Origin of the sequence: Streptomyces sp. NPDC048192, from assembly GCF_043202415.1 — a bacterium.
Taxonomy (GTDB): Bacteria; Actinomycetota; Actinomycetes; order Streptomycetales; family Streptomycetaceae; genus Streptomyces.
The window spans coordinates 68,363-125,428 of record NZ_JBIDAL010000022.1; the positions used below are offsets into that span (position 1 = coordinate 68,363).

48 protein-coding genes and 1 tRNA gene (2 of these 49 only partly in view) are annotated in these 57,066 nt (G+C 72.6%); 16 read left to right on the forward strand and 33 right to left on the reverse strand.

Annotation, left to right across the window (positions count from 1 at the left end):
* A protein-coding gene (locus tag ACGFZN_RS35350; protein WP_393862554.1) for a threonine/serine exporter ThrE family protein crosses the window boundary here: on the forward strand, positions 1-1,520 show its 3' portion. Its footprint begins 136 nt before the window's first position; 1,520 of the gene's 1,656 nt are visible here — the last part of the coding sequence; the start codon falls outside the window, past its left edge; it ends in the stop codon at positions 1,518-1,520.
* Positions 1,521-1,543: 23 nt separating this feature from the next.
* On the opposite strand, the gene ACGFZN_RS35355 is transcribed toward ACGFZN_RS35350, so the two are convergent.
* A complete protein-coding gene (locus tag ACGFZN_RS35355; RefSeq protein WP_393862555.1) occupies positions 1,544-2,515 on the reverse strand; it encodes a VTT domain-containing protein in 972 nt (323 codons plus the stop codon).
* Positions 2,516-2,662: 147 nt separating this feature from the next.
* Between ACGFZN_RS35355 and ACGFZN_RS35360 the strand changes: the two genes are divergently transcribed.
* A complete protein-coding gene (locus ACGFZN_RS35360) occupies positions 2,663-3,028 on the forward strand; it encodes a YbjQ family protein (protein WP_393862556.1) in 366 nt (121 codons plus the stop codon).
* A 43-nt stretch (positions 3,029-3,071) separates the two neighbouring features.
* Here the strand turns inward: ACGFZN_RS35360 and ACGFZN_RS35365 are convergent, their stop codons facing one another.
* A complete protein-coding gene (locus ACGFZN_RS35365; RefSeq protein ID WP_393862557.1) occupies positions 3,072-3,851 on the reverse strand; it encodes a MerR family transcriptional regulator in 780 nt (259 codons plus the stop codon).
* Between the two features lie 120 nt (positions 3,852-3,971).
* Here ACGFZN_RS35365 and ACGFZN_RS35370 point away from each other — a divergent pair, with 120 nt between their 5' ends.
* Together ACGFZN_RS35370 and ACGFZN_RS35375 are read left to right on the forward strand one after the other, a co-directional pair.
* Entirely contained in the window at positions 3,972-5,261 is a 1,290-nt protein-coding gene (locus ACGFZN_RS35370) for an ion channel protein (RefSeq protein WP_393862558.1), read from the forward strand.
* 33 nt (positions 5,262-5,294) lie between these two features.
* The gene (locus ACGFZN_RS35375) at positions 5,295-6,701 is read left to right on the forward strand and encodes a glutamate decarboxylase (RefSeq protein WP_393862559.1); all 1,407 of its coding nucleotides are present in this window, start codon (positions 5,295-5,297) and stop codon (positions 6,699-6,701) included.
* A gap of 108 nt (positions 6,702-6,809) precedes the next feature.
* On the opposite strand, the gene ACGFZN_RS35380 is transcribed toward ACGFZN_RS35375, so the two are convergent.
* From ACGFZN_RS35380 to ACGFZN_RS35390, 3 genes are all read right to left on the reverse strand, one after another.
* On the reverse strand, positions 6,810-7,358 hold the full coding sequence (locus ACGFZN_RS35380; protein ID WP_393862560.1) for a DinB family protein: 549 nt from the start codon (positions 7,356-7,358) through the stop codon (positions 6,810-6,812).
* A 178-nt stretch (positions 7,359-7,536) separates the two neighbouring features.
* Complete coding sequence (locus ACGFZN_RS35385; protein ID WP_393862561.1) at positions 7,537-8,997, reverse strand: aldehyde dehydrogenase family protein; 1,461 nt, start codon at positions 8,995-8,997, stop codon at positions 7,537-7,539.
* A gap of 69 nt (positions 8,998-9,066) precedes the next feature.
* On the reverse strand, positions 9,067-9,891 hold the full coding sequence (locus tag ACGFZN_RS35390; RefSeq protein WP_393862611.1) for a helix-turn-helix domain-containing protein: 825 nt from the start codon (positions 9,889-9,891) through the stop codon (positions 9,067-9,069).
* 365 nt (positions 9,892-10,256) lie between these two features.
* Between ACGFZN_RS35390 and ACGFZN_RS35395 the strand changes: the two genes are divergently transcribed.
* Positions 10,257-10,730, forward strand: coding sequence for an ATP-binding protein (locus tag ACGFZN_RS35395; protein WP_393862562.1), 474 nt, complete (start codon positions 10,257-10,259; stop codon positions 10,728-10,730).
* Positions 10,731-10,817: 87 nt separating this feature from the next.
* Here the strand turns inward: ACGFZN_RS35395 and ACGFZN_RS35400 are convergent, their stop codons facing one another.
* The 4 genes from ACGFZN_RS35400 to ACGFZN_RS35415 form a co-directional block, all read right to left on the reverse strand.
* Positions 10,818-11,087 carry a DUF397 domain-containing protein gene (locus tag ACGFZN_RS35400; protein WP_393862563.1) on the reverse strand — a complete coding sequence of 90 codons (270 nt, stop codon included), beginning with the start codon at positions 11,085-11,087 and terminating at the stop codon, positions 10,818-10,820.
* A gap of 204 nt (positions 11,088-11,291) precedes the next feature.
* A complete protein-coding gene (locus ACGFZN_RS35405) occupies positions 11,292-11,771 on the reverse strand; it encodes an SRPBCC domain-containing protein (RefSeq protein ID WP_393862564.1) in 480 nt (159 codons plus the stop codon).
* Between the two features lie 25 nt (positions 11,772-11,796).
* The gene (locus ACGFZN_RS35410; protein ID WP_360153976.1) at positions 11,797-12,144 is read right to left on the reverse strand and encodes a metalloregulator ArsR/SmtB family transcription factor; all 348 of its coding nucleotides are present in this window, start codon (positions 12,142-12,144) and stop codon (positions 11,797-11,799) included.
* Positions 12,145-12,151: 7 nt separating this feature from the next.
* A complete protein-coding gene (locus ACGFZN_RS35415; protein ID WP_393862565.1) occupies positions 12,152-12,526 on the reverse strand; it encodes a VOC family protein in 375 nt (124 codons plus the stop codon).
* Positions 12,527-12,777: 251 nt separating this feature from the next.
* On the opposite strand from ACGFZN_RS35415, the gene ACGFZN_RS35420 reads away from it, so the two are divergent.
* Positions 12,778-13,332, forward strand: a complete 555-nt coding sequence (locus tag ACGFZN_RS35420; RefSeq protein ID WP_393862566.1) for a hypothetical protein — start codon at positions 12,778-12,780, stop codon at positions 13,330-13,332.
* Positions 13,333-13,506: 174 nt separating this feature from the next.
* On the forward strand, positions 13,507-14,022 hold the full coding sequence (locus ACGFZN_RS35425; protein ID WP_393862567.1) for a DUF4232 domain-containing protein: 516 nt from the start codon (positions 13,507-13,509) through the stop codon (positions 14,020-14,022).
* Between the two features lie 125 nt (positions 14,023-14,147).
* Here the strand turns inward: ACGFZN_RS35425 and ACGFZN_RS35430 are convergent, their stop codons facing one another.
* Both ACGFZN_RS35430 and ACGFZN_RS35435 read right to left on the reverse strand, forming a co-directional pair.
* Entirely contained in the window at positions 14,148-15,257 is a 1,110-nt protein-coding gene (locus tag ACGFZN_RS35430) for a DUF2786 domain-containing protein (protein WP_393862568.1), read from the reverse strand.
* 447 nt (positions 15,258-15,704) lie between these two features.
* Positions 15,705-16,631 (reverse strand): S41 family peptidase, encoded by a 927-nt coding sequence (locus ACGFZN_RS35435; protein ID WP_393862569.1) that lies wholly within the window; start codon positions 16,629-16,631, stop codon positions 15,705-15,707.
* A gap of 58 nt (positions 16,632-16,689) precedes the next feature.
* Between ACGFZN_RS35435 and ACGFZN_RS35440 the strand changes: the two genes are divergently transcribed.
* The 5 genes from ACGFZN_RS35440 (at position 16,690) to ACGFZN_RS35460 (ending at position 20,591) form a co-directional block, all read left to right on the forward strand.
* Positions 16,690-17,217, forward strand: coding sequence for an ArsR/SmtB family transcription factor (locus ACGFZN_RS35440; RefSeq protein WP_393862570.1), 528 nt, complete (start codon positions 16,690-16,692; stop codon positions 17,215-17,217).
* A 105-nt stretch (positions 17,218-17,322) separates the two neighbouring features.
* Positions 17,323-17,541, forward strand: coding sequence for a LysE family transporter (locus ACGFZN_RS35445; protein WP_393862571.1), 219 nt, complete (start codon positions 17,323-17,325; stop codon positions 17,539-17,541).
* Positions 17,542-17,547: 6 nt separating this feature from the next.
* Entirely contained in the window at positions 17,548-17,949 is a 402-nt protein-coding gene (locus ACGFZN_RS35450) for a LysE family translocator (RefSeq protein ID WP_393862612.1), read from the forward strand.
* 94 nt (positions 17,950-18,043) lie between these two features.
* A complete protein-coding gene (locus ACGFZN_RS35455; RefSeq protein WP_393862572.1) occupies positions 18,044-18,808 on the forward strand; it encodes a Clp protease N-terminal domain-containing protein in 765 nt (254 codons plus the stop codon).
* 82 nt (positions 18,809-18,890) lie between these two features.
* A complete protein-coding gene (locus tag ACGFZN_RS35460) occupies positions 18,891-20,591 on the forward strand; it encodes a bifunctional 3'-5' exonuclease/DNA polymerase (protein ID WP_393862573.1) in 1,701 nt (566 codons plus the stop codon).
* A 20-nt stretch (positions 20,592-20,611) separates the two neighbouring features.
* Here ACGFZN_RS35460 and ACGFZN_RS35465 read toward each other — a convergent pair whose 3' ends face one another.
* The 13 genes from ACGFZN_RS35465 to bldG form a co-directional block, all read right to left on the reverse strand.
* The gene (locus tag ACGFZN_RS35465; RefSeq protein ID WP_393862574.1) at positions 20,612-24,109 is read right to left on the reverse strand and encodes a BTAD domain-containing putative transcriptional regulator; all 3,498 of its coding nucleotides are present in this window, start codon (positions 24,107-24,109) and stop codon (positions 20,612-20,614) included.
* A 498-nt stretch (positions 24,110-24,607) separates the two neighbouring features.
* A complete protein-coding gene (locus ACGFZN_RS35470) occupies positions 24,608-25,501 on the reverse strand; it encodes a glycosyltransferase family 2 protein (protein WP_393862575.1) in 894 nt (297 codons plus the stop codon).
* A gap of 509 nt (positions 25,502-26,010) precedes the next feature.
* Positions 26,011-26,087, reverse strand: a tRNA-Thr gene (locus ACGFZN_RS35475).
* Positions 26,088-26,194: 107 nt separating this feature from the next.
* On the reverse strand, positions 26,195-27,793 hold the full coding sequence (locus tag ACGFZN_RS35480) for an alpha/beta hydrolase (RefSeq protein WP_393862576.1): 1,599 nt from the start codon (positions 27,791-27,793) through the stop codon (positions 26,195-26,197).
* A gap of 260 nt (positions 27,794-28,053) precedes the next feature.
* A complete protein-coding gene (locus ACGFZN_RS35485) occupies positions 28,054-29,259 on the reverse strand; it encodes a DNA polymerase III subunit delta' (protein WP_393862577.1) in 1,206 nt (401 codons plus the stop codon).
* Positions 29,260-29,357: 98 nt separating this feature from the next.
* Complete coding sequence (gene tmk / locus ACGFZN_RS35490; RefSeq protein WP_393862578.1) at positions 29,358-32,675, reverse strand: dTMP kinase; 3,318 nt, start codon at positions 32,673-32,675, stop codon at positions 29,358-29,360.
* A 278-nt stretch (positions 32,676-32,953) separates the two neighbouring features.
* Positions 32,954-35,788 carry a type I DNA topoisomerase gene (topA, locus tag ACGFZN_RS35495; protein WP_393862579.1) on the reverse strand — a complete coding sequence of 945 codons (2,835 nt, stop codon included), beginning with the start codon at positions 35,786-35,788 and terminating at the stop codon, positions 32,954-32,956.
* A 268-nt stretch (positions 35,789-36,056) separates the two neighbouring features.
* A complete protein-coding gene (locus tag ACGFZN_RS35500) occupies positions 36,057-36,254 on the reverse strand; it encodes a hypothetical protein (RefSeq protein ID WP_393862613.1) in 198 nt (65 codons plus the stop codon).
* 423 nt (positions 36,255-36,677) lie between these two features.
* Positions 36,678-38,198, reverse strand: a complete 1,521-nt coding sequence (locus ACGFZN_RS35505; RefSeq protein ID WP_393862580.1) for a methyltransferase — start codon at positions 38,196-38,198, stop codon at positions 36,678-36,680.
* A 109-nt stretch (positions 38,199-38,307) separates the two neighbouring features.
* On the reverse strand, positions 38,308-38,940 hold the full coding sequence (locus tag ACGFZN_RS35510; protein WP_393862581.1) for a small secreted protein: 633 nt from the start codon (positions 38,938-38,940) through the stop codon (positions 38,308-38,310).
* Positions 38,941-39,156: 216 nt separating this feature from the next.
* Positions 39,157-41,559, reverse strand: coding sequence for a sodium-translocating pyrophosphatase (locus ACGFZN_RS35515; RefSeq protein ID WP_393862582.1), 2,403 nt, complete (start codon positions 41,557-41,559; stop codon positions 39,157-39,159).
* Between the two features lie 271 nt (positions 41,560-41,830).
* Positions 41,831-42,259, reverse strand: coding sequence for an ATP-binding protein (locus tag ACGFZN_RS35520; RefSeq protein ID WP_330338630.1), 429 nt, complete (start codon positions 42,257-42,259; stop codon positions 41,831-41,833).
* Positions 42,260-42,461: 202 nt separating this feature from the next.
* On the reverse strand, positions 42,462-42,803 hold the full coding sequence (gene bldG / locus ACGFZN_RS35525) for an anti-sigma factor antagonist BldG (RefSeq protein ID WP_010986038.1): 342 nt from the start codon (positions 42,801-42,803) through the stop codon (positions 42,462-42,464).
* A gap of 78 nt (positions 42,804-42,881) precedes the next feature.
* Here bldG and ACGFZN_RS35530 point away from each other — a divergent pair, with 78 nt between their 5' ends.
* On the forward strand, positions 42,882-45,413 hold the full coding sequence (locus ACGFZN_RS35530; protein WP_393862583.1) for a DEAD/DEAH box helicase: 2,532 nt from the start codon (positions 42,882-42,884) through the stop codon (positions 45,411-45,413).
* A 9-nt stretch (positions 45,414-45,422) separates the two neighbouring features.
* Here the strand turns inward: ACGFZN_RS35530 and ACGFZN_RS35535 are convergent, their stop codons facing one another.
* From ACGFZN_RS35535 to ssd, 7 genes are all read right to left on the reverse strand, one after another.
* Positions 45,423-45,812: an Rv3654c family TadE-like protein gene (locus ACGFZN_RS35535; protein ID WP_393862584.1), complete on the reverse strand. Its 390-nt coding sequence runs from the start codon at positions 45,810-45,812 to the stop codon at positions 45,423-45,425.
* Positions 45,813-45,916: 104 nt separating this feature from the next.
* Complete coding sequence (locus tag ACGFZN_RS35540) at positions 45,917-46,255, reverse strand: TadE family type IV pilus minor pilin (RefSeq protein ID WP_393862585.1); 339 nt, start codon at positions 46,253-46,255, stop codon at positions 45,917-45,919.
* 22 nt (positions 46,256-46,277) lie between these two features.
* A complete protein-coding gene (locus ACGFZN_RS35545; RefSeq protein ID WP_393862586.1) occupies positions 46,278-46,484 on the reverse strand; it encodes a DUF4244 domain-containing protein in 207 nt (68 codons plus the stop codon).
* An 88-nt stretch (positions 46,485-46,572) separates the two neighbouring features.
* Positions 46,573-47,352 (reverse strand): type II secretion system F family protein, encoded by a 780-nt coding sequence (locus tag ACGFZN_RS35550; RefSeq protein WP_393862587.1) that lies wholly within the window; start codon positions 47,350-47,352, stop codon positions 46,573-46,575.
* A 53-nt stretch (positions 47,353-47,405) separates the two neighbouring features.
* Positions 47,406-48,269, reverse strand: coding sequence for a type II secretion system F family protein (locus ACGFZN_RS35555; RefSeq protein WP_393862588.1), 864 nt, complete (start codon positions 48,267-48,269; stop codon positions 47,406-47,408).
* Entirely contained in the window at positions 48,259-49,527 is a 1,269-nt protein-coding gene (locus tag ACGFZN_RS35560) for a TadA family conjugal transfer-associated ATPase (protein WP_393862589.1), read from the reverse strand. Before ACGFZN_RS35560 ends, ACGFZN_RS35555 begins: the two co-directional genes overlap by 11 nt.
* Complete coding sequence (gene ssd, locus ACGFZN_RS35565) at positions 49,524-50,630, reverse strand: septum site-determining protein Ssd (RefSeq protein ID WP_393862590.1); 1,107 nt, start codon at positions 50,628-50,630, stop codon at positions 49,524-49,526. Before ssd ends, ACGFZN_RS35560 begins: the two co-directional genes overlap by 4 nt.
* A gap of 591 nt (positions 50,631-51,221) precedes the next feature.
* Between ssd and ACGFZN_RS35570 the strand changes: the two genes are divergently transcribed.
* Positions 51,222-52,049 (forward strand): HAD family hydrolase, encoded by an 828-nt coding sequence (locus tag ACGFZN_RS35570; RefSeq protein WP_393862591.1) that lies wholly within the window; start codon positions 51,222-51,224, stop codon positions 52,047-52,049.
* A 360-nt stretch (positions 52,050-52,409) separates the two neighbouring features.
* Here the strand turns inward: ACGFZN_RS35570 and ACGFZN_RS35575 are convergent, their stop codons facing one another.
* On the reverse strand, positions 52,410-53,234 hold the full coding sequence (locus ACGFZN_RS35575) for an oxidoreductase (protein WP_393862592.1): 825 nt from the start codon (positions 53,232-53,234) through the stop codon (positions 52,410-52,412).
* Between the two features lie 101 nt (positions 53,235-53,335).
* Between ACGFZN_RS35575 and ACGFZN_RS35580 the strand changes: the two genes are divergently transcribed.
* Positions 53,336-54,328, forward strand: a complete 993-nt coding sequence (locus tag ACGFZN_RS35580) for an ATP-binding protein (RefSeq protein WP_393862593.1) — start codon at positions 53,336-53,338, stop codon at positions 54,326-54,328.
* Positions 54,329-54,399: 71 nt separating this feature from the next.
* Here ACGFZN_RS35580 and ACGFZN_RS35585 read toward each other — a convergent pair whose 3' ends face one another.
* Positions 54,400-55,689, reverse strand: a complete 1,290-nt coding sequence (locus ACGFZN_RS35585) for a hypothetical protein (RefSeq protein WP_393862594.1) — start codon at positions 55,687-55,689, stop codon at positions 54,400-54,402.
* 333 nt (positions 55,690-56,022) lie between these two features.
* Here ACGFZN_RS35585 and acs point away from each other — a divergent pair, with 333 nt between their 5' ends.
* Positions 56,023-57,066 carry the 5' portion of an acetate--CoA ligase gene (gene acs / locus ACGFZN_RS35590; protein ID WP_393862595.1) on the forward strand. Its footprint extends 912 nt past the window's final position, so only the first 1,044 of its 1,956 coding nucleotides appear in the window; its start codon is at positions 56,023-56,025; the stop codon falls past the right edge of the window.

The window sequence follows — 57,066 nt, forward strand, 5'->3', positions numbered from 1 at the left end:
CCCTGCCCCAGGGCCTGCAGACGCCGCAGCCGCCCAGCGCCGAGCCGGAGGGGTCGGCGTTCAGCCCGCCGCGCACCTACGGCGCCAGGGAGGTCCCGCCCGCGTTCACCCCGGCCACCGGGGTGCCGCTGGTCAGCCTGGTCAAGGACGCGCCCTGGCAGGACCGGATGCGCACGATGCTGCGGCTGCCGGTGGCCGAGCGGCCCGCGCCGGAGCTGGTGCAGCGCGCCGAGGAGGAGGGCCCCGCGGTTCCGCGCGTGCTCGACCTGACCCTGCGTATCGGGGAGCTGCTGCTGGCCGGCGGCGAGGGCGCGGAGGACGTGGAGGCCGCGATGTTCGCGGTGTGCCGCTCCTACGGCCTGGACCGCTGCGAGCCGAACGTCACCTTCACGCTGCTGTCGATCTCGCACCAGCCGTCGCTGGTGGACGACCCGGTGACGGCCTCGCGGACGGTACGGCGGCGGGGCACCGACTACACGCGGCTCGCGGCCGTGTTCCGCCTGGTGGACGACCTGACCGATCCGGAGACCCATGTCTCCCTGGAGGAGGCCTACCGGCGGCTGGCGGAGATCCGCCGCAACCGGCACCCCTACCCGGGGTGGGCGCTGACCCTGGCCAGCGGGCTGCTGGCCGGTGCGGCCTCCCTGCTGGTCGGCGGTGATCCGATCGTGTTCGTCGCGGCGGCGCTCGGCGCGATGCTCGGCGACCGGCTGGCCTGGCTGTGCGCGGGGCGGGGGCTGCCGGAGTTCTACCAGTTCATGGTGGCCGCGATGCCGCCCGCGATGATCGGGGTGGCGTTCTCGCTGGCGCACGTCGACGTGAAGGCGTCCGCCGTCGTCACCGGTGGGCTGTTCGCGCTGCTGCCCGGGCGGGCGCTGGTGGCGGGCGTCCAGGACGGCCTGACCGGCTTCTACATCACCGCCTCCGCCCGTCTGCTGGAGGTCCTGTACTTCTTCGTGGGCATCGTCGCCGGCGTGCTGGTCGTCCTGTACTTCGGTGTGAAGGTCGGCGGCAGGCTCAACCCGGACGCGGCGCTCGTCACCGACGAACGGCCGCTGATCCAGATCGCGGCGTCCATGCTGTTGTCGCTGACCTTCGCGGTGCTGCTCCAGCAGGAGCGTTCGACCGTGCTGTGGGTGACGCTCAACGGGGGCGTGGCCTGGACGGTGTACGGCGCGATGCACTACGTCGCCCACATCTCGCCGGTGGCGTCGACCGCTGTGGCGGCGGGGCTGGTGGGGCTGTTCGGGCAGCTGCTGTCCCGGTACCGGTTCGCGTCCGCGCTGCCCTACACGACGGCGGCGATCGGGCCGCTGCTGCCGGGCTCGGCGACCTATTTCGGGCTGCTGAACATGGCCCAGAACCAGGTGGACAAGGGGCTGGTGTCGCTGGCCAACGCGGCGTCCCTGGCCATGGCGATCGCCATCGGCGTCAACCTCGGCTCCGAGGTCTTCCGGCTGTTCCTGCGGGTCGGGTATCCAGGCAAGCGCCGGGCGGCCAAGCGGACGCGCGGCTTCTAACGCCGTCGCGCCGCTCCCCGCCTCTATGGGGCGCGGTACTCGCCCTGGCTGTGGTCGTAGGGGTACGGGTACTGCTGCTGCGCGTACTGCTGGTCGTCGTAGTACTGCTGGTCCCAGCCCTGCTGCTGCGGCGGCTGCTGGTGCCAGCCCTGCTGCTGATGCCAGTTCTGCTGCTGCGGCTGAGACTGCGGCTGCTGGTACGGCTGCTGCCCGTACGGATCGCCGTAGTGCTGCTCGTACGGCTGGTCGGGCTCGACGCGGCGCAGCTGGGTGGTCTCGGTGTCCATGACCGGTGCGTAGGGCTGCTCGTACGGCTGCCGGGACGCCGCCGCCCGGGGCTGCGGCGTGGGCTGGGGCGCGGCCTGCGCGGCCTTCTTCTCCTTGCCGCGGGCCCGCAGGAACTCGATCGCGATCGGGACGACGGAGACGAGGACGATCAGGATGAGGATCGCCTCGATGTTGTCCTTGACGAAGCCGATGTTGCCCAGCCAGGAGCCGAGCAGGGTGACGCCCGCGCCCCACAGGGTGCCGCCGATGACGTTGAAGACCAGGAAGGAGCGGTACCGCATGCCGCTGACGCCGGCGATGATCGGCGTGAACGTGCGGACCACGGGCACGAAGCGGGCCAGGACCAGGGACTTCGGGCCGTACTTCTCGAAGAACTCGTGCGCCTTGGTGACGTTCTCCTGCTTGAACAGGCGGGAGTCCGGGCGGTTGAACAGGGACGGGCCGACCTTCTTGCCGAACATGTAGCCCGCCTGGTCGCCGAGGACGGCGGCGAGGCAGATCAGGCCGATCGCGCCCCACAGCGGGAAGTGCATCTGGTGCGAGGTGATCAGCAGACCGCAGGTGAACAGCAGCGAGTCGCCCGGCAGGAAGAAGCCGATGAGCAGGCCGGACTCGGCGAAGACGACGAGCAGCAGGCCCCAGATGCCGTAGGTGCCGAGCAGGTGGTTGGGATCCAGCCAGCTCGGGCCGAGGGCGAGTGTCATCACGGGTCCGGGCTCCTGAAGGGTGAAGGCGGCTTCGGCGGCTGGTCTCGGTGAAAGGCCGTACAAAGCTATCAACGTGAGGTGACCGCCCCAGGTTCCACCGGTGTATCCAGGATGCACTGTGCGATGACCGGGAGAAAGCTGTGACCCATGGGACTCGATGACTACGGCGGCGGCCAGGGGCCCCAGCCCGATGTGCTGGTCGTGACGACGAACGACGTGCCCGGATACCGGGTGCAGCAGGTGATCGGCGAGGTCTTCGGGCTCACCGTGCGCTCGCGGCACCTGGGCAGCCAGATCGGCGCCGGTCTGAAGTCGATGATCGGCGGCGAGCTGAAGGGGCTCACCAAGACGCTGGTGCAGACCCGCAACCAGGCCATGGAGCGGCTGGTGGAGCAGGCACGCGCGCGTGGCGCCAACGCGGTGCTCGCCTTCCGCTTCGACGTGACCGAGGCCGCGGACGTGGGCACCGAGGTGTGCGCCTACGGCACGGCGGTGGTCGTGGCCCGGGAGTGACCCCCGTGCAGTCCCGGGCCATGACGGGTCGGACAGCGACCGGTCAGGCGGCGTGCCGGTCGGCGTTGGCGAGGATCGCGGCGCGCAGGTGCTCGGCGAGACCGGGGCGCTGGGAGTCGTAGAACGCCTTGAAGCGCTCGTCGGAGACGTACATCTCCGCGAAGCACCGGTGCATCTCGTAGGGGACCTCGAAGTAGTACCTGCTGATGTGCTGCCGGTGTTCCTCGGCCAGGTCCATGGCCGCCTCGCCCTCCGGCTGCTCGCCGGCGGCCACCAGGGCGGCGTACCGCTCCTGCCAGTCGTCGACCTCCGCCTTGATGCGCTTCCAGTCCTCCTTGGTGTAGCGGGCGGCGCGGCGCTGGGACTCGGCCCACGCCTCGGTGTCGCCCCAGCGCTGCTCCGCCTCCTCGGCGTACTGCTCGGGGTCCTTGTCCCCGAACACCTCGAACCGCTCCTCAGGCGTCAGGTCGATGCCCATCTTGCGTGCCTCCATGGCGTGCTCCACGGCCGCGGCCATCTTCTGGAGCTGCTCGATCCGGGCGGTCAGCAGTTCGTGCTGGCGGCGCAGGTGTGCGCGCGGGTCCGCGTCCGGGTCGTCGAGCAGGGCCGCGACCTCTTCGAGCGGGAAGCCGAGCTCCCGGTAGAACAGGATCTGCTGGAGCCGGTCGAGGTCGGCGCCGGTGTAGCGCCGGTGGCCGGCGTACGTGCGCTCGCTGGGCACGAGCAGGCCGATCTCGTCGTAGTGGTGCAGGGTGCGCACCGTCACTCCGGCGAACCCCGCGACCTGTCCCACGGAGTAGACCTGTCCCTCGGGGTGGCTCACTTTCCGCTCCTTCGGTCGGTACGTCTCCACGCTGAGGCCTCACGCCACGTGAGGTGCAAGCCGGTTCCGGTTCCGCATGTTCGACACAGTGTGGGCATTTTGTCCGCTTATGGTGAGCCCGTGGCCCAGGAAACCGACGCGCCGCAGGCGCCCCCGACCGCCCCCACGGCGCCGGCCCGGGCCCTGCTGCCGTTCATCCTGCCCGGCGTGGTGGTGGGCGTGGCCGCGAGTCTGGTCTTCGTCGGCGTGAGCGCGGCGGCGGAGCGGCTCCAGCACGTGCTGTGGGGCCCGGTGCCGGACGCGCTGGGGCTGGGCCGCTTCTCGGCGGCGTGGGTGTTCGTCATGCTCGTGGCGACCGGCGTGGCGGTCGGGCTGGTGGTGTGGAAGGCGCCCGGCCACGCCGGTCCCGACCCGGCCACCCTCGGTCTGAACGCCCCGGTGCTGCCGCCGGCCGTGCTGCCGGGCCTGGTGGTGGCGGCCGGGCTGATGCTGGCGGGCGGCCCGAGTCTCGGCCCGGAGAACCCGGTCATCGCGGTGAACGTCGGCCTCGCGGCCTGGCTCGGCGGGCGCCTGATGCCCCGGGCGCCGGGCGAGCTGTGGCCGGTGCTGGCGGAGTCGGCGACGATCGGCGCGCTGTTCGGCACACCGGTGGCGGCGGCGCTGGTCATCTCCGAGGCGCTCGCCGGGCGCCCGATGCGCGGCCGGCTGTGGGACAACCTGTTCGCGCCGCTGACCGCCGGCGCCTGCGGGGCCGTGACGACCACCCTGGTGGCCCACCCGAGCTTCGACCTGCGGCTGCCGCCCATGGGCCACCCGCGGCCGGGGGACGTGCTGGCGGCCGTGGTGATCGCCCCGGCGGCGGCGCTGCTCGGCATGGCCGCCGTGTACGCCTTCCCGTACGTCCACGCGGTCTTCCGGCGGCTGCGACACCCGATGCTGATGCTTCCGGCCGGCGGGGTCGTGCTGGCCGCTCTGGGAGTCCTGGGCGGCCCTCTGACGCTCTTCAAGGGGCTGTCGGAGGTCGGCGAGCTGGCCCGGCGTCCGGACGGCTGGTCGGCGGGGCAGTTCGCCGCGATGGCGGTGGTGAAGCTGGCCGCGCTGCTCGTCGCCGCGGCCTCGGGCTTCCGCGGCGGCCGTATCTTTCCGGCGGTCTTCGTGGGGGCGGCCCTGGGGCTGTGCGCCCACGCCCTCGTGCCGGCCGTGCATCCGGCGGTGGGCGTGGCCACGGCCGTCCTGGGCATGCTTCTCGCGGTCACCCGGCAGGGCTGGGTGAGCCTGTTCACCGCCGCCGTGCTCGTCGCCTCGCCCGGCGTGCTCGCCCTGCTGTGCATCGCTTCCCTGCCCGCCTGGCTGCTGGTGACGGGGCGTCCGCAGATGCAGCTGGGCCAGGACGGGGCACCAGTCCGCTGACATCCCTCGACCCGGTTCCCCTGGAGGCAGTTGATGGCCCTGCACAAAGGTCCCGAGAAGCACGACGAGCGGACGATGTCCGTCAACCCCTTCTTCGGGGAGGCGGATCCGGTCGGCGGCATGACCGAGGCCCCGCCCACGCACCGGCTCCCGGACGCGCCGATGCCCCCGTCCACGGCGTACCAGCTGGTGCACGACGAGCTGATGCTGGACGGCAACTCACGGCTGAACCTGGCCACGTTCGTCACCACCTGGATGGAGCCGCAGGCCGGGGTGCTGATGGGAGAGTGCCGGGACAAGAACATGATCGACAAGGACGAGTACCCGCGCACCGCCGAACTGGAGCGGCGCTGCGTGGCGATGCTCGCCGACCTGTGGAACGCGCCGGACCCGGCGTCGGCGGTGGGCTGTTCGACCACCGGCTCCAGCGAGGCCTGCATGCTCGCCGGGATGGCGCTCAAGCGGCGCTGGGCCCAGCGCAACGCCGACCGCTACCCGGGCGCCCGGCCCAACCTGGTCATGGGCGTCAACGTGCAGGTGTGCTGGGAGAAGTTCTGCAACTTCTGGGAGGTGGAGGCCCGGCAGGTGCCCATGGAGGGCGACCGCTTCCATCTGGACCCGCAGGCGGCCGTGGAGCTGTGCGACGAGAACACCATCGGCGTCGTCGGCATCCTGGGCTCCACCTTCGACGGCTCCTACGAGCCGATCGCCGACCTGTGCGCCGCCCTGGACGCCCTCCAGGAGCGCACCGGGCTCGACGTCCCCGTGCACGTGGACGGCGCGTCCGGCGGCATGGTGGCGCCCTTCCTCGACCCGGACCTGGAGTGGGACTTCCGGCTGCCTCGCGTGGCCTCGATCAACACCTCGGGGCACAAATACGGCCTGGTGTACCCGGGGGTCGGCTGGGCGCTGTGGCGGGACAAGGAGGCGCTGCCCGAGGAGCTGGTCTTCCGGGTCAACTACCTCGGCGGCGAGATGCCGACCTTCGCCCTCAACTTCTCCCGGCCCGGCGCCCAGGTGGTCGCGCAGTACTACACCTTCCTGCGCCTGGGCCGCGAGGGATACCGCGCGGTGCAGCAGTCCACGCGGGGCGTGGCGACGACGCTCGCCGGGGGGATCGAGGCGCTCGGCGACTTCCGGCTGCTGACCCGGGGCGACGAGCTGCCGGTCTTCGCCTTCACCACCGCCCCGGACGTGACGGCGTACGACGTGTTCGACGTCTCCAGGCGGCTGCGCGAGCGCGGCTGGCTGGTGCCCGCGTACACCTTCCCGGCGAACCGGGAGGACCTGTCCGTGCTGCGGGTGGTGTGCCGCAACGGCTTCTCCCACGACCTGGCCGACCTGTTCCTGGACGACCTGACCCGCCTGCTGCCGGAACTGCGCCGGCAGCCGCACCCCCTGACCCACGACAAGGCGGCGGCCACCGGCTTCCACCACTGAGCCACGGGGACCTTCCTCGCCGTCTCCGGTGACGCGCACGCGCGCGTGGCGGGCGGCTCGCGCACCACGCGCGCGTGCACGGATGCCGTACGGCCGCCCGCCCGGCCCTCACCCCAAGGAGCCGCCCTGCTCCCGGGCTACCAGCTCGAAGGCGGTGCTGCCGTCCAGGGACTCCCGGATGACGTCGGCGTGGCCGGCGTGCCGGGCCGTCTCGCGGATCAGGTGCAGACACACCCAGCGCAGCGAGACCCGGCCCTCCGGCGGGAACCAGGGGTCCGGCGGCAGCGGGAAGGTGTCGTCCAAGCTGGGCGCCGAGCGGATGAACTTCTCCGTCTCGGCGGCGACCTGCTCCCAGTACGCCAGCTGCGAGGCGACCGTCTCCTCGCCGACCAGCCGGAAGCTCTCGTGCCAGTTCGACGCGTCGCGCCGCACGGCCGGGGGCTCCTGCCGGGCCCGCGCGATCCACATCTGCTCCACCTCGGCGACATGCTTGAGCAGGCCGCCGAGCGACAGTTCACTGGCGCTGGGGCGGGAGCGGGCCTGCTCCTCGGTCAGTCCGAGCAGGGCCCGGCGGATCCCGCCGCGCTGCTCCTCGAGGAACGCGAGCAGCGCCCCGCGCTCGTCGCCCTGCGCCTCCGCCGGTACGTGCTTGACCATGGCCGGCCGCCTCTCGTCACCGTCGCCGGGGCCCTCTGCCCCCCTGACACCGACGACGCTACGGGGCATTGCGGTCAGCTGCTGTCCTAATGGCCGGGTTTCTCGGCGAAGGCGCAGCCGCGACCGAGCGGCGCGCGGGCGGGCGCGCGGGCGGCGATCAAGCGGGCCGCGGGGGCGGCTAGAACGGGAAGCCGCTGCGGCCGTGCTGCACGGAGATCCACTTGACGGTGGTGAAGGCCTCCAGGGTCGTGTCGCCGTTCAGGCGGCCGACGCCGGAGTGCTTCTCACCGCCGAACGGCACGATCGGCTCGTCGTGGACCGTGCCGTCGTTCACGTGGAACATGCCGGTGTCGACCTGCTTGGCGAAGGCGACGCCCCGCTCGACGTCCCCCGTGTGGACGGCACCGCTGAGGCCGTAGGGCGTGTCGTTGACGATGCGCAGCGCCTCCTCCTCGCCGTCGAACGGGATGAGGAAGACGACCGGCCCGAACACCTCCTGCTGGAGCAGCGCGGAGCCGGCGGGGACGTCGGTGAGCACGCTGGGCGCCACCAGGTTGCCCTCCGTGGCACCCCGCACCAGGGCCGTGGCGCCCTCGGCGAGGGCCTGCTCGACGGCGCCGGACACGGCGTTCGCCTGCTGGCTGTTGATCACCGGGCCGATGACGGTCTGCGGGTCGCGCGGGTCGCCGACCTTCAGCGACTTGACCTTGGCGACGAACTTCTCGGTGAACTCGTCCGCGACCGCGCGGTCCACCAGGACCCGGTTGGCGGCCATGCAGACCTGGCCCTGGTGCACGAACCGGCTGAAGACCGCCGCGTCCACCGCGTAGTCGACGTCGGCGTCGTCCAGGGCCACCAGCGCGCTGTTGCCGCCCAGTTCGAGCACCGCGCGCTTGAAGTTCGCGGCGCAGACGGTGGCCACGTGCCGGCCGACCTTGTCGGAACCGGTGAAGGAGATGACCCTCGGCACCGGGTGCTCGAGGAACGCGTCGCCGATCTCGGCGATGTCGGTGACGACCACGTTCAGCAGGCCGCCGGGCAGCCCGGCGTCCTCGAAGATCTTCGCGATCACGGTGCCGCCGGCGATCGGGGTGTTCTGGTGCGGCTTGAGGACCACGGCGTTGCCGAGCGCGAGAGCCGGCGCCACCGACTTGATCGACAGCAGGAACGGGAAGTTGAAGGGGCTGATCACGCCCACGACGCCCACCGGCACCCGGTAGACGCGGTTCTCCTTGCCCTCGGCCGGGGAGGGCAGGATCCGGCCCTCGGGGCGCAGCGCCAGGTTGACCGACTCGCGCAGGAACTCCTTGGCGAGGTGGAGCTCGAAACCGGCCTTCACGCGCGTGCCGCCCAGTTCCGCGATGATCAGGTCGGCTATCTCCTGCTCGCGGTCCTCTATCAGCCGCAGGGCCTTCTCGAAGACCGCACGGCGCGCGTAGGGGTTGGTTTCGGCCCACTTCTTCTGGGCGCGGGCGGCGGCCCGGTAGGCCTGGTCGACCTCGTCGACCGTGGCCACCGTGATCGAGGCCAGCTTCTCGTCGTCGTACGGGTTGAAGTCGATGACGTCCCAGGAACCGGTGCCCGGTCGCCACTCACCGTCGATGTACTGCTGGGCCAGGTCGCTGAAGTAGGACGACATGTGATCCCTCAATCACTCGCGGAGCCAGATCCCGGTCACGGTCTGATCACACGTCATCGTACTTGTGTTTCAAGAGAGTTGAAGGAGACCTCGGAGAAGGTCCCGGCTCTCCGCGGGGCCGGGACTGTCCTGCTGGAGCTCCTTCAGGGCCTGCTCGTACTGGGCGACGTCCTCGCGCTTGTCCAGGTACAGGGCGCTGGTCAGCTGCTCCATGTAGACGACGTCGGACAGATCGGCGTCGGGGAAGCTGAGGATGGTGAAGGCGCCGCTCTCGCCGGAGTGCCCGCCGAAGCTGAAGGGCATGATCTGCAGCCGTACGTTGGGCCGCTCGGAGATGTCGATCAGGTGCTGCAGCTGGCCGCGCATCACGGCTCGGTCGCCGTAGGGGCGGCGCAGGGCGGCCTCGTCGAGCACGATGTGGAACTCGGGGGCGCTGTTCGCGAACAGGTGCTTCTGCCGCTCCAGGCGCAGGGCGACCCGGCGTTCCACGTCGGCCGGGCTCGCGCCCTTCATGCCGCGCCGGACCACCGCGCGGGCGTAGTCCTCGGTCTGGAGCAGGCCGTGCACGAACTGCACCTCGTAGACGCGGATGAGGGAGGCGGCGCCCTCCAGGCCCACGTAGGTGGGGAACCAGCTGGGCAGGACGTCGGTGTAACTGTGCCACCAGCCGGCCACGTTGGCCTCCCGGGCGAGGGACAGCAGCGACTCGCGCTCGCTCTCGTCGGTGATGCCGTACAGCGTCAGCAGGTCCTCGACGTCCCTGGTCTTGAAGCTCACCCGGCCCAGCTCCATCCGGCTGATCTTCGACTCGGACGCGCGGATCGAGTAGCCCGCCGCCTCGCGCGTGATCCCGCGTGCTTCCCGCAGTCGCCTGAGTTGCGAGCCGAGCAGCATCCGCCGCACCACCGATCCGGGCTCTCCCGCGCTCACCTTCGTCAGCCTCCCCAACCGTCCTCAGGGCTCGCAGTCTGCCACTAAAACACTTCGAGCTGTACTCGTCCGGTTACAGAAACGGAAAGAGTGGGCCGTTTCCGCACGCGTGCGGTCGGGAAAAGGTCAGGACCTGTGGCGGCAACCGCCGACAAGATGGCGGAAAAAATGACCAAGAAGCGGTACGAGAAGGGCGATTCCGGTCACGTGCACGTGCATCTGCCCTTGCATCTGGTGTGCGCATCCGAAACCATGGTGCCGCGCCACCGCTGCATCGCAACGACCGCGAATTCCCGGGAGTGCCTCGCATGGGGACGAATGGATCGACCATGCTCAAGCCGTTACGGCAGGGCCTTCCGCCGCTGGATCCCGCGGCCGTGTCCAATGCCGCCTCCTGCGCCCTGCCCGCCCGTTACGAAGCGGTGCGCGAGGCCCGGAGATTCACCCGCGGCACTCTCGACCAGTGGGGCGTGGGAGACCGCTTCGACGACATATGCCTCGTCGTCTCGGAACTCGTCACCAACGCCCTGCGCCACGGCCTCACCCCGGATGCGGCGCGCTGCGAACACGCCCCGTCCGTACGGCTGCACCTGATGCGCTGGACCGAACGGCTGGTGTGCGCGGTGCGCGACCCGAGCCGCGAGACGCCGGCGCCGCGCGACTCGGACGACTTCTCCGCCGAGTCCGGGCGCGGGCTCTTCCTGGTCGACTCCTTCGCCGACAGCTGGGGCTGGCACCCCGTCGCGGGCACGCTGCACGGCAAGGTCGTCTGGGCGCTGTTCCGGCTCCAGCAGGCCGGCTGACGCGCTACGGCACCCACGCACGCGCGGTGTCTACGCGCGTACACCCTGACATCGTTGCCAACGGCCCGAGCGGGGTGCCGCCGGGCGTCACCCCGCTATCAGGTGGTCGAACTCGCCGTCCTTGGCGCCGAGGAGCATGGCCTCGATCTCCGCGCGCGTGTAGACGAGCGCCGGACCGTCGGGGAAACGCGAGTTGCGTACGGCGACGTCGCCGCCCGGAAGTCTCGCGAACTCCACGCAGGATCCCTGCGAGTTGCTGTGCCGGCTCTTCTGCCAGGCCACTCCGACCAGCTGCTCGGCAGCCATGCCGTTGTACACGTCGTACCCCCCGTACACGCCGTCAACGTCGCGGTCCACAGGTCGCTCCCCGGTGGTGCACTGGCTGGTGTGGCCATAGATGCTGTGGTCAACTGACCCGGATCATAACCTTGTTCACGTGCAGATGCGTGAGCAAATGCACGTGCACGGCGGGTGTTCCCGTGGTTACAGGTTTGACGTCCGCTTTACCGAAGCCGCCCCGTGACCTGTGCGGCCGATCGTCCGGGCCGTTGCCGGCAGGGCCTAGCCGAGCTGCTCCAGCGTCTGCCCCAGAGCGGGAAGGACATGCCCCCGCCACCCCCCGTCCATGATCTTCCGCGCCATCAGCTGAGCCGGATCGTCCGGATCGAAACCTTCGTGCACCAGGAAAAGACGCGTTCCGCGCCCTTCCTGTTCCAGGGTCCAGGTGACGGTCCACTCCGCGGGGTTGGCCGGATCGGCGTCGGCCCAGCGGACGGACAGCATCCGCTCGATGTCGTAGGCAAGCACCCGCACCTCCACGACCCCGGAGAAACGGGTGTTGGGACGCGGGACGGAGGTCATCCGGTACCGGTGGCCGACCTGGAGCCGGAAGCCCTCGGCGCCGGGCATCTGCCACTGCGCGAGCAGTCGGGGGTCGGTCAGGGCGCGCCAGACCTTGGCGGGCGGGTGCGGGAGGAACTGGTCGACGCGGATGGTGGTCAGGTCGTCCGCATCCTGTTCACTGCCGGGTTCGGTGCTCATGAGTGGCTCACTGCCGGTCGGGGGCTCATGACCGGTCATCGTCGGGCAGCCGGTCGAGCAGCTCGCCGAGGTCCTTCAGCCGGTCGCGCCAGAACCGCTCGTACGGGTGCAGCCATTCCTGCACCTCGGCGAGGGGGGCGGCCCGGAGGCGGTAGATGCGCTGCCTGCCGGAGCGCTGCTCGGAGACCAGGCCGGCCTCCCGCAGCACCCTGAGGTGTTCCGACAGACTCGGGCGGCGCATGTCGAAATGGTCGGCCAGGGCCTGGACGGGCTGCGGCCCGCGCTCGCGCAGCAGCCGCAGCACCTCGCGGCGGGTGGCGTTGGCGAGCGCGGCGAAGACGCGGTCCTCGGCGGCGGTACCCGTCCCGTTCATGGAGCGGTCAGAAGCCTTCCTTCTCCGTCAGCAGCATCAGACCGTTGCCGTCGGGATCCGCGAAGGAGGCCATCCGCCCCCAGGGCATGTCGTCCGGCCCCTGCACGGGGATCCCGGCCGCGGCCAGCCGCGCGCAGTCCGCGTCGACATCGGTCGTCACCAGCATGATCCCCCGCGCGGACCCGGGCTCGAAACCGCCCATGCCGGGCCCGGAGAGCGTGAAGACGGTCTGCGCCCCCTCGGGGGCCAACTGGAGCCAGCGGCCCTGGGGCATGTCCCGGTCGGCGGTGACCTGGAAACCGAGGACGTCCCGGTAGAAGCGCAGGGCGCGGTCCTGGTCGAAGACGGGGAGGGTGACGAACGAGGCGTGGGTGATGGTCATGGGCCGAGGATAGGTAGGGAAGTTCCTACGCGTCAAACGTAGGTGATTTCCTACGCGTGGGGGTGAGCCGCGGAGGGCGATGGGCTTGCGGCGGGCTTTACGGCGCTCTCAACCGATTCCTGTCCCGTGTCCCGAGGTCCTCCGGGTAACTGCTGGTAGCTTGCTGCGAGCCGTCCGGGCGCGGACGGCCGACCGCTACCGCTTGGGAGCTTTCGGTGACTTCTGCGACTGCTGCGACTGGCACGACCGGCATGGCCGACGCACCCGGCCCCGCTGCCTCCGCCGGTTCCGGCGGGCCCGCCGGAACCGCCCGCTCGGCGACGGCGCGGACCGCGGCACTGGCCGTGGGCCTGGTGGGCGCGCTCGCCGCGCTGACCGCCTGCAGCACAGGCGGCAGCGGCGACAAGACGGCCGCCTCCACGACGCCGAGCGCGACCGCCACGGCGTCCGCCTCCGCGGGAGCGGGCTCCGGGACCGCGACCGGAGCCGCCGGCAAGCTCGAGGGCAGCTGGATCACCACCAGCGGCGGCAGGATCGTGGCGCTGGTGGTCACCGGCAAGAAGGCCGGGCTCTTCGTGACCGGCCGGAAGGCCTGGTGCCAGGGGTCCGCCGGCCGGCAGGAAGGGACGCAGACGATCCGTCTGACCTGTCCCGACGGCAACAAGGACCGGAGCACCGGCACGGTCGACTCGGTCGACGCCAAGAGCATGACGGTGAACTGGTCGGGCACGGTCGGCAAGGAGACGTACACCAAGGCGGAGGGCGGCAAGCTGCCTTCGGCGCTGCCGACCAAGGCCAAGGGGTGACCGCGGCCGAGGGACGAGTGCGGTCCCCGCGTGAGGGCGTGTGCCGGGTGAACCGGCGTGAGCCGAATGAGGCGTTCCACCTGAAGCGGTGATTCCCCGGGGGTGGGCGAACGGGAACGCGGGGCAGACGCCATGATGCAGGGGCACCGTCACAACCTCGATGGGACCTGCCTCATGCGCGCCATTCCGCTCACCGTCACGGCCCTCACCGCCGCCCTGCTGCTGACCGCCTGCAACGGCGGTGGGAGCAAGAGCGGCAACAAGAACAGTTCGGCCTGCGAGATCGGCGGGGTGTCCGTGCAGATCGGCTCGGCGAGCGTGGCGCCGAAGGCCGGCGACACGGGCGAGGTGCCGGTCAGCATCACCAACCAGAGCAAGCCGTGCACCCTGGACCACTTCGCGGACATCACCCTGGACGCCGGCGGCACCAAGGCGGTCGTGCCGGCGCTCAAGGGCGCCAAGGCCCAGACGCTGAAGCTCGCCAAGGGCGACTCGGCGTCCTTCACCATCTCGTACGTGCGCGGGGCGGCGGGCGACAAGAACGCCCTGGACGCCAAGACCGTGAAGATCACTCTGCCCGGCACCACCGCGTCCCGGAGCTTCCCCTGGTCGTACGGCCCCGTCGCCACCCAGTCCGGCGGAAGCGCCCCGAACGCCTCCGTGACCGCTTTCCAGCAGGTCGGCGACTGAGTGCCACGCGGTCGCCGGGGCACGATCCGGGCCGCCGGACCGGGACCGTCGCCCCAGGCCGGGGTGTCGTCCTGAGGTGTCGTCGCCTCGGCCCCGCGCGGGAGACGGTCCCCGGCCGGAGCCCGTCACTCCAGGCGGCGGTGGGCCCTGACCTGCGCACGGTCCGCCGCTCGGGCGCCCTCCGTCCACCCGGCCGCGTCGCTCACCCCGCGCAGCCGGGTCGCGGTGGTCTGCGGGAACATGCGCTCCAGCCGGTGCGCCACGGCCGTCTGTCTGGTGGCGAGGACCGGCAGCAGATCCTGGCTGACCTGCGTCTCGGCGGCGGCCGCGAGCCGGTCGCCGACGCGATGGGCGTAGGCGGCCAGGAACGACTGCCGGAACGTCTTGGTCCGCTTCCGCCCGCCGGCTCTCTGGGCGGCCTCCGCCCTGGTCATCGCGTGCGTGGCCTGCACCAGCAGCGAGGTGTAGAGCAGCTCGACCGCCTCCAGGTCCGCCTCGAATCCGACGACCGTGGAGAAGCCGAGCGGTTCGTTCCACACCGCGCGGCAGTTGTTCGCGCCGGCCACGGCGTCGAGCAGGATCGCCTTGGCCTGTTCGTACGGCGGCTCGACGCCGATGCGGCAGGCGCCGGGCGCGTCCGGAGCGGGCGCCTCGGCGGCGAGCAGCGCCTCGTCGACGCTGTGCCGCGCCATCAGCTCCTGCGCCTTGGCGCTGAGCGCCTCCGCCTCCTCCGGATACCCGGTCGCCTCGGCCTTGGCGAGCAGCGCGCGGATCCGGGCGAGCATGCGGGAGGCGGCGGGGCCGGCGGCGCGGCGGGGCTCCTCCTCCAGGGGCTCCAGGGCGGGCAGCCGCAGCAGCAGGCGGTACAGCTCCAGGGTGACCGTGGCCTGCGAGAAGCGGTCCGGCGCGCGGGCCGGGCCCTCGGGCAGCTCCGCCAGCTGGGCGGCCCAGCGGCGTCCGCGCGGGCGGTCCTGCCCGGCCTGCGCGCGGATCAGCGCGGCGGCCAGGCGCACGTGCGCGTCCGTGAGCTCGCGCCGCACGAGTCGTACGACATCGGCGGGCTGCCAGCCGCGCCGCCAGGCCGTCGCCACGAACTCCTCGCCCCGGCGCGCGAGTTCGGCGTCCGCGGCGGTGTCGGCGGCGAGCAGTGAGGCGCCCGTGTCGAGGCCGGTGTCGGTGTCGTCATAGAGAGCGGCCCGAAACGCCCTCTCGACCGTGCTGGCAGTCCTGGTCACACCGTCGATCGTGCCATGCCCCACCGACAGCACGCCGAGCGTTGTCCACAGGCTGTGGATGAAGGGGGCGGGGCCGGAAGGGCGGGGTTGGAAGGGCCGGGGTCGGAAGGGCCGGGGTCGGAAGGGCGCGGGCTGGAAGAGCCTGGGTCGGAAGGGCGCAGGCTGGAAGGGCCCGGACCGGAAGCCCCCGGGTCGGAAGAGCCAGGCCGGAAGGGCCAGGGCGGAAGAGCCTGGGCGGGAAGGACCCGGGCGGCAGGGCCAGGGCCGGAAGGGCCCGGGCAGAAGGGCCAGAGCGGAAGAGCCAGGGCCGACAGCATCCGACCCGCGCGGGCCGTCCGCACATCAGGTCCCCGGTGCACGCCGGCGGCCACCGACCCGCAGAAACCGGCCCCCGCGGGCGCCCGCCAGGGGACCCGGAGCGATGTCGGCCGTGAAGGCGGCGCGCGGTCAGGCCTGGGGCGTCGACGCGTCGGCCGCCAGTTGGAGGGCTCGGTCGAGGGCTGTGTCGGCCGGGCAGGGGACGTCGGGGCGGACGCCGGTGCCCTCCCAGTTGGTGCCGGTGACGGGGTTGATCGAGCGGCCGACCGGGACCGTGGCCTCCAGGTGGGGATGGACCGCCCAGCCGTCGCGCGGATGGGCGCCGCCCCGCGTGGTCTCGCCCACAATCACCGCGCGCCCCAACTGCTGCAGGTCGTAGGCGAGTTCCTCGCCGGCGGAGAAGGTGCGGCCGCTGGTGAGGACGTACACCGGCTTGTCCCCGCCGAAACGGGCGCCCGGTACGTGGGGAAGGGTCCAGGACTGCTCGTAGCGGTCACCGTCCCGGAAGTACTGGGTGTTGAGATGGGTCCGCTCGTCCAGGAGGTAGCTGCACGCGAACGCCACCGCGTCCGGATCGCCGCCGACCGTGCCCCTGAGGTCCAGGATCAGCGTGCACGCGCGCGTGGCCAGCGTGAACGCCGCCGACAAAGGCTCCGCCGACCAGTCCAAGCGGAACAGCAGCGGGGCGAGTTCGAGCACCGCGGCCCCGCCGTCCAGGAGCTGCACGCGCGGCACTCCGCCCAGGGAGGCCGTGAACCTGCGGCGGAGCTGGGCCTGGTCGGCCAACCCCTCGCCCTCCTCCAGCGGTTCGGGGTGGAATTTCAGGTTCAGATGCCGATCGCCGTTCTCCGACTGAAGGTCGGCCGTGACGCGGGCGCCGAGTTCCGCCGGGTCGGCGGTGTCGTACGCGCCCTGGGCCAGCCGGCCGCGCAGCCGGGCCGCGAGCCGCTCCCCCACCTCGGGGAAGACGTAGTGGTCGGTGACGAGCCGGGCGGTCTCCTCTATGACGGCGGGAACGTCGGTGACGGGCGCGGGAGATGCTGTCGGTGTGGTCATGAGCGAGGAGTAGAGCACCGGACTTGCCAAAGCGTCAAGGAAATTGGACGCTTTACGCATGACCGGACCCGAGCCACCCGAGAACGGCGCCGACGGCGCGCTGGACATCTCCACGCCCGAGCAGTTCGCCGCGCTCGCTCACCCGCTGCGCCAGCGCCTGCTCTTCGCGCTGACCCACGAAGCCGCCACGATCAGCCAGTTGGCGGTGCGTCTCGGCGTGGCCAAGGGCAGCGTGGCGCACCACCTGAAGACGCTGCACGCGGCGGGGCTGGTGCGCATCACGCAGACCCGCAAGGTCCGGGGCGGCACCGAGCAGTACTATCGGCGGACCGCACGCCGGCTGAGGATCGCCGAGCCGCGCGCGGCCGACAGGGCGGCCCTGTTGAACGCCGTCGCCCAGGAGGTAGAGCGCTCCCCCGACGACCATCTGCTCAGCCTGCGCCATCTGCGCCTGAGCCCGGAGCGGGCCCGGCGGCTGCGCGAGACGCTGGCCGAACTGGTGGACGAGGCGGAGGAGGACGGCACGGAGCAGCCGGTGCACGGCGTGCTCGTGGTGATGTACGAACAGGAGCGGGACCGGCACTGAGCCGGCGTCAGGCTCACCTGGGCGGCCGGGAACACCCGGCCGGCGCCGCGTCTCAGCCCCTGGAAATCCACCACGCGCGCGTGGGCGTGCGCGGAGCATGGCGGCATGGTGGACACGTCTCTCTACGCGGCGTTCCTGATCGCCGCTTTCGCGCTCTGCGTCACTCCCGGACCCGACATGATGTTCATCGTGGCGGTGGGCGGCCGGGGCGGCCCCGTGACGGGGGTGGCGGCCGCCGTCGGGGTCGCCTGCGCGATGCTCGTGCACGCGGTCGCCGCGGCACTCGGCCTCTCCGCGCTGTTCCTGGCCCTGCCGGCGCTGTAGGAAGCGCTGCACTGGGCGGGGGCGGCCTATCTGCTCCTCCTCGCCGTCAAGGCGTTCCGGGGCGACGGCGGCCCCGTCGAGGAGGCGGCGGCACAGGGAAACGGGCGCCGGCGGGCGTTCTGGCGGGGCGCCGTCACCAACCTTCTCAATCCGAAGGTGATCCTCTTCAACGTCTCGTTCCTGCCGCAGTTCGTGAATCCCTCGCTCGGTCACGTGCGCGAGCAGTTCCTCCTCCTGGGCTTCACCATCACGGCGATGGGCGTCCTGGTGGACGGCTCGGTCGGACTGGTCTCCGGGAAGCTCGCCGCACTGCTGCGGCGCAGCCGCCGGGTGGCCAGGGGTCTGGACTACTTCAGCGGGACGGTGTTCGCCGGGCTCGCGGTGCGCCTCACCGCGGCCCCGAAGTGACCGGCGGACCGGCAAGGCGGGCTCTACCGCCGCAAGGGACACGACATGTCAACCATCGGTTGACAGGCGCAGGGGTGCAACCTACGGTTGACACATGGCGACCAACCCGAACATCACGGCATCCGTACGCCTCGACGACCTCATCGAGGCCATCAAGAAGGCCCACAACGAACCCCTGGAGCAGCTCCAGGACGCGGTGATCGCCGCCGATCACCTCGGTGACGTGGCCGACCACCTGATCGGCCACTTCGTGGACCAGGCACGGCGCTCCGGCGCGTCCTGGACGGAGATCGGCCGGAGCATGGGCGTCACCCGGCAGGCGGCACAGAAGCGGTTCGTGCCCAAGGAGTCCGCCGACCTGGGCCCCGAGGACTTCAGCCGGTACACCCCGCGCGCGCGGAACGTGGTCATCGCCGCGCACAACGAGGCGGTGGCGGCCCGTAACACCGAGGGCCGGCCCGAGCACCTGGTCCTCGGACTGCTCGCCGAACCGGACGGCCTGGCCGCGAAGGCGATCACCGCGCAGGGCGTCCCCCTCGACTCCGTCCGGCAGGCCGCGGCCGCCGCGCTCCCGCCCGTACGGGACGAGGCCCCGGACCTCGTCCCGTACGGCCCCGACGCCAAGAAGGCCCTGGAACTGACCTTCCGCGAGGCCCTGCGGCTCGGCCACAACTACATCGGCACCGAGCACATCCTGCTGGCGCTCCTGGAGCAGGAGAACGGCGAGGGCGTCCTCAGCGGCCTCGGCATCACCAAGGCCGCGACCGAGGAGCACATCGCCAAGATGCTGTCGCTGCTGCTGGAGCAGACGAAGGCGGCGGCGGGGAAGGAGACCGGACCGGCCTCCTCCGGGGAGTGAGACCGGAGGGGGACGGAGGGGGACGGAGGCCTGAAACCGCAGGCCAGAGCGATTGTCAGACCCGGCTGCCACACTCGCAGACATGACGGACCGGTGGGCGCTCTCACCGGCCGAGGACGGAGGCGTGGAGATCGCCCCCCTCGGCCCGGACGGGCTGCCCGCCGGACCGGTGCGGCGGGAGAGCGATCTCGCCGGGGCGGTGCGGAGCCGCCCGGAGGTGACCCGCTGGGTGTGGCGGTCCACCCCCGAGGTCTACCCGCGTCTGCTCGCCACGGGGGTGCGAGTGGAGCGGTGCTACGACATCGAGGACGCCGAGACACTTCTGCTGGGCCACGAGGGCCGGTACGGCGAGCCGCGCTCGGCCGCCGCCGCCCTGGCCCGCCTCCGGGGCGGCCCCGTGCCGCCCGACCCGCCCCAGCGCCCGGCCGAACCCGGCGCCCAGTCCCCGCTGTTCGAGCCCACCGGCACCCGCCTGCCGCTGACCGACCTCCTCGCGGTCTACGCCGAGCAGCTCAGGCGGCACCAGCGCACCGCCCACCCCGACCGGATGCGGCTGCTGACGGCCGCCGAGTCGGCCGGGATGCTGGTGGCCGCCGAGATGAACCACGCGGGCGTGCCGTGGAGCGCCGAGGTCCACCGCCGCCTGCTGCACGAACTGCTCGGCGAGCGGTACGCGGGCGGCGGCGAGCCGCGCCGCCTCGCCGAGCTGGCCGACGAGATCTCCGCCGCCTTCGGCCGCCGGGTGCGCCCGGACCTGCCCGCCGATGTGATCAAGGCCTTCGCCCAGGCCGGCATCAAGGTGAAGTCCACCCGCCGCTGGGAGATCCGGTCGGTCGACCACCCGGCCGTCGAACCCCTGCTGGAATACAAGAAGCTGTACCGCATCTGGGTGGCGCACGGCTGGTCCTGGCTGCAGGACTGGGTGCGCGACGGCCGTTTCCGCCCCGAGTTCCTCGCGGGCGGCACGGTCACCGGGCGCTGGGTGACCAACGGCGGAGGCGGCCTGCAGATCCCCAAGGTGATCCGCCGGGCCGTGGTCGCCGACCCCGGCTGGCGGCTGGTGGTGGCCGACGCCGACCAGATGGAACCGCGCGTGCTCGCCGCGATCTCCCGCGATCCCGGGCTGATGGAGGTCGCCGGCCGGGACGGCGACCTCTACCAGTCCGTCTCCGACCGTGCCTTCTCCGGCGACCGCGACCAGGCCAAGCTCGCCGTGCTCGGCGCGATCTACGGCCAGACCTCGGGGGACGGCCTGAAGAACCTCGCCGCCCTGCGACGCCGCTTCCCCCGGGCCGTCGCGTACGTCGACGAGGCCGCCCGCGCGGGCGAGGAGGGCCGGCTCGTGCGCACCTGGCTGGGCCGTACCTGCCCGCCCGCCGCCGGCGCCGGCGAGGACGCCGCGGAGGAGGCGGGCATCCCCGTCGGCGACGACGACACCGAGCCCCAGGGTGACGGCCAGGCGCCCTGGGTCCCCGGCTACGCCTCCGCCAACTCCCGCGCGCGCGGCCGCTTCGCGCGGAACTTCGTCGTCCAGGGCAGCGCCGCCGACTGGGCCCTGCTGATGCTCGCCGGACTGCGCCAGGCCTGCGCGGACCTCAAGGCCGAACTGGTCTTCTTCCAGCACGACGAGGTGATCGTGCACTGCCCCGCCGACGAGACCGACGCGGTCGTCCAGGCCATCCGGTCCTCCGCCGACCTCGCCGGGCGACTGACCTTCGGCGACACACCGGTGCGCTTTCCGTTCACGACGGCGGTGGTCGAGTGCTATGCCGACGCCAAGTGAGACGCGGCCCAGCGCTCCGGTCACTTGGCGAGAAGGCCCCGCAATTCCGCCACGATCGCCTGCTCATCGGTGCCGTCCAGTGCCGCGAGCGCGGCGCGCCAGGCGTCGTACGCCTCGGTCCGCCGGCCCCGCGCGCTCAGCAGCAGCCCGTGCTGGTGCCGGGCCAGGCCGCCCATGTAGCGGTCGGCGCGGGCGTCGGCCCGGCGCAGCAGCTCGGCGCACTCGCGGCCGGCCCGCCCGGTCTGCCCGAGCTGCCGCAGCGCACGGACCAGGCCGAGCCGGGTCTGGGACTCGCCGTGCCAGTCGCCGTGGCCGCCGAGGATGCGCAGGCTCTCCTCGAAGTGCCGGGCGGCTGCGACCGGTTCGCCGAGGGTGAGATGGGCGTAACCGATGTTGCAGTGCGCCGAGTGCTGCACGATGACGGCGCCGATCTCATTGCCGATCGCCAGGGAGAGCCGGTGCTGCTCGATGGCGGCGCGCGGATCGGTGTGCTCGTAGAGGTTGCCGAGGTGGCTGTGGGTGACGGCCTCTCCATACGGGTCGTTCAACTGCCGCGAGTACGCGAGGCTCTGCCGCAGTGCCTCCTCGGACTCCGCGTACCGCCCGAGCCCCTCCAGCAGCAGCCCCCGGTTGTTCAGGGAGCGCCGGATCCTGGAGAGGACGCCGAGCCGCCGCCAGATCTCCAGGGACCGGTCGGTGAGCGCGAGGGCGTCCTTCTGCCGGCCGGTGAGGAAGTGCAGGGCCGCCAGGTCGCCCAGTGCGTAGGCCTCGGCCGCCGCGTCCCCGAGCCGCCGCGCCGCCCCGAGCGCGGCCCGTCCCAGCACCTCCATCTCGGCCACCCGGCCGGCGCGCTGCACGTAGGGGAAGAGCAGCCGGGCGAGCGTCGAAAGGTGGGCGGCCCGCACCGGATCCGCCGTATCCGCGTTCCGGGACACCAGGGCGACGACGTTCTCCAGCTCGACCTCGCCCCAGCCATGGGCCTGCTCGGCCGACTCGAACCTGGCCAGCCCGGCCACGTCGGCCGCATGCTCCGGCGGCTGCGCACAGGTCGGCCGACGCCGGTCGTCCAGATCGATCCCGGCCTCCACGACAGCCTCCAGCGCCCGCTCGGCGACAGCGGCGTACCAGCGGAGAGCGGTGAGCTCGGGCGCGGATGCGGGACCGTGACCGGGAGCGCAACCGTGGTCGGAGGCGGGACGGTGCTCCTGAGCGGGAGCGCAACCGTGGTCGGGGACGGGACCGTGCTCCGGAGCGGGACCGTGCTGCTGAGCGGAGATCGCGGGCGGGGCGGGTGCGGCAGCGGAACCGGCCACGGCGGTGCGCGCGGCTCGGCCGACGTGATCCGGAGACGGGCCGGGGCGCGACTGCGTGCCGGGCTCCGTGCCGGGCTCGGCTCCGGACTCCGTGCTGGGTAGGGCACCCGCCCCCGCGCCGGCCGTGGCGACGGAACCGGTGCCGATCGAGGCCTCGGGCTCCCCCCACCCCTTCCCCTCCCCCGTGTCCGCCAGTTCGCGGGCGAAGTCGCGGACCAGGTCGTGGGGGGCGTAGCGGCCGTACGTGGTCTCCTCCAGGAGAGCGACGTCGACCAGGCGGTCCAGGGCGGCTTCGGCGCGGCGTTCGTCGATGCCGGTGAGGCGGGCGATCAGGGGGGCGCCGTAGGTCGGCAGGTCGAGCGCGCCGATGCGGCGCAGGGCGAGGGCCGCGTCCCGGTCCGCCTCGCGCTGGGCGGCGGCGAGCGCGTCGTGGGCGACGGCCAGGGACCGCCGGACGCTCAGGTCGTCGTACTCGAGGTGGCGCAAGCGCCCGCCGGTCTCGGCGAGTTGGCCCGCCAGCACGTCCGGGGTGAGGGCGCGGCGGGCGGCGAGCCTGGCGGCCACGACACGCAGCGCCAGCGGCAGCCGGCCGGTCAGCTCCACCAGCGCGTGACCGGCGTCCAGCCCCTCGCGCCCGCTCACCGCGCGCAGCAGTGCCGCGCTGTCCTCGCCGGTCAGCGGGCCGAGCGGGAAGCGACGGGCGCCGTCGAGGGCGGTCAGCGGCGAGCGGCTGGTGACGATCACCGCGCAGCCGGATCCGGCCGGCAGCAGGGGCCGTACCTGGGCCGCGGTCGCCGCGTCGTCCAGTACCAGCAGCACACGGGCGGGGGCGAGCAGCGAGCGCAGCAACGCGGCCGCCGCGTCGGGGTGTTCGGGGATGCTGCGCGGCTCGACACCGAGGTCCCGGAGCAGCGCGGTGAGCGCCTGACCGGAGGTGAGCGGGGTCATGCCCGGCGTGGCGCCGTGCAGGTTGACGTACAACTGCCCATCGGTGAAACGTTCCCGCAGCTCATGCGCGACGTGCAGGGCGAGCGCGCTCTTGCCCACGCCCGCCATGCCGCTGATCACGGCGACGGCGGTAGCCGGGGCGGCCGGCTCGGTCAACGCCTGCCGCAGCGCCCGGCGTACCTCGACGCGCCCAGTGAAGTGTGCGGGCGGCGGAGGTAGTTGGGCGGGTCGCGGTGCCTGCCGGGTGCCCGGCGTGCCGCCGTCCTCCCGCCCGGCCGGGCTCTCCGCCCCCTGCCCGTCGCTCAAGTTATCTGCGACGCCGCTCTGTTGACGCACGACGCCCGCCTGCCGCCCGTCGCGTTCCTCCTCCGCCCGCTGACCGCCCTCGCCGCTCCCCCGCAGCACCTCGACGTGCGCCTCGCGGACCGCGGGGCCGGGCTCGACGCCGAGTTCCTCGACCAGGCGGGCGCGCAGATCGCGGTGGACGGCGAGGGCCTCGGCCTGGCGGCCGGTGCGGTGCAGCGCGAGCATGAGCTGACGGTGGTAGGCCTCGCGCAACGGGTACTCGGCGACCAGCGCCGCGAGTTCCGGCACGATACCGGCCAACCGTGCGCCGCCAAGAGTGAGTTCGGCGTCATAACGCCATTCCAGCAGCAGCCGGCGCGCTTCCTGGAGGCGCTGCACCAGGGCGTAACCGCCGAGGTCGGCCGGCAGCCCGCTGAGCGGGGTGCCGCGCCAGAGCACGAGTGCGGCCGCACAGGCCCGTATGACACCGGACCAGTCCCCGTCGGCATGAGCGGCACGCGCCTCGGCGACCCGGGCGTCGAAGACGTGCACGTCCAACTCGCCCTGGTCGACGCGCAGGAGATACCCCGGCGGTACGGCCCTGAGCCGGTCGGGGTCGTCCAGGAGGCGGCGCAGCCGGGTGACGTGATTGTGCAGGGACGCCTGCGCGGACACGGGCGGCGCCCCGCCCCACAGGGCGTCCTTCAGCGACTCCACCGACACCACCCGGCCCGGTTCCAGCAACAGCGCGGCGAGCAGGGCTCGCACCTTGGGACTGCCGATGGCACGGACGCCGTTGTCGAGGGTGTCGTCGGGCGCTTGACGCAGGGCGGCGAGGGCGGCGGAGGCGGACTTGCCGGGAAGGGCGTCGGCGGCTGGGGCGTCGGAGCTGTTGCACGAGATCCCGAACGGCGGTCGGTCGTACAGGACGGGCGGCCCCAGCAGCCCGAACCGCAGCTCGCACCGCCGCATCTCGCGCTCCACTGCCTTCCCGCCGAATGCCTTAACGCCGACTGCCTTTACGTTGCGGCCGTGGCCGGCCGCGCTCCGCGACGATCCCGTGCCCAGCCCGCGCCCGTACCCGCATGACTGACGCAATTCCGCCCTGCACAGGGCTGTTTCGCGCCACCGTCTGCCGACCGGACAGGGCCGGGATCAGCCTGTCCGAGGGCCCGTTCCGGCAGACCGCTGACGAGTTCCGGCCACGGGGTCCGTCAGCCCACGGCAAACCGTTGGCCACATGTTAGCGATCCGTTGGCGCGTCCTGATCAGATCATTTCCATCGGATCTGGATCTACGGCGCGCGCGTATGACGCGTAACTCGGGGGAGTGTCGCCGCAGACCGGGTCCGGGGACGCAAGGGGCCCCGGTCGGCGGAGGTGAACGCCCGGGGCCCCGCGTCCCGTTCCCTTCTCCGGCTGGGCCCCGTCCCAACGGCGAGCCCCGCTCTGCCCGGCAGGCGTTCCCGACTCAGATCACCGGCGGACGCCCCAGCCTGGTCAGCCGCCACACCGTGCGCCAGCGCATGGGCCGGCGTTCACCCGCCGGTTCCCGGAGTCCTTCCACGAACCCGCCGAACCAGGCCTTGAGCCCGGCCACCGAACGCGTGCGGGCGAGCGTGAGCAGTGTCCACACCCCGAGGTGCACGGGGACGAGCGGCCACGGCAGCCGGCGCCGGACGAGCCAGACGCGGTTGCGGGCGTTGACGCGGTAGTAGATGGCGTGCCGGGCCGGTGAGGTCTTGGGGTGCTGGAGGAGCAGCTCGGGTGCGTAGAGGATCTTCCAGCCGGCGTCGGCGGCGCGCCAGGCGAGGTCGGTCTCCTCGTGCGCGAAGAAGAACTCGGCGGGCCAGTCCCCGGTCTCGGCCAGCAACGCCATGCTCAGGGCGTGTCCGCCGCCGAGGAAGCCGGTGACGTAGCCGCCGCGCATCGGATCGGAGTTGCCGACGCGGGGCACGTGCCGCTGCTGGGTCTCGCCGTGCTCGTCGGCGATGCGGAAGCCGACGATGCCGAGGCGGGGGTCGGCGGCGTACAGGTCCCGTACCCGGCGCAGCACGTCGGCGTCGACGAGCAGCCCGTCGTCGTCCAGTTCGACCACGACGTCGACGTCGCCGTACTCCCGCAGCCGGGCGAGGGCGACGTTGCGGCCGCCCGGGCAGCCGAGGTTCTCCTCGACGTCGATGGTGGTGATCTCGCCGGGCAGGGAGAGCCGGCGGGCGAACTCGGGCAGCCGGCAGCCGTTGCCGACGATCACGATGCGGGCGGGGGCGAGGTCCTGCTTGGCCACGGACTCCAGCAGGGCGTCGACCTCGGCGGGCCGATTCCCCATGGTCACCACGGCGACGGCGATCCTCGGCTCCACCACGTCCCTCACCCCATCCGGCCGACGGCGGCACCGCACCCTGACCGCGCGGCGCCCGCCGTTCACCAAGATGTTGCCTCACCTACGGCCGTTGCTCGGGAGCCGAACCGTTTTGCATCCTTTTTGCGACGCTTTGCCGCGATGAGACGAACCCCTCCGAGCCGGCGGCCGGCCACGGTGTGACAGCGCCGCCCCGCCAGTCCCGGTCCGTGCGGGGGCCGATCGGTGCGGGGGCCGGACAGCCGCCCATGCCGAAGGGCGGTCAGCGAGGTGGTCGGGAAGGAAGGTCCAGGCGGGCGGCCATGCCGTCGAGGAGGCAGTCGAGGCCGAACTCGAAGCGTGCGTTCTCGTCGTCGTCGGGTGATGAGGCTGCACGGACGTATCGCCGGTAGAGGCGATCGGCACGGCCGACCTCCTCGTCCCCCACCGCGCCGACCGCGCAGCGTCACATCCGGCGACGGCCAGGACACGAGAAAACCCCAGGTCGGCGAATACCTGACCTGGGGTTCGAGTGGAGCCGCTTTCGGGATTCGAACCCGAGACCTACGCATTACGAGTGCGTTGCTCTGGCCATCTGAGCTAAAGCGGCGTGCTGCCCGCACCATGGTGCGATCGGCAACGTCGGTAAGTCTACACAGTTTCCCGGGGTGCTTCGTACCGGCCCCGGAGCGCATGGCTCCGGGGCCGGCGGCGGGGCTATGAGCAGCGCTTTCCGACGGGTGGCGGGGTGCCGCGCAGCAGGTAGGCGCGGATCGCCGAGTCGATGCAGGCGCTGCCCCGGCCGAAGGCGGTGTGGCCGTCGCCGACGTAGGTCAGCAGGCGGCCGGAGGACAGCTGGTGGGCCAGGGAGCGGGCCCAGCGGTAGGGGGTCGCCGGGTCGCGGGTGGTGCCGACCACCACGATCGGCGCCGCGCCCCTCGCCTCGATGCGGTGCGGCTCGCCGGTGGCCTTCACCGGCCAGTACGCGCAGTTCAGCGAGGACCAGGCCAGGACCTCGCCGAAGACCGGGGACGCCTTCTCGAAGGCGGGCAGCGCCTGCTCGACCTGCTCGGGACCGGTGAAGGCCGGCGGCAGATCCAGGCAGTTCACGGCGGCGTTGGCCATCATGAGGTTGCTGTAGTGACCGCCGGCGTCGCGTTCGTAGTAGCTGTCGGAGAGCGCGAGCAGGCCCGCGCCGTCGTTGCTCTTCATCGCCGAGGTCAGCGCCGCGCGCAGCTGCGGCCAGGTGCCCTGGTCGTACATCGCCGCGATCACCCCGGTCGTGGCCAGCGCCTCGCCCAGCTTGCGGCCGTCCGGATCGCCCGCCGGGATGGGGTGCGCGTCGAGCCTCCGGAAGAACGCCTCCAGGTGGTCGCCGACCTGGGCGGGGGTCGTGCCGGCGGTGCCGAGCGGGCAGTCGGAGTGCCGTACGCAGTCCTTCGCGAACGCCTGGAACGCGGTCTCGAAGCCTGCCGTCTGGTCCAGGTTCATCCGCCGGGCGTCCAGCGCGGGGTCCATCGCGCCGTCCAGCACCATCCGGCCGACCCGGCCGGGGAACAGGCCCGCGTACGTCGCCCCGAGGAACGTGCCGTACGACGCCCCGACGTAGTTCAGTTTCGGATCGCCGAGCACCGCACGCAGGATGTCCATGTCCCGCGCCGCCTCGACGGTGGAGACGTGCCGCAGCAGGCGCGCCGAGTGCGCCCCGCAGCTCTCGGCGAACGTCCTGTCCGCCGCGACCAGCGCCTGCCGCTCCTTCGCGTTGTCGGGCGTCAGGTCGGTCTGCGCGTACGCGTCCATGCGGCGGCCGTCCAGGCATTCGACGGGCTCGCTGCGGGCGACGCCCCGCGGGTCCATGGCGACCATGTCGTAGTGGGCGCGGACGTCGGCCGGATAGCCGACACCGGCGTAACTCTGCAGGTAGGCGATCGCCGAGCCGCCGGGACCGCCCGGGTTGACCAGCAGCGAGCCGAGCGGTCTGCCCTTGCCGTCGGCCTTCTTGCGGGTCACGGCGAGCCGGACGTCTCCCGCCCCGGGCCGGGCGTAGTCGAGCGGGGCCTTCATCGTCGCGCACTGGAAACCGGGGACACCGCACGCACGCCAGCGCAGTGTCTGGGTGTAGTACGGCGAGAGCGCCGACGGTGTCGCACGCGGCAGCGCGGCCAGCGCGGCGTCCACCGTCCCCCCGGCCGAGGTCGAGCTACCGGCGGAGCAGGCGGACAGGAGCAGGGCGGCGGCCGTGAACAGGGTGGCCGTGAGGCGGGCCGTCCGGGCGCGGGTGCCCCGGGTCCGGCGGAGGGATGGCCTGGTGTGCATCAGGCGAGCGTAACGCTCCGCGTTGTGCCGGATGCGCTGCGTGGGGATTGTCGCCTCGTACGGGGGACAACCCGACCCGACATCGGTGACGGCGCCGGTGTCGACACCGGCCGGCTCCGGACGTCGGCACCGGCCGGCTCCGGCGCCGCGGGGGCGGCCGCCCGCAGGGCCATCGTCCTCGCGTGGGGATGGCCGGCTCGTACCGGGGACAACCCGGGCCGGTCATCTGCGACGCACCGGCCGGCCTCCCGATGTGCGGGTCAGCCCGCCCGCAGCGCCATCGTCATCGCCTCGACGGCCAGCAGCGGGGCCACGTTGCGGTCCAGGGCCTCTCTGCACGCCGCGATCGCCTCGATGCGGCGGAGCGTGGACTCCGGGGTGCTGCCGCGCGCCAGCCGGTCCAGGGCGTCCTGCGCGTCCTCGTTGGCGATCGCCACGCGGGAGCCGAGCTGCAGGGCGAGGACGTCGCGGTAGAAGGCGGTGAGGTCGCCGAGGGCGACGTCGAGGCTGTCGCGCTGCGTGCGCGTTCTGCGGCGCTTCTGCATGTCCTCGAGGTCCTTCATCACACCCGCCGTGCCCCGCGGCAGCCGGCCGCCCTGGGCCGCGCCGAGCGCCGCCTTCAGCTCCTCGGCCTCCTTGCCGTCCATCTCCTCGGCGAGCTGCTTGGCGTCCTCGGCGGCCGCGTCGACCAGCTCCTGGGCGGCCTTCAGGCAGGCACCGACCTCGTCGAGCCGCAGGGGCAGCTTCAGCACGGCCGCACGGCGCTCGCGGGCCGCCGGGTCCGTGGCCAGGCGCCGGGCGCGGTCGACGTGCCCCTGGGTGGCGCGGGCGGCGGCCACCGCGACCTCCGGCTCGATGCCGTCGCGCCGCATCAGCATGTCGGCGACCGCGTCCACGGACGGCGTGCGCAGGTTCAGGTGGCGGCAGCGGGAGCGGATCGTGGGCAGGACGTCCTCGATGGAGGGCGCGCACAGCAGCCAGACCGTGCGGGGGGCGGGCTCCTCCACCGCCTTCAGGACGGCGTTGGCCGACTTCTCGTTCAGCCGCTCGGCGTCCTCGACCAGGATGATCTGCCAGCGGCCGTTCGCCGGGGCGGTGAACGACTTGCGGACCGTGTCCCGCATGTCCTTCACCAGGATCTCCGAGCCGACCGCCGCCACCGAGGTGACGTCCGCGTGGGTGCCGAGCAGCGCGGTGTGGCAGCCGTCGCAGAAGCCGCAGCCGGGGGCGCCGCCGAGGGCGCGGTCGGGGCTCACGCACTGCAGGGCCGCGGCGAAGGCCCTGGCCGCCTGGTTCCGGCCTGCGCCGGGCGGGCCGGTGAACAGCCAGGCGTGCGTCATCCGCGACGCCTCGGGCAGCGGTTCGTCGGCCGCGGCGGCCGTGACGAGGGCGTCGGCGTCCCGCGCGGCCGCGTCGAGCACCGCGCTCACCTTCTCCTGCCCGACGAGGTCGTCCCACACCGTCATGGGTCACGCCGCCCTTCCGTCACACTCCGCGTTCCGGGATCCATTGTGCGGGTGGGCACTGACAACGGGGCCTGGCGAGCGTCGGGAGGCCGGTGGCGTCAGCCGCGCCGGCCCCGGCCGCCGCGGCCCTTGCGGCCCTGCTCCTCGTCCTGGCCGCCGTACTCCCGCTCGTCGTACGACCCCAGCAGTTCGTCCGCGAGCGACGGCAGGTCGTCCAGCGGAGTCTCCTCGGCCCAGTCGGGGCGCGGCCGGCGGCGCGGGGCGCCGTCGGCGTCGACCTGCGGCATCTCGCGCGTACGGTCCTCGGAGCCGTCGGGACCCGCGGCGGACCGCTCGTCCCGGAAAAAGCCGGGCGGCACCCGGTCCGCCGGGTCGCCACTCCCCACGGGCGGCAGTACGGCCGTCTCGTCCGCCGCACCCGGAACCCGCGGCAGTACGGCCGTCTCGTCCGCCGCACCCGGAACGACCGGCGGCAGCACCGCCGTCTCGTCCGCCGCACCCGGGACCACGGGCGGCAGCACCGCCGTCTCGTCGGCAGCGCCCGGGACCTGCGGCTGCGGCAGCTCGGCCGTCACCTCGGTGTCGCTGCCGGACTCGCGCGCCGGGGCACCCTCCGCCCGGTCCCCCTCGGGCCGGCCGGCCTCGTCCCGCACGGGACGCAGCACCGTCGTCTCGTCCGTGCCGGCGCCGCGGCCCGCAGGCTCGCCGGAGCCCGGCGACACCACCGGCGTCGGGACCGTCGCCGCGTCCGGGAACCCGCCCGGCGCGGGCGGCAGGGGTGCCGTGGAACGGCGGGCCGCCGTATCGGCCGCCGCCGCTGCCTCGGCCGCCTGCCTGCGGGCCTCCTCGGCACGCAGCAGCGCCTCCTCGGCCTTGCGCTGCGCCTCCAGCCGCCGCGCCTCCTCCTCGGCGCGCAGCCGGGCCTCTTCCTCGGCCTGCTTGCGGCGCCGCTCCTCCTCGTCCCTGCGGCGGGCCTCCTCCTCGGCGCGGGCCTTCTCCTCGGCGAGCAGCCGCTGCCGCTCCTCCTCCGCGCGCCGGGCCGCCTCCGCCGCCCGCTGCCGGGCTTCCTCGGCCTGCCGTTCGGCCTCGCGGCGCTGCGCCTCCTCCAGCTCGCGGCGCTTGCGTTCCTCCTCCTCGGCGCGAAGCCGGGCCAGCGCCTCCTGGCGCTCGCGCTCCAGGCGCTCCTCCTCGGCCTTGCGCGCGGCCTCCTCCTCGGCCTTGCGGCGGGCCTCCTCCTCGGCCTTGCGCCGCGCCTCCTCCTGGGCCTTGATCTCGGCCTCGGACAGCGGGAGCAGGGTGTCCAGCCGGTGCCGGATGACGGTCGTGACGGCCTCGGCCTCCTGGCCCGCGTCCACGACCAGGTAGCGGCCGGGGTCGGCGGCGGCCAGCGTGAGGAAACCGGACCGCACGCGCGCGTGGAACTCCGCCGGCTCCGACTCGAGACGGTCCGGGGCCTCGGTGAACCGCTCGCGGGCGGTCTCCGGGGAGACGTCCAGCAGGACGGTCAGGTTCGGGACGAGCCCGTTGGTCGCCCAGCGGTTGATGCGGGCGATCTCGGTCGGGGACAGGTCGCGGCCGGCGCCCTGGTAGGCGACGGACGAGTCGATGTAGCGGTCGGAGATCACCACCGCGCCGCGCTCCAGGGCGGGCCGTACGACGGTGTCGACGTGCTCGGCGCGGTCGGCGGCGTACAGCAGCGCCTCCGCGCGGTGGGACAGGCCGGCCGAGGACACGTCCAGCAGGATCGAGCGCAGCCGCTTGCCGACGGGCGTGGCCCCCGGCTCGCGGGTGAGCACGACCTCGTGGCCCTTGGCGCGGATCCACTCGGCGAGCGCCTCGGCCTGGGTGGACTTGCCGGCGCCGTCGCCGCCCTCCAGGGCGATGAAGAAACCGTTCGTCGCCGGTGCCTCGACCGGATCGTCGCCGCCGAGCAGCGCGTCCCTCAGATCCTGGCGCAGCGGGATGCCGGAGCGGTCGTCGACCTTGGCGAGCACCAGCGCGGCCACCGGCAGCAGCAGCGCGCCGACGAGCATCAGGGTGAAGGAGGCGCCGCCGTGCGCGAAGACGAACCTGCCGTTCTGCAGCCGGTGCCGGCCGATGAGCCCGGCGACGACGGGCGCGATCAGGGCGCCGAGCGCTATGAAGACCCGGACGACCGCGTGCAGGTGCTCGGTGACGCGGGCCCGGCGGTAGTCCTCGGTCTCCTGGTCGAGCAGGGCGTGCCCGGTGTTCGCGGCCACGCCCGCGGTGACGCCAGCCAGCGTGACGATCAGCAGGACGGTGGTGACGTCCGGGACCAGTCCGGCGGCCAGCAGGGCGATACCGGTGAAGGCGATGGCCAGGGCGAGCAGCCGGCGGCGCGAGAGCGAGGGCAGCACCGCGGGGGCCGTACGGATGCCGACGGCGACGCCGCCGGTCAGGCCCAGCACCAGCAGGCCGTACAGGACCGGGCCGCCGCCCAGGTCGGTGGCGTGCAGCACGCACACCGAGACGGCCGCCGCGACGGCCCCGGCCACGGCGGCGCAGGCCGGGACGAGCAGCGGGATCGCGCCCGTACGGCCCTTGTCCACGCCGGTGCCGGTGCGCGGGCGGCGCAGGCCCTCCAGCGGGGACCGCGCGCGGGGGGTGCGCACCGCGGGCAGTTCGAGGAAGGTCAGCAGCGACAGGGAGGCCGCGAACAGGCCGGCCGCCACATACGACCCGAGGGCCGCGTGGTGCTGGTCGAACCAGGCCACGCCGGTGCCCAGGAGGTTGTTCAGCAGCCCGGCGACGACCAGCGCGGCGGCGGCCAGCGGGACGGCGACGAAACCGGTGCGCAGCGACAGACGGCGCAGGGCGTCCATGTGGTCGGGCAGCGGCCGTACGGTGGCGCCCTCCGGGGGCGGGCCGGGCAGCAGGGCCGGGGCCGCGCTCTCCCGGCACACCGTCCACAGGCGCTCGGCGACGCCGGTGACGAAGGCGGTGACGAGGAGGACGGCCGGTGCGTTGTCCGGGGTCCAGTCGATCCACAGGGGGGCGACGATCAGCAGGGCGGCGCGCACGCCGTCGGCGCCGACCATGGTCCAGCGGCGGTCGAGCGGGCCCTCCTGGGCGGTGAGCGAGCTCAGGGGGCCGAGGAGGACCGCGCCGAAGAGCAGAGCGGCGAGGACCCGCGCCGCGAAGACCGTCGCCACTGCGAACGCGACACCCCGGTATCCGCCTCCGAAGGCGCCCTGGGCGATCGCCGCCTGGAGGACCAGGACGACCAGGACGAGGAGTGCGAGGGTGTCGCCGACACCGCTGACCAGCTGTGCGCTCCACAGGCGCCTCAGCTGAGGGCGGCGCAGCAGTGAACGGACGGCGCGCTCGCGGGAGTCCGCGACCAGGGCGTCGTCCGGAGCTGTGGTGGGGGCCGTTGGCTGCTCGGCTCGCGTCATGCGTTCAGCCTATCCGCAGCCGCCGACACCACACCTCGCCTCTCCTGGCATGTGCACGCCCCGACACCAAAGTGATGCGGAGGCGTTCACTTGCGAAGCCGAAGCGGTCCGACCACGGCCCCCTGCCGCCGTCCGGAGCGCGTGCCGGCCTGGTGCGCCCCCTCAAGCCGACCCTCTGCCGGCCTTCTGCCGCCCCTCTGCCGACCCTCGCCACCCCTCGAACAGAACGCCGCCGGCCCCTGGAACACCAGGAACCGGCGGCACCCGCGTCGGCGGCGTCAGTCCTCCGAGCCGGAAGCCGTGGCCTTCGCGGCCGTCGCCTTCTTGGTGGTGGTCTTCTTGGCCGCCGTCTTCTTCGCGGCAGCGCTCGTCGCCGTCTTCTTCGCCGCCGTCTTCTTGGCGGCGGTCTTCTTGGCCGGGGCCTTGGTGGCGGCCTTCTTCGCCGTCTTCTTGGCGGGGGCCTTCGCGCGCTTCTCGGCGAGCAGTTCGAAGCCGCGCTCGGGGGTGATCGTCTCCACGCTGTCGCCGGAGCGCAGGGTCGCGTTGGTCTCGCCGTCGGTGACGTACGGACCGAAGCGGCCGTCCTTGACCACGACCGGCTTGCCGGAGACCGGGTCCTCGCCCAGCTCCTTCAGCGGCGGCTTGGCGGCGGCGCGCCCGCGCTGCTTGGGCTGGGCGTAGATCGCCTGCGCCTCCTCCAGCGTGATCGTGAAGAGCTGGTCCTCGGACTGCAGCGAGCGCGAGTCCGTGCCCTTCTTCAGGTACGGGCCGTAGCGGCCGTTCTGCGCGGTGATCTCCTGGCCGTCGGCGTCGGTGCCGACGACGCGCGGCAGCGACATCAGCTTCAGGGCGTCGTCGAGCGTCACCGTGTCGAGCGACATCGACTTGAACAGCGACGCCGTGCGCGGCTTGACCGCGTTCTTGCCGGTCTTCGGGGTGCCCTCGGGGAGGACCTCGGTGACGTAGGGGCCGTAGCGGCCCTTCTTGGCGACGATCGTGTGGCCGGTGGCCGGGTCGGCGCCCAGCTCGCGGTCGCCGCTGGGCTCGGCCAGCAGCTTCTCGGCCAGCTCGACGGTCAGCTCGTCCGGCGCGAGGTCGGCCGGGATGTCGGCGCGCTGGTGCTCCTCGGTGTCCTTCTCGCCGCGCTCGATGTAGGGACCGAAACGGCCCACGCGGAGCACGATGTCGTTGCCCACCGGGAACGACGACACCTCGCGGGCGTCGATCGCGCCCAGGTCGGTCACCAGCTCCTTGAGACCGCCGAGGTGGTCCCCGTCGCCGTTGCCGGCATCGGCCGCGTCGCCGACGCCGTTGTGTCCCTCGCCGAAGTAGAAGCGCTTCAGCCACGGCACGGCCTGGGCCTGACCGGCGGCGATGCGGTCGAGGTCGTCCTCCATCCTGGCGGTGAAGTCGTAGTCGACGAGCCGCCCGAAGTGCTTCTCCAGGAGGTTGACCACGGCAAAGGACAGGAAGGACGGCACCAGGGCGGTGCCCTTCTTGAAGACGTAGCCGCGGTCGAGGATCGTGCCGATGATCGACGCGTACGTCGACGGGCGGCCGATCTCGCGCTCTTCCAGCTCCTTGACGAGGGAGGCCTCGGTGTAGCGGGCCGGGGGCTTGGTGGCGTGGCCGTCTGCCGTGATCTCCTCGGCGGACAGCGCGTCGCCCTCGGCGACCTGCGGCAGCCGGCGCTCGCGGTCGTCCAGCTCGGCGTTCGGGTCGTCGGCGCCCTCCACGTAGGCCTTCAGGAAGCCGTGGAAGGTGATCGTCTTGCCGGAGGCGCTGAACTCGACGTCCCGGCCGTCGGCGGCGGTGCCGCCGATCCTCACCGTCACGCTGTTGCCGGTCGCGTCCTTCATCTGGGAGGCGACGGTCCGCTTCCAGATCAGCTCGTACAGCTTGAACTGGTCGCCGGTCAGGCCGGTCTCGGCGGGAGTGCGGAAACGGTCGCCCGAGGGGCGGATCGCCTCGTGGGCCTCCTGCGCGTTCTTGACCTTGGCGGCGTACGTGCGCGGCTGCGGCGGGAGGTAGTCGACGCCGTAGAGCTGGGTGACCTGCGCGCGGGCCGCCGCGATCGCCGTGTCGCTCAGCGTGGTGGAGTCCGTACGCATGTACGTGATGTAGCCGTTCTCGTACAGCTTCTGGGCGATCTGCATGGTCGCCTTGGCGCCGAAGCCGAGCTTGCGGCTGGCCTCCTGCTGCAGCGTCGTCGTACGGAAGGGGGCGTACGGCGAGCGGCGGTACGGCTTGGACTCGACGGAGCGCACGGAGAAGCGGGTGTTCTCCAGAGCGGCGGCGAGGGCGCGGGCGGTCGCCTCGTCGAGGTGCAGGGTGTTCTCGCTCTTGAGCCGTCCGACCGAGTCGAAGTCGCGGCCCTGCGCGATCCGCCTGCCCTCGACGGTCTGCAGGCGGGCGACCAGCGACGACGGGTCCGACGGGTCTCCCGCGCGGCCGGTCGCGAAAGTGCCCGTCAGATCCCAGTACTCGGCGGAACGGAAGGCGATGCGCTCGCGCTCCCGCTCGACCACGAGCCGTGTGGCGACGGACTGGACACGGCCGGCCGACAGCCGGGGCATGACCTTCTTCCACAGGACCGGCGAGACCTCGTAGCCGTACAGGCGGTCGAGGATGCGGCGGGTCTCCTGGGCGTCGACCAGCTTCTTGTTGAGCTGGCGCGGGTTGGCGACGGCCTCGCGGATCGCGTCCTTGGTGATCTCGTGGAAGACCATCCGCTTGACCGGGATCTTCGGCTTGAGGACCTCCTGGAGGTGCCAGGCGATCGCCTCGCCCTCCCGGTCCTCGTCGGTGGCGAGGAAGAGCTCGTCGGAGTCCTTCAGCAGGTCCTTGAGCTTCTTGACCTGCGCCTTCTTGTCAGCGTTGATCACATAGATCGGCTGGAAGTCATGGTCTACGTCCACACCGAGACGGCGGACGTCGCCGGTGTACTTCTCCGGCACCTCCGCGGCGCCGTTGGGGAGGTCGCGGATGTGCCCGACGCTCGCCTCGACTACGTAGCCGGGGCCGAGGTAGCCCTTGATCGTCTTCGCCTTGGCAGGCGACTCGACGATGACGAGTCGGCGGCCGCCCTGTGCGGTCTCGCTGGTCGGGGACAACTTCGCTCTTCTCTCCGGTCGACGCTTGGGCCTCCCCAGGCCTTGGTCCCGGGGTCGCGGCGTACTGCTGGCACGTGTGACGCTGCGGAGTGTGACGGTACATCCCGCCCCCGTGTCAAACGGGAAAAGCCCGCAACGGCCACTCGAACGGTAACCCGACTACCGGCATTCCTGCCGCCCGGACTGCCGGGTACCCACGCGCGGCATGTCCGGAGCGTGGTGCTCCCCTTACTCTCGCCGCACGGACGCCATCATGCGCCCGCCGATGTCAGAGCCGCGTGAGGCAGTACACGCCGAGGGCGAGCGCACCGGCCCCGGCCACGCTCGCGAGCGCCGCGGATGCGATGGGGTTCACACCGTGGGCCACCGGCGCGCGGCGCCTGAGGCGGGTGCCGGTCCAGGCCAGCAAGGCGCCTCCGAACAGGGCGAACACCGTTCCCGTGAAGATCGCCGGCCCGCTGTCCATCCCCCGCCCGCCCTTTCGTGCCGTCCGGCCCTGTCGCGCCGCGAGACTGGCACGGGCGAGCGACGCGCGGGCGACGTCACGGTGAACGAAGAGCCACCGGTGATATCGAACACAGACCCGAAAAACTCCCCGAGTGGGCGTGGCGCCATATTTTTCCGGCCGTTTTCCGGGCGCCGGCGTCTCAGGGCGCATGCCGCCGGTCCGCGCCGGTATCTCGGGGCGCACGCCACCGGCGTGCGCGGGCGGCGTCACGCCGGGCGCCGCCGTGCGCGCCGAGGTGTCGCACCGGCGTACGACGACGATCCGGGCGCGGGCCATGACGTCGTCCCGGTGCGGCTACGACGGCACGGGTACGCGGCCTGCCCCAGGCGGCGCAGGCCGTCGCAGACCTCACCTCGGGAGGCCGGCCCGTGCCCGGCCGGCTCAGCGCACCGGCTCCAGGAAGCCCTGTTCCACCAGCAGGCGGATCTGGGCGGGCGTCCGGTCGCGGAGGACGACCGGGTCCTCGCCCACGAGCTGGGCGATGGCGTCCAGGATGCGGCCCGCGCTCAGCGTGCCGTCGCAGACGCCCGCGAACCCGGCGCCGACCGTGTCCACCTTCGTGGCCCGGCGCATCCCCCGGTGCTGGCGCAGCACCACATGCTCCGGGTCCTCGGCGCCGGGCAGCCCGACCTGCTCCTGGACCACCTCTGCGGTGAGCCTGAAGCGGCTGTCGAGCAGCGCCGCGTCGTCGTGGTCCCGGAGATAGTCCAGGCGCTCGAAGTGCGCCCGGATCGTGTCCCCGAGGGGCTGCTCGACCGGGTGCGGCCACTCCTCCACCGTGACGACGGGCTCGGCGGAACCCGTCCGGCGCAGGGTGATCCAGCCGAAGCCGACCGCCTTGACCTTGCGCGCCTCGAACTCGTCGAGCCAGGCGTCGTACCGCGCCTGGTACTCCGCCGGGTCCCCGCGGTGGTCACCGGCGTCCCTCAGCCACAGCTCGGCGTACTGCGTGACGTCCTGCACCTCGCGCTGCACGATCCAGGCATCGCACCCGCGGGGCACCCACGACCTGAGTCTGTCCTGCCAGTCCTCCCCTGCCACGTGCTGCCAGTTGGCGAGGAACTGCGCGAACCCGCCCTCGTTCAGCCGTTCCCCCGCCTGCTGAACGAGCGAGCGGCACAGATCGTCCCCGCCCATCCCGCCGTCCCGGTAGGTGAGGCGAGCGCCGGGCGAGATGACGAACGGCGGGTTGGAGACGATCAGGTCGAAGGTCTCGTCGTCGCGGACCGGCTCGAACAGGGACCCCTCGCGCAGGTCGGCGGCGGGCGCGCCGGAGAGCGCGAGGGTGAGCCCGGTGATGTGCAGGGCGCGCGGGTTGAGGTCGGTCGCCGTGACGCGCGTGGCGTGCTGGGCGGCGTGCAGCGCCTGGATCCCGGAGCCGGTGCCCAGGTCCAGCGCGGAAGCGACCGGCGTGCGGACGGTGATGCCGGCGAGGGTCGTGGAGGCGCCGCCGACGCCCAGGACGACGCCCTCGTCGCGCTGTCCGATGCCGCCCGCCCCGCCGACCGCGCAGCCCAGGTCGGAGACGATGAACCAGTCCTCGCCGCCGGGGCCGCCGTAGGGTCGTACGTCCACGGTCGCGGCCACCTCGTCGCCGCCCACGCGCGTGAGCCACCCGGCTTCCACGGCCTCCTCGGCCGGCAGCACGGCCGCCACGCGCGCGTACGGCACCGGCTGCTGGAGCAGGAACAGCCGTACGAGCGTCTCCAGCGGGGCGTCGCCACGGGTCGCCCGCAGGGCGGGCACGGTCTCGCTGCGGGCCAGCGCCGCGTACGCGGGGGCGCCGAGCAGGTCGAGCAGCCCGTCGGCGGTGAACGAGGCGGCCAGCAGCGCGTCCCGCAGGCGCGCGGCGATGTCGGGCCGGTCGGAAGCGGGCAGGGAAGCGAGTCCGGTGTCAGTCACGCCCCCATTGTGACCCGCGGCACCTGACGCGGGCGGCCTGAGCACGCCTGCTGCCTGCCTCCTGCCGGTGGGGGGGGCGCCCTGCCCGGTGGCTCTGCGGAGTGTCCGGTCAGCCCGCCGACGGCGACGCGGAGGACGCCGCCGAGGCCGTCGCCGCGACCTTCTTGCAGCTGGCCTGCTGGGCGATGGCGTCCTTGACGTCGCCCTGCTGGAGCTTCTCCAGCGCGGCGGTGCCGCTCTGGTGCTGCTTCTCCAGGTCGGTCATCTTCACGGCGATGTCGTGCAGCCCGGAGGCGAACTTGGCCTGGTCCTTGGTGTCCAGCGCGTCGACCTGCTTCTTCAGGTCGGCGTAGGAGGCGGACAGGCCGTCGAAGCTGTTCACGACGTCCCGCAGCCGCTGGGCGCCGTCGTTCACGCCGGGGGGCGCTCCCGCGCCCTTCACGGCGGTGGCTATCGCCTTGTAGCCGTCGGCCATGTCCTGGAAGGCCTGCGAGTCCGTCTTCTGGAGCGTCTCGGGCTTGGCGGTGTCCGCGGCCGTCGTGCTGATCGCCGCGTTCGCCGCCTTGATCTTCGCGTCCTGAGCGGGCACCGCGTCGCACACCGACTTGGCCCAGGCGACCAGCTTGGGGTCGGGCCCCTTGTCACCGCCGCCGCTGCTGCATCCCGTCAGCGCCACCACCAGTACCGCACCGCCGGACAGTGCGGCCGTGAGCTTCTTGTTCACCGGATTGGTCCCTTCCATGGCTCTCGGCCCACGGACCCTACACGGCGGACGCACACCCTCCGCACCCCGTACGCCCCCAAGGCGCCCTTTGTGATGCTTTACACCATGAGAGAGAAGGCTCACCACGTGGGCGAGCCCACAGAAGACCTCGGGCGGCCCGCGGACGGCGGCGGGCGGGCGACGCGTCAGCACGCGCCGCCCACCCGGCCGTTGAGCAGGAACTTTCCGGAAGGGTCAGGAAACCACCGCCGTGTTCGGTGAGTTGGAGACCCGTTCGGCACTGTCGTCGTCGCCGACGGCGATTCCGCGCCGCTTGGAGACGTACACCGCGACGACGATCACGGCCAGGGCGAGGATCGCGACCCCGATCCGCACGCCCAGGTTCTTGTCGCTGCCGTAGGAGAACTTGATGACCGCGGGCGCGATCAGCAGCGACACCAGATTCATGACCTTCAGCAGCGGGTTGATCGCCGGGCCCGCGGTGTCCTTGAAGGGGTCGCCGACGGTGTCGCCGATCACCGTGGCCGCATGGGCCTCGCTGCCCTTGCCGCCGTGGTGGCCGTCCTCCACCAGCTTCTTGGCGTTGTCCCAGGCGCCGCCGGAGTTGGCCAGGAACACCGCCATCAGCGTGCCCGCGCCGATCGCGCCGGCGAGATAGGAGCCGAGCGAGCCGACGCCGAGCGTGAACCCGACGAAGATGGGCGCCATCACGGCGAGCAGACCGGGCGTGGCCAGCTCCCGCAGGGCGTCCTTGGTGCAGATGTCGACGACCTTGCCGTACTCGGGCTTCTCGGTGAAGTCCATGATCCCGGGCTTCTCACGGAACTGCCGCCGCACCTCGAACACCACCGAACCGGCCGACCGCGACACGGCGTTGATGGCCAGTCCGGAGAAGAGGAAGACGACCGCGGCGCCCGCGATGAGGCCGACGAGGTTGCTGGGCTGCGAGATGTCCAGGGACAGGCTGAGCGGCGCCCCCGGCCCGGTGAGCTTCTCGCCGACGTCCTGCACGTTGGTGGTGATCGCGTCGCGGTACGACCCGAACAGCGCCGACGCGGCGAGCACGGCGGTGGCGATGGCGATGCCCTTGGTGATGGCCTTGGTCGTGTTGCCGACCGCGTCCAGGTTGGTGAGCACCTGCGCGCCCGCGCCCTCCACGTCGCCGGACATCTCGGCGATGCCCTGCGCGTTGTCGGAGACGGGGCCGAAGGTGTCCATGGCGACGATCACGCCGACCGTGGTGAGCAGACCGGTGCCGGCCAGCGCCACCGCGAACAGCGCCAGCATGATCGACGTACCGCCGAGCAGGAACGCGCCGTACACGCCGAGCCCGATGAGCAGCGCGGTGTAGACGGCGGATTCCAGGCCCACCGAGATGCCGGACAGCACGACCGTGGCCGGTCCGGTCAGGGACGTCTTGCCGATGTCCCTGACCGGGCGGCGGCTGGTCTCGGTGAAGTAGCCGGTCAGCTGCTGGATGACGGCGGCGAGCAGGATGCCGATGGCCACCGCGACCAGGGCGAGGATCCGCGGATCGCCGTCCTTGGCCCTGATCGCCGCGTCGGAGACGCCCTTGAGGGCCGAGTACTTCGACGGCAGGTAGACGAAGACCGCGATCGCGACCAGCGCGAGGGAGATCACCGCGGAGATGAAGAAGCCGCGGTTGATCGCCGTCATGCCGCTGCGGTCGGCGCGCCGCGGGGCGACCGCGAAGATGCCGATCATCGCCGTGAGGACGCCGATCGCGGGCACCAGCAGCGGGAAGGCGAGGCCGGAGTTGCCGAAGGCGGCCTTGCCCAGGATCAGGGCGGCCACCAGGGTCACGGCGTACGACTCGAACAGGTCGGCCGCCATGCCCGCACAGTCGCCGACGTTGTCGCCCACGTTGTCGGCGATGGTCGCGGCATTGCGCGGATCGTCCTCCGGAATGCCCTGCTCGACCTTGCCGACCAGGTCGGCGCCGACGTCGGCGGCCTTGGTGAAGATGCCGCCGCCCACACGCATGAACATGGCGATCAGGGCGGCGCCGAGGCCGAAGCCCTCCAGCACCTTCGGAGCGTCGGCCGCGTACACCAGCACCACGCAGGAGGCGCCCAGCAGGCCGAGCCCCACCGTGAACATGCCGACGACGCCGCCCGTACGAAATGCGATCTTCATCGCGGTGTGCGAGACGGTGGTGAGATCCTTTTGCGGTTCGCCGGGCCCCGGGGTGGCTTCGCGGGCGGCCGCGGCGACGCGCACATTGCTGCGCACGGCGAGCCACATGCCGATATAGCCGGTGGCCGCCGAGAACGCGGCGCCGATCAGGAAGAACACCGAGCGTCCGGCACGCTGATTCCAGTCGTCCGCGGGCAGCAGCATGAGCAGGAAGAACACGACGACGGCGAATACGCCGAGCGTGCGCAACTGGCGCGCGAGATACGCCTTCGCGCCTTCCTGGACCGCCTCGGCGATCCGCTTCATGCTGTCGGTGCCCTCGCCGGCTGCCAGCACCTGGCGCACCAGGATCCCCGCGACCACCAGCGCGGCCAGGGCGACCGCCGCGATGACGGCCACGATGATCCGGTTGTCGTCGGTCAGGACTGCGGCCGCGAGGGATGTGAGGTGACCCGATTGAGGGGTAGAAAGCCCCGCCATTCGTCCTCCTTGACGCTTGGGCTGAGCTCAAGATGTGGGGATTCTAGGTACCTCAGTGTGATCTAAACAGGGCGCGGTAAACGGAATTAGCCTCCGGCGACTCATCGGCAAATGATCGAGATCTGGCCGGACAACCCGAATGGAGTAATGCCCTCAAGCCATTGGCAATGATCGTGAATTTCTTCACGAATTGAGGGCGGTCCGCCGGACGGGCGGAAAAACACCGAGGGCCCTGCTCGGCAGGGCCCTCGTGACGTGGTGCTACGGCGCTTCAGACGAGCGTCGTGGCCGGTGGTGCGGTGGGCCAGGTCATGCGGATCAGACCGCCGTCGTGTCCGGTGGTGACCTGGACGTCGTCGACGAGGCCGCTGATGACCGCGAGGCCCATCTCGTCCTCCTCGACCTCCGCGTCGCCGTCCTGCCCGCCGGGCGCGCCGCCCGGCGCGGCGTGCGGCGCCTCGTCGCCGACCTCGATGGAGAACTGTTTCTCCTCTTCGATCAGCGCCACCTTCACGGGCGCGGTGATCCCGCTGCTCTGATGCAGTCCGACGGCACGCGAGCAGGCCTCGCCCACGGCGAGCCGGACCTCGTCCAGGACGGCCTCGTCCACCCCGGCCCTGCGTGCCACCGCGGCCGCCACCAGGCGGGCGGTCCGGACGTGCTCCGGCAGCGCGCTGAAGCGGAGTTCGACGGTGGCCATGCATCCCCCTCGCGACTACGGGCGTGCGGTCGGGGGCGGGGCCGCCGAGAGCCCGCACCCCCTGCTGTGCTTCTGTGCCCCGGGCCGCTCGGGGGCCCGGGACGGAATGGGTCGACGCGCCGGCCGCGAACGCTACGGGCCGGACGGGACCGGCCGACGTCCGGACTCGCACGGGAGCCGGGCGCCGGTGACCGGTCCGGGGTCAGTCGGTGGCCGCCACCGCTTCCTCGACCGAGGTGTGGATCGGGAACACCTTGGTGAGGCCGGTGATACGGAAGATCTTGAGAATGCGCTCCTGGTTGCAGACCAGGCGCAGCGAGCCCTCATGGGCACGCACCCGCTTCAGGCCGCCGACCAGCACGCCGAGTCCGGTGGAGTCGAGGAAGTCCACGCCCTCCATGTCGACGACGAGGTGGAAATTGCCGTCGTTCACCAGCTCGACCAGCTGCTCGCGCAGCTTCGGCGCGGTGTATACATCGATTTCGCCACCGACCTCGACGACCGTACGATCGCCGACGGTACGGGTCGACAGGGACAGGTCCACGGATCCTCCAGCACCTTGCTATCGAGCGGTCGCCCCTCGGGACACCTCGGCGGCCCCCGGGACGCATCGCCAGCCGCGATGGCATTCAATCACTTACCGGCAGGCGTGCACGACGCCTTGGCTCCATTGTCCGTCACGCCAGTGACACACTCGGTGCCGATGGCCAAGAATCACCGATCCGATCGATCCCCGGCGGACCCGGCATCGCGCCCGTCCCCGGGGACGGTCCTGGACCGGCTCGCCTCCGGGCCGAGCCGGGCTGCGCGCATCACCCATACGGAGCACTTGCCCCCGCGCGCGGGCCGCCATGCCGTCTGGCCTCACCGGATTCGCTCCGAGGTGATCGCGGCCGTCCAGGCGTGCGGCATCGAGCATCCCTGGGCGCACCAGGCGCTGGCCGCCGAGCACGCCCTGGACGGCGACTCGGTGGTCGTCGCCACCGGCACCGCCTCCGGCAAGTCCCTGGCCTACCTGGTGCCCGTCCTGTCCACCCTTCTGGACGGCGCCGAGGCTCCGAACGGCCGAGGGGCCACCGCGCTGTACCTGGCCCCCACCAAGGCGCTTGCGGCGGACCAGTGCCGGTCGGTGAAGGAACTTTCACAGCCGCTGGGCACCGCGGTACGCCCGGCCGTGTACGACGGCGACACCCCCTTCGAGGAACGGGAGTGGATCCGCCAGTACGCCAACTACGTCCTGACCAACCCCGACATGCTGCACCGCGGAATACTCCCGTCCCACCCGCGCTGGTCCTCCTTCCTGAAGTCGCTGAAGTACGTCGTCATCGACGAGTGCCACACCTACCGGGGCGTGTTCGGCTCGCACGTCGCCCAGGTGCTGCGCCGGCTGCGCCGCCTGTGCGCCCGCTACGGCGCCTCGCCCGTCTTCCTGCTGGCCTCGGCGACCGCCGCCGAGCCCGCCGTCGCCGCCCGCCGGCTGACCGGCCTGCCGGTGACCGAGGTCGCCGACGACGCCTCCCCGCGCGGCGAACTCGTCTTCGCCCTCTGGGAGCCCCCGCTCACCGAGCTGCACGGCGAGAAGGGCGCACCCGTGCGGCGTACCGCCACCGCCGAGACCGCCGACCTGCTGACCGACCTCACGGTGCAGGGCGTCCGCTCGGTGGCCTTCGTGCGGTCCCGGCGCGGCGCCGAGCTGATCTCGGTCATCGCCAAGGAGAAGATCGCCGACGTCGACCGCTCCCTGGTCCGGCGTGTCGCGGCCTACCGGGGCGGCTACCTCCCCGAGGAGCGCCGCGCCCTGGAGCGGGCCCTGCACTCCGGCGAACTCCTCGGGCTCGCCGCCACGACGGCCCTGGAGCTGGGCGTGGACGTCTCCGGCCTGGACGCGGTGGTCATCGCCGGCTATCCGGGCACCCGGGCGTCCCTGTGGCAGCAGGCGGGCCGTGCGGGCCGCTCCGGGCAGGGCGCGCTGGCGGTGCTGGTGGCCCGCGACGACCCGCTGGACACCTTCCTCGTCCACCACCCCGAGGCCCTGTTCGACCAGCCGGTGGAATCGACGGTCCTCGACCCCGACAACCCTTACGTCCTCGCCCCGCACCTGTGCGCCGCCGCCGCGGAACTCCCGCTGACCGAGGACGACCTGGACCTCTTCGGCCCGGCCTGCGCGGACGTGCTGCCGCAGCTGGAGGCCGCGAAGCTGCTGCGCCGGCGGACGAAGGCCTGGCACTGGACGCGCCGGGAGCGGGCCGCCGACCTGACCGACATCCGGGGCGCGGGCGGGCGCCCGGTGCAGGTCGTCGAGTCCGGCACCGGCCGCCTGCTCGGCACGGTCGACGCGGGCGCCGCGCACTCCGCGGTCCACGAGGGCGCGGTCCACCTCCACCAGGGCCGCACCTACCTGGTACGCCGGCTGGACCTGGAGGAATCGGTCGCCCTGGTCGAACAGACCGACCCGCCGTACTCCACGGTCGCCCGCGACACCACCTCCATCTCCATCCTGGAGACCGACACCGAGATCCCCTGGGGCGCCGGCCGCCTCTGCTACGGCTCGGTGGAGGTCACCAACCAGGTCGTCTCCTACCTGCGCAGACGCCTCATCACCGGCGAAGTGCTCGGTGAGACCAAACTCGACCTCCCTCCTCGTACGCTGCGCACCCGCGCGGTGTGGTGGACGGTCACCGACGACCAGCTGGACGAGGCCCGGATCAACCCGGAGATCCTCGGCGGCTCCCTGCACGCCGCCGAACACGCCTCCATCGGCATGCTCCCCCTCTTCGCGACCTGCGACCGCTGGGACATCGGCGGCGTGTCCGTGCCGCTGCACCCGGACACCCTGCTGCCCACGGTCTTCGTGTATGACGGCCACCCGGGCGGGGCGGGCTTCGCCGAGCGCGCCTTCCGCACCGCCCGCGCCTGGCTCACCGCGACCCGCGAGGCCATCGCCTCCTGCGAGTGCGAGGCCGGCTGCCCGTCCTGCATCCAGTCCCCCAAGTGCGGCAACGGCAACGACCCACTGCACAAGAGGGGGGCGGTACGGCTCCTCACGGTGCTGCTGCGGGGAGCGCCGGATGAGAAACCGGAGGAGGAAACGGTGGAGGAAACGGCCGAATCGCAGACGCCCGAGCCGACACGGGGGCCGGCGACCGGGGCCTGAGCGGGTGCCTCATCCTGACGGCGTCCCGTGGTCGACGGGGCCGGCCTGCACCGGTCCGGCCGGCACCGGTCCTCCTCCGGGCCTGGGGCCGGCCGGCGCGGATCTCTCCGGTACCGGCCCCGACGGGCCCGCCCTCGCCCTCGCCTCCGCTGTGAACGGCCCCTCTCCCGAGGCCGCCGTCACGTCCGAGATCTCGCCGGCGACCGTGCACCGCACCAGCCGTACCCCCTGGGCCGCCGCCACCCGCTCGGCCCGCGCGCAGGCCGCCGTGCCGCCCTCGTCCCAGTGGGCCGCCGCCGCGAGCGCCGCCAGGTCCGCGCCCCCGGCCGCCCGGTGCCGGACGACGACGGCCTGCCCGAGCGCCAGCACGGCGCCGAACACCAGGCACAGCACCGCCATCGCCCCCAGGCTCCAGACGGTGGCGTAACCCTGGTCGCCGTGTCTTAAGCAGCCGTGCCCCCGGCTCCTCGTCACGGCGAGCGTGCGGAGCGCATGCCCCTGCCTCACTGTCCCGCCTCCCCCGTCGGCGCCGTCTCCTCGACCGGTGCGACGGCCTCCTCCCGGAGTTCGAACGGCAGTCCGCTCAGCACCGGCGGCCTGGCCACCACCGTCACCCGCACCTGGCCGCCCTCCCGTCTCACCGCCACCCGCGCCCCGCGCGGCGCCGCCTCCCGGGTCACCGTGATCACCGCGTCGGCGGGATCCTGCCGGGCGGCGGCCCGGGCGCCGATGCGGGCGGCGTCCACGCACCGGATCTGGGCGGACACCAGGAGCAGTCCCCAGACCAGCGCCATCGTGAAGGCCACCAGTACGCACAGCACCACGGCCGCCTCCGCGGTCACGAACCCCCGGTCCCCGCCTCGCTCACATCCGCGCACTGAGGGCCTTCTTCACGATGTCCTGCAGTTCGCCCCGGACCTGGCCGCTGGTGACGACCTCGTAGAGCAGCACCGCGAACCCGACGGCCGCGATGATCCCCATCGCGTACTCGGACGTCACCATTCCGGCGTCCTCGCGGCCCTTCCGCCGCAGCCGCGCCGTCATTTCCTCGATCTTCCTGTGCTTGCGCATTCCAACCCCCGTGAAGTTCAGTGGTCTTCGGTCTGTCGTTCTTTCCTTGCTTCGCGGCTCGCCGCGATCTCGTCGGCTCCCCTCCGTCTCATCTGCCTCCCGTCACCCCGCCCGCCAGTCCGATCACGACGGGCAGCACGCCGACCGCGATGAAGGCGGGCAGGAAGCACAGACCCACCGGCGCGGAGATCAGCACGCCTGCCCGCCGGGCGCGGGCCGTCGCCGCGCGGGTCCAGTGGGCGCGTGCGTCGGAGGCGAGACGGGCCGCCGGCCCTGCCGCCGGGAGCCCCGATTCGTCGGCCCGCTCCAGCAGCCGCGCCAGCGCCCCGGCGCCGGGCAGTTCGGCCAACCGATGCCAGGCGCCCGCCGGTTCACCGCCCAGCCGCACCTCGGCCGCACCCCGCGCCAGCGCCTGACCGACCGGCCCGCCGAGCGCCTCACCCACCGCCTGCGCGGCGATCACGGGACCGGCGCCGGCGGCGACACAGGCGGCCAACGGATCGGCGGCCAGCGGAAGTTGCCGTACCGCTTCGGCCGTATCGACCGGTTCAGTCCGCCCGGAGGCCAGTTGCCGGCTCCACCACCGCCACAGCACGGCTCCGGCGCCCAGCCCCAGCGCGGCTCCGGTCACCCCGCCGACCAGCACCCACACTCCGCACGCCGCCATGGCGGGGGCCGGCCACCGCCGCACCGCGCCCGCGGCCGCGAACCGCGGTCGACCCGCCGGCACTTGTGACCCCAGCAGCTCGGCCACCCGCCGCCGCGCCCGGCGCCGCCGCCGGACCAGGTCCAGCCGCAGAACCGCCCAGCCGAGGGCCGATGCAAGAACCCCGACCATCCCCAGCCTGTGGACAACTTCCCCGCTCATACCGTCCGCTCTCCCCGCACAGTCCGCACAGCCCCCACCCACCAGGCCCCCACTCACCCGGCCCCCGCTCCGCGTACGATCCGCCCGGCCCACCACAGGCCGGCGATCTCGAAGGCGGACCCGATCGCCAGGCAGCCGAGGCCGGCGCCGGTGTGGAGCAGGACGTGGAGGGGGGCCGCGCCCATGGCCGTGCCGAGGAGGAGACCGAGGGCAGGGAGCACGGCGAGGAGCACTGCGGTCGCTCGGGCACCTGCCAACTGGGCGTGCAGGTCCGCCCATTGGTCCCGGTCGGCACGCAGGGCGGCCTCCAGCCGGTCCAGGCCGGCCGCGAGTCCGGCGCCCTGGTCCACGGCCACCCGCCAGCACGCGGCCAGGCCGAGCAGGCCCTCGGCGCCCGGCTGCCTGGCCGCCGCGGCGAGCGCGCCGGGCACGTCCCCGCCGAACCGCGCCGCCGCGACCACGGCCGCCTGCGCCTCGCCGAGCCCGCCGGAGTCCTGCGCCGCCCGCAGCAACGCCTCGCCCGGCTGCCGTCCGGCGCGCACCTCCCCGGCGAGCGCCCCGCACAGGGCGATCACCGCGTCCGCCCGGCGCTGTCGGACGCGGCGGGCCTGCCGGGCCAGCCGTACCCGGCGCAGCACCGGCACCCCGGCCGCCCCCGCGACGACCGGAAGCAGCGAGGCCCCCACCAGTCCGAGCAGCAGACCGGCGGCGAGCGCCCACCACTCGGAGCCCCATCGGCTCCTCGTCCGCCGCAGGCAGCCGAGGGCGCGCTCCACGCGGGGAGGGCCGGTCGCCACCACGCCACCACCCGCGAGCAGCAGCCTCGCCCGCCGCATTCCGCAGTGCCGCTCGCCCAGCAGCCACGCCAGCGCGCCCAGACAGATCAGCGCGCCACTCAGGAAGGTCTCACCGATCACTTCCGCCACTCCCCACCCTCGAACCCGCTCCTGAACTCGCCCGCGGTCCCGCCCCGAACTCGTCCTCGAACTCCTCCGCGAACCCGCCCGCGGCCCCGAGCAGGTCCCTCAGCCGCTCCCAGCCCCGCTCCCGCGCGAAGGCCCGCTCGCCCCAGCGCAGGGCCGGCACGGTCCGGACCAGCCCCGAGGCGTCCCGCTCCAGGACGTGCACCTCGGCGATCCGGCGCCGCCCGGACCGGTCCCGTACGAGATGCAGGACGACGGAGAGCGCGGCGGCCAGCTGGCTGTGCAGCGCGGCCCGGTCCAGCCCGGCGGCCGTGGCCAGCGCCTCGAGGCGTGCCGGGACGTCCGCGGCGGCGTTGGCGTGGACCGTGCAACAGCCGCCCTCATGACCGGTGTTGAGGGCCGCGAGCAGGTGCACGACCTCCGGTCCGCGGACCTCTCCGACGACCAGCCGGTCGGGCCGCATCCGCAGCGCCTGCCGGACGAGGTCCTCCAGGGTGACCAGGCCGGCGCCCTCCTGGTTGGCGGGCCGGGTCTCCAGCCGTACGACGTGCGGATGGTCCGGCCGCAGCTCGGCCGAGTCCTCGGCGAGCACGAGCCGCTCACCCGGTCCGGCCAGGCTCAGCAGGGCGCTGAGCAGGGTCGTCTTGCCGCTTCCCGTGCCGCCGCTGACGAGGAAGGACAGCCGGGCCGCGAGCAGCGCCCTGAGGACGCGGTCGCCGCCGGGCGGGACGGTGCCGGCCTCGACGAGCTCATTCAGCGTGAACGCCCGGGGCCGTACGACCCGCAGGGCCAGGCAGGTGCAGCCGACGGCGACCGGAGGAAGCACCGCGTGCAGCCGGGTGCCGTCGGGCAGCCGGGCGTCCGCCCACGGCCGGGCGTCGTCCAGCCGGCGTCCGGCCACGGCGGCGAGCCGCTGGGCGAGGCGTCGTACGGCCGCCGCGTCGGGGAAGGTCACCGGGGCCCGCTCCAGGCCGCCGCCGCGGTCGACCCACACCCGGTCCGGTGCGGACACCAAGACGTCGGTGACGTCGGGGTCGGCGAGCAGCGGCTCCAGCGGGCCCGCGCCGACGAGTTCGGACCTCAGCTGCCGGGCGGCGCCGAGGACTTCGGCGTCGCCGAGCACCCGGCCCTGTTCGCGCAGGGCCTGGGCCACGCGCGCCGGGGTGGGCTCGGCGCCGCTCTCGGCCAGCCGGCGCCGGACGCCGTCGAGCAGGGCGGCGCCGTCCGCGCGGTCGAGCCCGGGGAGGGTCATCGGGCGCCTCCGGCCTCGGCCAGCGCCCGCTCCCAGAAGGTCGCGCAGAAGCGGGCGAGCGGGCCGCGTCCGGTCGCGCCGGGCGGTTTCGCGCCGCCGTGGGGGCGCTGCAGCGCCGGTTCGACCGGCACCTCTCCGGCCAGCGGCAGGCCGAGCAGCCGGGCCACCTCCTGGTCGTCCAGCCCGGGTGCGTACGGCCCGCGCACCGCCACGCGCAGATCGCGCACGACCATGCCCACGGCGGAGGCGACACGCCCGGCGGCGGCGAGCGCCCGCAGTTCGGCGGGGACGACGAGCAGCGCGAGGTCGAGCTGGGCGAGGACTTCGGCCACTCCGTCGTCGAGGCGGCGGGGCAGGTCCACCACGACCGTGCCGCCGCGCCGCCGGGCGGCGGCGAGCACCGCGCGCACCGCCTGCGGCGGGACGGCGACGCAGTCGCCGCGGTCCCAGCTGAGCACGCGCAGGGAGTGCAGTTCGGGCAGCGACTCCTCCAGGGCGCCGCCGCCGACCCGGCCGCGGGAGGCGGCGAAGGCCGGCCAGCGCAGCCCGTCGGCGCTCTCCCCGCCGAGGAGTACGTCGAGTCCGCCGCCGAGCGGATCGGCGTCCACGAGGAGGGTGCGCAGTCCCTCGCGCGCGGAGGTGACGGCGAGCGCGCACGCGAGCGTGGAGGCGCCGGCCCCGCCCCGGCCGCCGATCACTCCGACGGTGAGGGCCGGGCGGCCGGCTCCCTCGGCGACGTCGGCGATCCGGTCGACGAGCCACTGTTCGCCGTCGGGCAGCATCAGGACGTGGTCGGCGCCGATCTCGACGGCGCGCTGCCACACCCCCGGGTCGTCCTGGTCACGGCCGACCAGCACCACGCCGCGCCGGCGTGTGGCCCCGCCGACCCGGCGGACGGCGTCGTCGCCGACGAGCACGAGCGGGGCCGTGTCCCAGCCGTCGCCGTGTTCGGGGATGCCGTGGTGGACCTCGGGGGTGGCGCCGGCGGCTGCGCACAGGCGCAGCAGGTCGTCGAGGAGCTCGGCGTCCTCGGTGAGGATGAGGGGCCGGCCCGGCGGGTCGGAGGCGCCGGGCGGCGGGTCGTGGGTGACGGCTGCGGTCACGGGTGTTCCCCCTTCGCTGCGTGGTCCGCGTGGCCCCCGCGGCCACGCGATTCCCAAAGGTGTGAAGAACCGGCAAGCGGCCTCCCATATGAGCGGCCGGCGGAAACCGGTCATAGGCGCTGCGGCAATCGGAACCGGCCATGAACTCGCCCCGGCCGAGCGCGCTGGAATCACGGTGCAGCGATCCGCGAAATCATGTGGATCTTGGTCGAAATCTGTGGACAACTCGGCGGCTGTGAATATCGCCGTCACCCATACCGGTGACCTCTGTACCGATCCCTGTGCGAGTTCCACAGAGCAGCGCGATGATTACCCGCAGTAACGGATCTTGTGCGTGCGCGAGCGGCGGCCACGGGGCAGCCGTACCGGCGCCACGGCCGCGCGGGAAAAGGGGAGAGCGGAGAAAACCCGTCCGGACATGCGACGACCCCCGCCGGGGGGGAGAGCGGGGGTCGTCTCCACGGCCGACTCGGGGGGGGAGGAGTCGGACCGGGTTAGCACGGTCGCGAACGATCCGTGACTTCCATGGTGTACCCGAGAGCCCTCTCAGGCAAACCCACGCGCCCACCTTACGCCGAATGGGCTGCGCCTATGCTCAGGGGCGTGGAAAACCACTCCTCGCCCCGCGCGGCAGCCTTCTTCGATCTGGACAAGACGGTCATTGCGAAGTCGAGCACGCTCACCTTCGGCAAGTCCTTCTACCAAGGCGGGCTGATCAACCGCAGGGCCGCACTGCGCACCGCATACGCCCAGTTCGTCTTCCTGGCCGGCGGCCTGGACCACGACCAGATGGAGCGCATGCGCGAGTACCTGTCGACGCTGGTCCGCGGCTGGAACGTGCAGCAGGTGCGGCAGATCGTCGCCGAGACCCTGCACGACCTGATCGACCCGATCATCTACGACGAGGCCGCCTCCCTCATCGAGGAGCACCACGCGGCCGGCCGGGACGTGGTGATCGTGTCGACCTCGGGCGCCGAGGTGGTCGAGCCGATCGGCGAACTGCTGGGCGCGGACCGGGTGGTGGCCACGCGCATGGTCGTCGGCGCGGACGGCTGTTTCACCGGGGAGGTGGAGTACTACGCCTACGGTCCGACCAAGGCGGAGGCGATCCGGGAACTGGCCGTGTCCGAGGGCTACGACCTCGACCGCTGCTACGCCTACAGCGACTCGGCGACCGATCTGCCCATGCTCCAGGCCGTCGGACATCCGCACGCGGTGAACCCGGACCGCGCGCTGCGCCGGGAGGCACTCGCGCGCGGGTGGCCGGTTCTGGAGTTCCGCCGGCCGGTCCCGCTGAAGAAGCGACTGCCCGCGCTCTCCGTGCCGCCCCGTCCGGCGCTGGTCGCGGCGGCCATAACAGCGGCGGCCGCGACCGCGGGCCTCGTCTGGTACGCCAGCCGGCGCCGGAGTACCGCCTGAGCGGGCGCACCCCCACGAAGGGCGCCCGATTCACCCCCGTTTGAACCTGAAAGTAAAGAACGGCAGCCAGGGCTTTCGCTTCTTCGCGGCGCGCGGTACAAAAGCCTTAGGCCCGCGAGACCACAGGACATCCGAGAGGATCCCCTACCACTACGCAGTGGCCCCACGGACCCCGCATGGACACCGGGCACCCACGCGACGTCGACCCGTCGATTACGGGCCAGCCGCACCAGGTGACGGGCAAAGTCCCCGACCTGATGGGCGCATATCGAGGACGCATGGTAACTCGGTGAACATGCCAGCGGCGGTACGAGAACTCGTACCGCCGCAACCCACGTCGGGGGCTGTTCCGGGCGCCCCTCAGGCCGCGCCGCGCTGCAGCGCCTCGCACACGGCCGTCGACTCGCGCGCCCCCAGTTCGACCGCCCTGCCGCAGTGCGCGATCCAGGCCGCCATGCCCTCGGGGGTGCCGGAGACGTATCCCTCCAGCGCGGCCAGATAGGCGGCGCGGCCCAGCTCGGCATGGCCGACCTCGGCGGGGCAGACCGCCTTCGGGTCCAAGCCGCTGCCGATCAGCACGATCCGCTCGGCAGTGCGCGCGACCAGCCCGTTGTGGGACACGAAGGGCCGCAGCGCGAGCAGCTCGCCGTGCACCACGGCCGCCGTCACCAGCGCGGGAGCCGACGTCCCGGCGATGATCAGCTCGGCGAGCCCCTCCAGCCGCCCCGAGACCTCCCGGGCGTCCGGCAGCGGCAGCTCGACCAGCGGCTCGTCCACCGGCTCGCCGGCCTGGCGCGGCCTGCCGACCTCGTCGCCCTGGGCCGCCGCGGCCACCACGTGCAGCCGGGCCAGCACCCTGAGGGGTGACTGCCGCCAGATGGACAGCAGCTGTCCGGCCTCCGCCGACAGTCTGAGCGCGGCGCCCATGACGCGCGCCTGAGCGTCGCCGCCGAAGTCGGTGCGCCGCCGCACCTCCTCCAGGGCCCAGTCGGCGCCGGACAGTGCGGCGGAGCCGCGGGCTCCGCGCAGCGCGGCCTCGGAGGTGATCTCGGTGCTGCGCCGCCGCATGATCCGGTGCCCGTAGACCCGGTCCACGGCCTTGCGCACGGACTCCACGGATTCGGCGACTCCGGGCAGCGAGCCCAGGGCCGCGAGCGGGTCGGCGTTCGCGCCAGTCGTACTCATGAGTACGACCCTACGCACCCCATCGGCCGACCCCTCGAAGGAGTGGTCTTCTTCACTCCCTCCCCGCACGCACAGCCATCATCTGACTACTCTTGGTGAACATGAAAATTGCTTTCGTCGGGAAGGGCGGCAGTGGCAAGACCACGCTCTCCTCCCTCTTCATCCGCCACCTCGCGGCCGCCGGCGCCCCGGTGGTCGCCATCGACGCGGACATCAACCAGCACCTCGGACCGGCGCTCGGCCTCGAGGAGACGCAGGCCGCCGCGCTGCCCGCCATGGGCGAACGGCTGGGCCTGATCAAGGAGTACCTGCGCGGCAGCAACCCGCGGATCCCCTCCCCCGCCCAGATGATCAAGACGACTCCGCCCGGCGAGGGGTCGCGGCTGGTCCGGGTGCGGGAGCCGAATCCGGTCTACGACGCCTGCGCGCGGCCGGTGGAACTCGACGGCGGCGCCGTCCGTTTGATGGTCACCGGCCCCTTCACGGACGCCGACCTGGGGGTCGCCTGCTACCACTCCAAGACGGGAGCGGTGGAGCTGTTCCTGAACCACCTCGTCGACGGCCCCGACGAGTACGTCGTGGTCGACATGACGGCGGGTTCGGACTCCTTCGCCTCCGGCATGTTCACCCGCTTCGACATGACGTTCCTCGTCGCCGAACCGACCCGGAAGGGGGTCTCCGTCTACCGCCAGTACAAGGAGTACGCCCGCGACTTCGGCGTCGCCCTGAAGGTCGTCGGCAACAAGGTCCAGGAGCAGGACGACATCGACTTCCTGCGCGCGGAGGTCGGGGACGACCTGCTGGTGACCGTCGGCCGCTCGGACTGGGTGCGCGCCATGGAGAAGGGCCGGCCGCCCCGCTTCGACCTGCTGGAAGAGGCCAACGCCCGCGCCCTGCACACCCTGCGGGCCGCGGCGGACGCCACGTACGAGCACCGCGACTGGGAGCGCTACACCCGGCAGATGGTGCACTTCCACCTGAAGAACGCCGAGGCGTGGGGCAACGAACGCACCGGGGCCGACCTGGCGGCCCAGATCGACCCCGCCTTCGTGCTCGGCGAGAGCCTCGGCGCGGAAGCCACGACAGCGGTGTGACGGCCGCTGCCCGGACACCGCCCGCGGCCGGCGCGCGCCCTCACGGCTCACGGGCCGGCTCGTGCCGGCGGCTACGGCCGGACCGCCGGCGCCCCGGGCACGCCCTTCGGCGCCGGAGCCGGGCGGCCGGAGAGGAAGGACGCCCAGCCCTGCCTGGGGGCCTCGCCCACCTGGAGGGTGCGCAGTTTCTCCAGGACCCGCGGATCCTGGGCGTCCAGCCAGTCGGCCAGCTGATGGAAGGAGACACAGCGCACGTCGGGCTTGTTGCAGACCTCCTTCACCGTCTCCTCGACGGCGCGCATGTACGTGCCGCCGTTCCAGGACTCGAAGTGGTTGCCGATGACCAGCGGCGCGCGGTTGCCGTCGTAGGCCCGGTAGAAGCCCTTGACCAGGCCGTCGCGCATCTGGTCGCCCCAGTACCGGAACTTGTCCGGGTCGCCCTGGGTGCGGGTGCCGGACTGGTTGACCATGAAGTTGTAGTCCATGGTCACCTGCTCGTAGGTGTGTCCGGGAAACGGCACCATCTGCATCGACAGGTCCCACAGGCCCTGCTTCTTCCTGGGCCAGACCTGCTCGTTCACCCCGCTGGAGTCGTACCGGAAGCCCAGTTCGCGGGCCGCCTCGACGAAGTTCTTCCGGCCCTCCAGGCAGGGGGTGCGCGCGCCGATCAGCTCCTTGTCGTAATCGAAGGGCAGCGGCGCCGACTTCGTCATGCCGGTGTTGGTCTTCCAGGACTTCACGAACTGCTTGGCCTGGGCGATCTCGCTCTTCCACTCCTCCACCGTCCAGGTGCCCACCCCGCCGTCGGGCCCGCAGAAGTGGCCGTTGAAGTGGGTGCCGATCTCGTTGCCCTCCAGCCAGGCCAACCGGGCCTGCTCGACGGTGTCGGCGATCCCCTTCTCGTCGTTGAAGCCGATGTCGGAGCTGCCGGGCGAGTGCCGGGGCGGCTTGTACAGGTCGCGCTTCTCCTTCGGCAGCAGGTACACGCCGCTGAGGAAGTACGTCATGGTCGCGTGGTTCTCCTTGGCGACCTGGCGAAAGCGCGAGAACAGCTCCTGGCCGTCCTCGCCCGCGCCGTCCCAGGAGAACACCACGAACTGCGGCGGTCTCTGACCCGGCCTCAGCCGCTCGGGTCTGGGCAGATGAGGCTGCGAGCCGGTGTACGCGGTGGATCCGTCGCCGATCAGCCGAAGCACGCTGCCCGGCGCCGGCACCCCCTGCTGCGGGCCGGGCGCGGCCTGCTTCGCACCATGAGAACCGCGGGAGGGGGAGGTGTGGGAGCCGGTCGCACAACCGGCGAGCGGCGAGGCACAGGCGGCGGCGACCAAGACGCCGACGGCGATCCTCTGGGTGGCGGCCATCTTCCGCCCACCTTCTTCCTTCTCTCGGCAATCGCTGACGTGGGCTGTTTTCTGCTGATGCGCCGGGCTTGCACCGACAGCGCCGCCAAGGTCGCACGAGACCGGGAAGGAATTAGTACGACAAGCCGATCAATTGATTACTTCACCCATGCGAGGGATGAGCCAGGCAGTCCGCCACAGCGGAACGCGAGGCCCGACCGCTGCCAGAGGGGAACCTGACGACCCCGCACAACAGGTCTAAACCAATTTTCCCGGCGACCCTTGTCATCGGACCCCCGCGTCTGATGAGCTGTGGCCCGGGACACAACGGACACCCTTCGAGAGGGAGATGTCGTGAGCAACGAGAGCCTGGCCAACCTGCTCAAGGAAGAACGCAGGTTCGCGCCCCCCGCCGACCTGGCAGCGCACGCCAACGTCACCGCGGAGGCGTATGCACAGGCCAAGGCTGACAGGCTCGGCTTCTGGGCCGAGCAGGCCCGCCGGCTGACCTGGGCCAAGGAACCGACCGAGACGCTGGACTGGTCGAACCCGCCGTTCGCCAAGTGGTTCAAGGACGGCGCGCTGAACGTCGCCTACAACTGCGTGGACCGGCACGTGGAGGCCGGGCACGGGGACCGTGTCGCCATCCACTTCGAGGGCGAGCCGGGCGACAGCCGCTCGATCACCTACGCCGAGTTGCAGGACGAGGTCTCGAAGGCGGCCAACGCCCTGCTGGAGCTCGGTGTCCGCAAGGGCGACCGGGTCGCCATCTACATGCCGATGATCCCCGAGACCGCGATCGCGATGCTGGCCTCGGCCCGAATCGGCGCCACGCACTCGGTGGTCTTCGGCGGCTTCTCGGCGGACGCGCTCGCGACCCGCATCCAGGACGCGGACGCCAAGGTGGTCGTCACCGCCGACGGCGGCTACCGGCGCGGCAAGCCGTCCGCGCTCAAGCCCGCCGTGGACGAGGCGATCACCAAGGTCGACAACGTCGAGCACGTGCTGGTGGTGCGCCGTACCGGCCAGGACGTGGCGTGGACCGAGGGCCGGGACGTGTGGTGGCACGAGCTGGTCGAGCGGCAGTCCGCCGAGCACACCCCGGAGGCGTTCGAGGCGGAGCATCCGCTGTTCATCCTCTACACCTCGGGCACCACGGGGAAGCCGAAGGGCATCCTGCACACCTCCGGCGGATACCTCACCCAGACGGCGTACACGCACTGGGCGGTCTTCGACCTCAAGCCGGAGACGGACGTGTACTGGTGCACGGCCGACGTCGGCTGGGTCACCGGGCACTCGTACATCGTGTACGGCCCGCTGGCCAACGGCGCCACGCAGGTCATGTACGAGGGCACGCCTGACACCCCGCACCAGGGCCGGTTCTGGGAGATCGTGCAG

What these genes read in the sequence shown, in the direction of transcription:
- ACGFZN_RS35485 (WP_393862577.1), bottom strand. Translation starts at nt 29,259, where the DNA reads ATGACGGTGTGGGACGACCTCGTCGGGCAGGAGAAGGTGAGCGCGGTG.
- ACGFZN_RS35390 (WP_393862611.1), bottom strand. Translation starts at nt 9,891, where the DNA reads ATGCTGCTCGGCTCGCAACTCAGGCGACTGCGGGAAGCACGCGGGATC.
- ACGFZN_RS35500 (WP_393862613.1), bottom strand. Translation starts at nt 36,254, where the DNA reads ATGGACAGCGGGCCGGCGATCTTCACGGGAACGGTGTTCGCCCTGTTC.
- ACGFZN_RS35405 (WP_393862564.1), bottom strand. Translation starts at nt 11,771, where the DNA reads ATGAGCACCGAACCCGGCAGTGAACAGGATGCGGACGACCTGACCACC.
- ACGFZN_RS35535 (WP_393862584.1), bottom strand. Translation starts at nt 45,812, where the DNA reads ATGGCGGTGCTGTGCCTGGTGTTCGGCGCCGTGCTGGCGCTCGGGCAG.
- ACGFZN_RS35375 (WP_393862559.1), top strand. Translation starts at nt 5,295, where the DNA reads ATGGCCCTGCACAAAGGTCCCGAGAAGCACGACGAGCGGACGATGTCC.
- ACGFZN_RS35380 (WP_393862560.1), bottom strand. Translation starts at nt 7,358, where the DNA reads ATGGTCAAGCACGTACCGGCGGAGGCGCAGGGCGACGAGCGCGGGGCG.
- ACGFZN_RS35455 (WP_393862572.1), top strand. Translation starts at nt 18,044, where the DNA reads ATGGCGACCAACCCGAACATCACGGCATCCGTACGCCTCGACGACCTC.
- ACGFZN_RS35435 (WP_393862569.1), bottom strand. Translation starts at nt 16,631, where the DNA reads ATGACCACACCGACAGCATCTCCCGCGCCCGTCACCGACGTTCCCGCC.
- ACGFZN_RS35410 (WP_360153976.1), bottom strand. Translation starts at nt 12,144, where the DNA reads ATGAACGGGACGGGTACCGCCGCCGAGGACCGCGTCTTCGCCGCGCTC.
- ACGFZN_RS35570 (WP_393862591.1), top strand. Translation starts at nt 51,222, where the DNA reads ATGCTCAGGGGCGTGGAAAACCACTCCTCGCCCCGCGCGGCAGCCTTC.
- ACGFZN_RS35585 (WP_393862594.1), bottom strand. Translation starts at nt 55,689, where the DNA reads ATGGCCGCCACCCAGAGGATCGCCGTCGGCGTCTTGGTCGCCGCCGCC.
- ACGFZN_RS35550 (WP_393862587.1), bottom strand. Translation starts at nt 47,352, where the DNA reads ATGAGCGGGGAAGTTGTCCACAGGCTGGGGATGGTCGGGGTTCTTGCA.
- ACGFZN_RS35395 (WP_393862562.1), top strand. Translation starts at nt 10,257, where the DNA reads ATGCTCAAGCCGTTACGGCAGGGCCTTCCGCCGCTGGATCCCGCGGCC.
- ACGFZN_RS35460 (WP_393862573.1), top strand. Translation starts at nt 18,891, where the DNA reads ATGACGGACCGGTGGGCGCTCTCACCGGCCGAGGACGGAGGCGTGGAG.
- ACGFZN_RS35530 (WP_393862583.1), top strand. Translation starts at nt 42,882, where the DNA reads ATGGCATTCAATCACTTACCGGCAGGCGTGCACGACGCCTTGGCTCCA.
- ACGFZN_RS35415 (WP_393862565.1), bottom strand. Translation starts at nt 12,526, where the DNA reads ATGACCATCACCCACGCCTCGTTCGTCACCCTCCCCGTCTTCGACCAG.
- ACGFZN_RS35510 (WP_393862581.1), bottom strand. Translation starts at nt 38,940, where the DNA reads ATGGAAGGGACCAATCCGGTGAACAAGAAGCTCACGGCCGCACTGTCC.
- ACGFZN_RS35425 (WP_393862567.1), top strand. Translation starts at nt 13,507, where the DNA reads ATGCGCGCCATTCCGCTCACCGTCACGGCCCTCACCGCCGCCCTGCTG.
- ACGFZN_RS35480 (WP_393862576.1), bottom strand. Translation starts at nt 27,793, where the DNA reads ATGCACACCAGGCCATCCCTCCGCCGGACCCGGGGCACCCGCGCCCGG.
- ACGFZN_RS35440 (WP_393862570.1), top strand. Translation starts at nt 16,690, where the DNA reads ATGACCGGACCCGAGCCACCCGAGAACGGCGCCGACGGCGCGCTGGAC.
- ACGFZN_RS35580 (WP_393862593.1), top strand. Translation starts at nt 53,336, where the DNA reads ATGAAAATTGCTTTCGTCGGGAAGGGCGGCAGTGGCAAGACCACGCTC.
- tmk (WP_393862578.1), bottom strand. Translation starts at nt 32,675, where the DNA reads ATGACGCGAGCCGAGCAGCCAACGGCCCCCACCACAGCTCCGGACGAC.
- ACGFZN_RS35560 (WP_393862589.1), bottom strand. Translation starts at nt 49,527, where the DNA reads ATGACCCTCCCCGGGCTCGACCGCGCGGACGGCGCCGCCCTGCTCGAC.
- ACGFZN_RS35385 (WP_393862561.1), bottom strand. Translation starts at nt 8,997, where the DNA reads ATGTCGTCCTACTTCAGCGACCTGGCCCAGCAGTACATCGACGGTGAG.
- ACGFZN_RS35545 (WP_393862586.1), bottom strand. Translation starts at nt 46,484, where the DNA reads ATGCGCAAGCACAGGAAGATCGAGGAAATGACGGCGCGGCTGCGGCGG.
- ACGFZN_RS35420 (WP_393862566.1), top strand. Translation starts at nt 12,778, where the DNA reads ATGGCCGACGCACCCGGCCCCGCTGCCTCCGCCGGTTCCGGCGGGCCC.
- ACGFZN_RS35515 (WP_393862582.1), bottom strand. Translation starts at nt 41,559, where the DNA reads ATGGCGGGGCTTTCTACCCCTCAATCGGGTCACCTCACATCCCTCGCG.
- ACGFZN_RS35520 (WP_330338630.1), bottom strand. Translation starts at nt 42,259, where the DNA reads ATGGCCACCGTCGAACTCCGCTTCAGCGCGCTGCCGGAGCACGTCCGG.
- ACGFZN_RS35465 (WP_393862574.1), bottom strand. Translation starts at nt 24,109, where the DNA reads ATGCGGCGGTGCGAGCTGCGGTTCGGGCTGCTGGGGCCGCCCGTCCTG.
- ACGFZN_RS35445 (WP_393862571.1), top strand. Translation starts at nt 17,323, where the DNA reads ATGGTGGACACGTCTCTCTACGCGGCGTTCCTGATCGCCGCTTTCGCG.
- ACGFZN_RS35575 (WP_393862592.1), bottom strand. Translation starts at nt 53,234, where the DNA reads ATGAGTACGACTGGCGCGAACGCCGACCCGCTCGCGGCCCTGGGCTCG.
- ACGFZN_RS35360 (WP_393862556.1), top strand. Translation starts at nt 2,663, where the DNA reads ATGGGACTCGATGACTACGGCGGCGGCCAGGGGCCCCAGCCCGATGTG.